A 56,321-nucleotide genomic window follows, 5' to 3' on the forward strand; every position below is an offset into this window, starting at 1 on the left:
GGGCTCCCGGACACCAAACCCGCACTCGTGGACTGGGCAGGGGCCGCTGCCCCATGGCGCAGTTACGCCACCACCCATCTGTGGGGCCCGCTGACCCCTCCCGCATCCTTCTCGGAAAGTGTGCCGTCATGACATATGTCGTTGAGAGCATTGACACCCCTGATGGTTCCTTCACGGCAGTGGCCCGGGAGGACGGAACCGTCGTGGCCTCCGGATGGACACGCTCGACCGAGCAGCTGCTCGCGCGGATCCGCCCGGCCTTCCGTCCGAAGGAAGCGCAATCCGGCAACGTGCCCGCACTGGAGGCGGTCCGCGCGTTCTACGACGGCAACCTCGACTCCGTCCTGACCGTGCCCGTGGACCTGCACGGCACCGAGGGCCAGCAGGCCGGGTGGGCCGCGCTGCGCCGCATCCGCCCCGGGTCCCCCCTGACCTACACCGAGTTCGCGCGGGAACTCGGCAATCCCCGGGCCGTTCGGGCGGCGGCGTCGGTGTGCGCCCGCAATCCCGTGGCGCTGTTCGTCCCGTGCCACCGGGTGTTGCGTTCGGACGGTTCCATGGGTGGGTTCGCGTGGGGCGAGGCGATCAAGCGTGATCTGCTGCGGCGAGAGGCACGCTCCGCGGCATGACAGACTGGACGGGTGGAACGGGAGAACACCGAGCAACGCATGACCTGCAGCGTGGTCATCCCCGTTCGTAACGACTCTTCCTACCTGGAGCGCTGCCTCCGGGCCCTGCGTGAGCAGACTCGCGACCCGGACGAGATCGTCGTGGTGGACAACGGTTCCACCGATGATCTTTCGACAGTCCTGGACCGCCACCCCGAAGTACACCGGGTGTGGGAACCCGTCCCCGGAGTGGCCGTCTCCGCGGCCGCGGGCTACGACGCCGCCCGCGGGGACCTCATCCTGCGCTGCGACGCGGACAGCCTCCCCTCCCCCGGCTGGGTCGAGCGACACACCGCGGTGCTGTCACGGGCCCTGCGGGATCCGCAGGGGAAGGCCACCGTGGCGGTGTCCGGGATCGCGCGGTTCGGGCCGCGGTACGAGTTGGCCGGACGCATCCTGGGGGCGGCATACATCACAGCCTACCGCCTGGTGGCCGGCACGGCGCTGGGCCACTGGGCCTTATGGGGGTCCAACATGGCCTTCACCCGGGCGTGGTGGCAGCATGTCCGGGAAGAGGTGCACCGGGATCCACGGGTGCACGACGATTTCGACCTCAGCTTCCGCGTCCGTCGCGATCAGCGCGTGATCATGGACCCGGGCAATGTCGCGATCGTGTCCTGGCGGGCCTTGGTCTCCCCCGCTCGGATCCGCCGGCAGCTGCACATGGCCATGGCCACCGTGTTCCTCAACTGGCGCGGTGAACGACCGTGGGTGCGTATCCGGCGACGCGTTCTCTCCGGCCCCCTGGGTCGTGGGGGCAACCGATGACGTCCGAGCAGACGCACAGCGTGGGCGGCGTGGTCGCATCGGCCATGTGCTTCACGGCGATCATCGCGGCGGGTTACTACGCATTGGACGGGCGCCGGGTGGACATGGCCGTCCTACTGCTCGCGGGACTCGGACAGGTGATCGCGTTTCTGTGGTTCCGCACCCAGTACGCGCGGGCCGTGTGCTCGCTCATCATGCTCACCGCCGCCATGAGCGCGGCCGAACAGCTCTACAGCAGGATCTGGTGGTGGGACATCCTCATCCACTTCGTGACGCTGTACGCCCTGGTGTGGATGGCATGGAATCGCGTTCTGACCCACCACCCCCGGGTGCGGGGCCGGGTGCGCGATCGTCCCGCGATGCGGTTCACGTGGTGCGCGGTGGCCGGCTTCGTGATCGCCGTGGTGTGGGAGGTCATGGAACTGTTGGGGTTCCTATTCGCGACACCGGACATCCACATCCCACCCCTGGACACGCTGGGGGACATCGTCATGGGGGTGCTGGGGGCTGCCTGCGTGGGCTTCCACAGGGAACCGCGCTGAGCGTCGTCGTCCCCGGCGGGCCGCGAACGGTCGCGTGCGGTGAGTCCCGACCCCCCAAGTGCCGGGACTCACCGCACGCTTGGGGCGTCGGCGAACAGTATGGAGCCCCGCTGGGGAGCGGGGCGTTCGATCCGGACGCGCGGTCACCGGCCGTGTGCTGGACCAAGGCGGGGGCCGGGGTGCAGTGCTCGGGCGACCAGGCTTAATCATAGTTGTTCACATTTTAGTTGTCCACAATTAGATAGAGACACCAGGTGCCCTTCGCGGTCGCGGCGCGGTACCGGGCCGGTCACGCCCAGCGCGGACGACGTGGCGCGGTACCGGACCGCGGTGGAATTCTGGGACGCATGACCCACGAACACGCTCCCCACCGCACGCCCGAGACCGCTGCCGGCTGGGACGAGCGCTACGGCGCCACGCACATCTGGAGCGGCGAGCCCAACGGCGCCCTGATGGCGCTCACGTCGGACCTCGCTCCCGGCACGGCGCTGGACGTGGGTTGCGGTGAGGGCGCCGACGCCGTGTGGCTGGCCCGACGTGGCTGGACGGTGACGGGGCTGGACGTCTCACGCGTCGCCGTCGACCGCGCTCGGGCCGCGGCAGAAGCCGCGGGGGTCGAGATCACATGGCTCATTGAAGGGTTCGGCGAGCGCCCCCTCGGCCCGTTCGACCTGGTGTCCGCCCAATACCCCGCGGTGCCCAAGCGGGGCGACGACGCAGCGGTGCGCGCGTTCGCGGACGCCGTGACACCGGGCGGGCGGCTGGTGTTCGTGCATCACGAGCTGGATGAGACACCTCACGGTTTCGACCCCGCCGACTACGTGATGCCGGAGGACGTGGTGACGTATCTGACCGGGCAGGGATGGCAGATCGAGACGAACGAGATCCGCGAGCGACACCTGGAACGCGGTGCCGGGTCCGGCCACTCGCGGGACCGGATGGTCGTGGCGCGGCGGGGCGCGTGAACACCTCCGGCGTGGATCGCGCCTCGGTGGGGCTGCGCTCGCAGCGCGGTCCCGTCCTGCTGGCCGTAATGCTCTCCACGGCTCTGGTGGCCCTGGACGCCACGATCCTGGCGACCGCGGTGCCGAGCATCGTGGGTTCGCTGGGTAACTTCGCCCAGTTCCCGTGGCTGTTCTCGAGCTACATGTTGGCGCAGGCGGTGAGTGTGCCGATCTTCTCCAAGCTCTCGGACATGTACGGGCGCAAACCCGTGATCCTCACCGGCGTGGGGCTGTTCCTGGTCTCCTCCGTGCTCGCGGGATGCGCGTGGAGCATGCCGTCGCTCATCGTCTTCCGGGTGATCCAGGGATTGGGTGCGGGAGCCGTGGCGCCCATGGGCATGACGATCGTGGGGGACATCTACACCGTGGCCGAGCGCGCCGCCGTGCAGGGGTACGTGGCCGGGGTGTGGGCGGTCTCTTCGGTCGTGGGGCCCACATTGGGTGGGCTGCTGTCCCAGTTCTTGAGTTGGCGGTGGGTCTTCTTCGTCAACATCCCGGTGGCCCTCGTGGCGGGGTGGCTGTTGCTGCGCAGCTATCACGAGAAGATCGAGCGCGAGGAGCACCGGGTGGACTTCACCGGTGCCGCGGTGCTCGCGATCGCCCTGTCCGCCCTCATCCTCGGCGCGCTGGAGGGCGGCAACGCGTGGGAGTGGCTTTCGGTGCCCACCCTGGTGTGCGGCGTCGTCGGCGTCGTGGGGCTGGCGATCTTCGTGGCCGTCGAGCGTCGCGCGAGCGAACCGATCATCGACCTCGCGCTGGTACGACGCCGCGTGGTCGCAAGCACCACCCTGGTCTCCCTGGGGATCGGCGCGCTGCTGGTGGGGATGACGAGCTACGTCCCCACCTATTTGGAGCGCACGGCCGGGGCCACACCGATCGCGGCGGGAGCGGCCGTGGCCGCCGTGAGCATCGGCTGGCCCGTGGCTGCGTCCACGGCGGGGCGGATCTACATGCGGTGGGGCTTCCGGCGCACCGTGTTTCTGGGCGGTGCGATCGCGACCGTGGGAGCGGCCCTGACCGCCGCGCTGTCGCCGTGGCCGAGCGTGATCGGTATGGCTGTGTGCGCGTTTATCATCGGGCTGGGGCTCGGTTACACCGCGGCGCCGTCGCTGATCATGGCCCAGTCCTCGGTGGAGTGGAACCAGCGCGGGTCGGTGACGGGTCTCAACATGTTCGCGCGCTCCGCCGGCTCAGCCGTGGGGGTGGCGATCTACGGCGCCATCGCCACCAACCTCATCCGTGCCGGTGGCGGTGAGGGCGATCCCGCCACCGTGATCCACGCCTCCGGATGGGTCTTTGTAGCGGCGGCGGGTACCGCCGTACTCATGGCCGCCGCGACACTCGCCGTCCCGCGGGACGAGCCGGGGTCGGTGAAGTGAGCCGCGGGTACCGGCGGGTCGGTGGGGCGTCCACACGGGTCCTGGTACGCCGTCGCCGCCGGGGTCCGCACGACGTCGGCACCCGGGACCCACGGTGGCCTCGGCGCTCGGGGGTGCGACGTCGCCCCCGGGTTTGCCACGCAGCAGGGACGTACCCGGTCCGTATGCCACCTTCTCCCCCACCACCCCTCCCTCCCCTACCCTGGCCCCATGACCTCCTCCATCCGTCACCGCTTCACCGGCCACATCGCCGGGGTCGGCACGTCCTCCGGCACGCGGCTGGTTCTGGGGTGCTGGTCCCACACGCCGCAGGGCCCGTTCGCGGACGTCATGGTCGCCCACCCGGACGGACGCCGCGAACTGCTGGCACCCAACGACTGGGTCGCGCATTTCGTGTCCGACACCTACACCTTCGACACCGTCACCCGCCTCCCCGTGAACGTGCAGCGCACGGGCTTCTCCCGCGCCTCCCGGTGGACGGTCACCGCGGGGCCGCTTACATGGCACTTCAGCGTGGGGCCGCGAGCGCCCCTGGGGTACCTGCTGCAGACGGTCCCCCGACCGATCAGCACCTCGCTGACCTTCGCCCGGCTCACCGATCAGGTGGCCCACCGCGTGATGCCCGGCGTGCGCACCCTGGGTACGGCCGGCAACGACCGCACCGAGTGGTACGCCGCCTACGACCTCCACACCATCACCCACTCCCGCGCCACCTGGGACGACCAGGACCTGGGCCGCCTCACGGATATGACCCCGGCCCCGGACTTCGGTTTCAGCTCCACCCCGCGCCGGCCCAGCCTCACCGCCCTGACCAGCACCGTCCGGGTGCCCGACGCCGCTGCGGTCACCTCCCCTGCGCGGACCCCGGAACTCGGGTGAGCGCCGTCGACGAACCGGCAGAACTGCGTCGACTGAGACCGGAGGACGCGCCGGCGCTACAAGCGCTGCTCGAGGCGACCCCCGATTACACCCGCCGGATCAGTGGACACGCGCCCCTCCCCGGCGACGCCGCCGAGATCCTTTCCGCGCGCCCGCCCGGCCTCGCACGCGAACAGAAGTACGACGTCGGGCTGTTCCGCGGGCCTGCTCTGGCAGCCATGGCCGACGTCATCCGCAATTTCCCCGAGGAGCATCACGCTCACATCGGTCTGCTTCTCGTGCGGCAGGACCACCAGGGAGAGGGCCTGGGGCGGGCGATGCATGATGCCGTCACGAACCTCGTGAGCGGCTGGCCCGAGGTGACCACCCTGCGCCTGGGGATCGTGGAGACCAACGCGGCGAGCGCCGTCGGCTTCTGGAAGGCTCTGGGGTACGAGCCCACGGGCGAGACAGCGCCGTACGAGAACGACGAGGTGCGCAGCCGTGTGACCTTGTGGGAACGACCGGTACACCCGACCCCGCCATCCCATGAGAGGACCGCCACATGACCCGGAACTGGTTCGAGCAGGGCGGAGGGAACTACGCCGCGCACCGCCCCGATTACCCCGCGGAGCTGGGCGCGGAACTGGCACGGATCGCCCCGCGGCGGGGCACCGCGGTGGACGTGGGCTGTGGGACAGGCCAGCTCACGGGCTTGCTGGCCGAACACTTCACGCACGTGATCGGCGTGGACCCCGGTGAGGATCAACTCGCTCATGCCGCCCCCGTACGCGGCGTCGACTACGCGCGCGGGACGGCGGAGGACCTGCCCGTGGCCGACGGCCGCGCCGATCTCGTGACCGCGGCCCAGGCCGCACACTGGTTCGACCTGCCGGCTTTCTACACGCAGGCACGCCGCATCGCGGCCCCCGGCGCCGTCCTCGCACTCATCAGCTACGGCGTGGTGGAGGTGGAGCCGGGCCTGCGGGAACGTTTCGAGCGGTTCTACTGGCGCGAGATCGGCCCGTTCTGGCCGCCCGAGCGCCGCCTCGTGGAGACCGGGTACCGGGACATCGACTTCCCCTTCCCGCAGGTCCCGGTGGCCGCGCTGTTTATCCGGCGATCCTGGCCGCTCGATGCCTTCCTGGACTACCTGGGCACGTGGTCCGCGGTGCGCAACGCCGCGGAGTCCGGGCACGACGACGTTCTGCGCCATTACGCCGCCGACCTCACCGAGGCGTGGGGCGAACCGTCTCGGCCGCGCGACGTCGTCTGGCCCATCACTGTGCGGGCGGGCAGGCTGGACGGGGAGTCCCGATAGGTGCCGCCCGTGCGCTTGGACCGGGTCTCCCGCCGCACCACGTTGTGCCGGCGCACCTGCTCCTCACCCGTCGCGGGATCCGTGACGCGGTAGAAGTACGCCTCGTCCTCGCGGATGTGGAACTTCTCCGGCCAGGTGTCGTCCGAAAGCAGCTGACCGCGCAGGTACTCGTCGTCCACGTACACGCGGAGCTGGTAGCTCTGCCCGGTGTCGTTGCGCAGCCGGTAGTCCAGGAAGTTGTAGATGATGGACGTCCCGGTCCCGAACGGGATCTGGCGTTTGAAGTCGGGGAACAGGTCCAATCCGCTGTGGTGGTGGTGTTCCACCACGGTCAGTGGCGAGTGCAGCGCCATCCAGTGCAGCAGGTTGGTGAACTGGCACATGCCCCCGCCGATCCCCACGTCCGCGTGGTCACCGTTGATCACCACACCCGGCAGGTAGCCGCGGGAACGCGTGGGATTGCCCACGAGCCGCCAGAAGGAGAACGTCTGCCCCGGGCGGATTACGATCCCGTCCACGAGCGGCGCGGACAGTTCCAGCGAGCGTGCCTTGCCCTCCTGCAGGTCCAGCTCGGTGTTGCCGAGCGTGCGCCGGATGAGTGAGTTGTGACGGTAGACCTTCACGGGCAGGTCCTCGGCCGAACGCTCGGCGGCGAACGCCCCGCGTCTGCCGAGGTCCCTCGCGCGCCGCTGCCATCTCTGACGCTCCACCGCAATGCGTTAGGCCAGTGGGGAGATCTCCGAGAAGAGTTTGCGTCTCATGGACCCAGCGTAAGAACGACCATAGTGATTCGCAATAGCAAACAAACGTTTTTAGTGAGCCTCTCCCTCAGCGTCGCGCGACCCGCGCCTCGAGTCCCGCCTTCACCGAGGGCCACTCGTGCTCGAGCACCGAGTACACCACGGTGTCCCGCAGCGCGCCGTTGCGCTCCAACCGGTCCGCGCGCAGCACACCGTCCAGCCGAGCACCGAGGCGCTCGATCGCTGCCCGGGACTGCTGATTGGCCCAGCTCGTCTCATAACGCACGCACCGGCACCCGAGCTCCTCGAACGCGTGGGTCATGAGCAGCAGCTTGGACTCCGCATTCGTCCCCGTCCGGTGGGTGGATGCCCGGTTCCACGTGTGGCCCACGCTCACGCGCGGCACACCCCACTGCGGGTCGTAGAACGTGGTCATCCCGAGCACGGCGTCGTCGGCCTGCCGCACGGTCACGAAGGGCAGCATGAATCCCTCGTCCTGCCACGTGAGCCACTTTTCCACGGCCGCGGCCATGCCGCCCGGGTCCGCCACGCTCGTGTACCAGCGCTCCCACATGCGCCCGTCCTCGGTGGCCTCGATCAGCCCGTCCAGGTGCTCGCGGCTGAGGGGTTCCAGGCGGACCAGCCGCCCGCGCAGTGTCACCGGTGTCCACGTCATGGGATCACTGTCTCACGACGACGCCGCGCGGCCCGCGGGCGCGGCCCGCGGGCGCAGCCCCTGACGGGTTCACAACCCCGCAGGACAGCGACTGCCTCCCTACAGGTGTATGCCCACCCCCAAGGGTGCTGACAGTATGGGAGAACCACGTCGCACTCCATGACCGCGGCGTGCGTCAGCTTCGTAGGAGGATCGTCATGTCCGCACGCGATAACAGCGCCCCCCAGGTCCCGGGAGTTCCCGGGACCGGTGAGCCGACCATCGAGGAGCCCACCGCTCCCCGTCAGCCGCTTCCGCCCAAGCCCGATCAGGGTGCCCCCGAGCGGGTCACACCCACGGGTGCGCCCACCGATGCCCCGATGTCCGCGATGGCCCAGCAGGGTGAGTACCTCACCACCGCGCACGGCGCGCGCCTAACGAACTCCGACCAGTCCCTCAAGGCCGGGGCCCGCGGTCCCGTGCTGCTGCAGGACCACCACTTCCGGGAGAAGATCTCCCACTTCGACCACGAGCGCATCCCGGAGCGCGTGGTGCACGCCCGCGGCGCGGGTGCCCACGGCACGTTCCGCGGCTACGGCTCGGCCACCAAGCTCAGCCGCGCGGGCTTGTTTGCCAAGGACAAGGAAACCTCGGTGTTCGTGCGGTTCTCCACCGTGCTGGGCTCCCGCGGTTCGGGCGATCTGGCCCGTGACACCCGCGGTTTCGCCGTTAAGTTCTACACGGACGAGGGCACCTGGGACCTCGTGGGCAACAACATGCCGGTGTTCTTCATCCAGGACGCCATCAAGTTCCCGGACGTCATCCACGCCGGTAAGCCCCACCCGGATCGCGAGATCCCCCAGGCCCAGTCCGCCCACGACACGTTCTGGGACTTCGTGTCCCTGCACACCGAGGCCCAGCACCACACCATCTGGAACATGTCCGACCGCGGCATCCCGCGCTCGTTCCGCATGATGGAGGGCTTCGGCGTCCACACGTTCCGTCTGGTGGCCGAGGACGGCTCCACCGTGCTGGTCAAGTTCCACTGGAAGCCGCGCCTGGGCGTGCACTCCGTGGCGTGGGAAGAGGCCCAGCTGATCAACGGTGCGGACCCGGATTTCCACCGCCGGGACCTCGCGGACGCCATCGAGGCCGGCGCGTACCCGCAATGGGAACTGGGCGTCCAGGTGTTCGAGGACACCGAGGACCAAATGTTCCAGGGCATCGACTTGCTGGACCCCACCAAGATCGTCCCGGAGGAACTCGTCCCCGTGGAGCCCGTGGGTCTGATGACCCTGGACCGCAACCCCTCCAACTACTTCGCGGAGACGGAGCAGGTGGCGTTCAACCCCAACAACCTGGTCCCGGGCATCGACGTGACCAACGACCCCTTGCTGCAGGGGCGTCTGTTCTCCTACCTGGACACCCAGATCACCCGCCTGGGCGGGCCCAACTGGAACCAGCTGCCCATCAACCGCCCGCACGCGGCGGTCAACGACATGCTGCGTGACGGTTTCCACCAGAGTGCGGTGCACTCGGGTGTGGCCCCCTACCGGCCCAACTCGCTGGACGGCGGCAACCCGGCGGAGACTCCCGAGGACGAGCACGCGTTCATCGACTACCCGGCCCCGGTCCCCGCGTCCGTCAAGGAGCGCGTGCGGCCCCAGTCCTTCGAGGACCACTTCAGCCAGCCACGCCTGTTCTGGCTCTCGCTGAGCGAGGTGGAGCGCGAGCACACCGCGCAGGCCTACGCGTTCGAGCTCGGCAAGTGCTGGGACGAGAACATCCGCACCCGTCAGCTGCGCCACCTGTTCGCGATCGACCCCGCGCTGGGCAAGACCGTGGCCCAGGCGCTGGGGCTGCCCGAGCAGGAGCCCACCGAGGCTCCCGCCCAGGACGTCCAGGCCTCCCCGGCCCTCACCCAGGTGGGCGAGACGTGGCCCGTCGAAGGCCGCCAGGTGGGCATTCTCGTGGGTCCGGACACGGACGCCGACCAGCTCGCCACGCTCGTCTCCGAGATCGACGGCGCGGATATGGTCCCGCTCGTCATCGCACCCCAGGGAGGTGAGGTGGCCCCGGGCATCGTGGCGCACCGCACCCTGCTCACGGCACGGTCCATCGAGTTCGACGCCGTGGTGGTCGCCACCGCCGGCGCTCCTGTGAACCCCGTGGCCGGTGGCCTGGACGCGAAGGCCGGTGCACCCAGCCCGGGTGACATCGACCCCCGCGTGAGCCTGCTGCTCAACGAGATGTGGCGCCACGCCAAGGCGATCGCCGCGTTCGGCCCCGGCACGGACGTGCTGGACGCCCTGCAGATCGCCCAGACGCCCGGCGTCGTGAGCGCGGACTCCGCCAAGGACGTGCTGAGCACCGTGGTGGAACTGCTCGGCAGCCACCGGGTCTGGGAACGTTTCCCGACCACGGGTATGTTGGCCTAATGAATAGGAAGTAGTCGTACTATTTCCGCCGATTGCCCGCGGACCGCTCCACCGCGGTCCGCGGGCAATCCCCGCCTTCAGAGACACCCCACCCGCGCCGAGCACCCACTTTCCCGAGCGGAGAACACCATCATGACGACCGTCCCCACCCGAACCGTGGCCCCGACCGCTCGCGGACCCGTGAGCACGGCCCTCCTGGAGATCCTGACCGGCCCGGAGGAGACCCCGGCAAGCGGGTACGCGGCGCTGTCCGAAGCGACGGCCACCGCGGTTAACGCGTCGCAGGACGTCCTCGCGGACGAGGACCTGCAGCTGTCCCTGTTCCTGCTCTACCTGTTGCACTACGGGCCCGCGGAATTCGTGACCGCGGACCGCGAGTGGGATCCCGAGCTGCTGCGCGTGCGCACAGTGCTCGAGGCCGGTTTCGAGGCCGAGCTGCGCCGTCGCGTGCCCCTCCCCGATCCCCTGCCCGGCGACTCCGCGCAGCTCGTGGACACGATGTTCGCGATGACCGGCGGGGACGCCAAGCCCACCCTGGCCACGTGGCTCGCCCGGCACCCGAGCGAGGAGATCCTGAGCGAGTTCCTGGTCCACCGCTCCATCTACACGCTGCGCGAGGCGGACCCCCACTCGTGGGGCATCGCCCGGTTGCGGGGCCGCGCGAAGGCGGCGCTCGTGGAGATCCAGTCGGACGAGTACGGCGGGGGCCGTCCCGAGCGCGTGCACGCCACGATCTTCGCGCAGACCATGCGAGGTTTCGGCCTGGACGACACCCTGGACCACTACCTGGACCTCGTGCCCGCCCCCACGCTCGCGTCCATGAACCTCATGAGCCTGTTCGGACTGCACCGCCGGTTGCGCGGGGCCATCGCGGGTCACCTCGCGGCGTTCGAGATGACGTCCTCGATCCCCAACAAGTACTACGGCCGAGCGTTCCGCAAGCTCGGTTACGACGCGGACGTCACCTGGTACTACGACGAGCACGTGGAGGCCGACGCCGTTCACGAACAGATCGCCGCGCGTGACCTCGCCGGGGCGCTCGCCCAGGACGAGCCCGAGCTGCTCGAGGACGTCCTGTTCGGCGCGGCCGCGTGCCTGTACGTGGACGGGCTCATGGGTGATCACATGCTCGAGTGCTGGTCAGACGGGCGGACCTCCCTGCGCGGGAGCATGCCGGGACTGCAGACCGTGGGTTCCGAGGCCCCGGTCGCCGAGCGGGTGGCCCTGTGAGCGAGCAGGATCCACGCACCACGGACGACGGGAGCCCCGTCCTCTCGGTGGCGCACGACGCCGAGGATCCCGTGGTGATCACCCCGTGCCCGGACGGGCCGCTCTTGGTGCGCGGTGACGTGCTGATCGCCCCGGAACCGGGGGCCGAGCCGCAGAAGCCGCCGCGGCGCGTCGTCGCCCTGTGCCGGTGCAACATGTCGTCGATCGCGCCGTTCTGCGACGGTTCGCATAAGCTCGCGAACTTCCGCACCCGCCCGCTGCGGTACAACATCGGCAACCCCCGCGAGGATCCCGGCGAGGAGGACTGAGCCGGACATCGGAGACCTGAATACGCGATCGGCCCGTGGCATGTGCCACGGGCCGATCGCGTAGTGGTTCAGGTCAGTTCTCGGTGGCGGGCTCGTCGCCCTTGTTGTCCGTCATGGCGCCCACGCCCTCGTCGGCGGGTTCGGCGTCCGTCTGGGTCTCCTGACCTAGGGCCGCACTCTCTTCCTGGGGGCTCATCTTGATGGATTCCTCGCCCGCGTTGGCGGGATTTTTCTCTGCCACGTGCTGTCCTTTCGTTGGACGTCTCGGTCGGCGGAATCGCTGACCCTCCCATCCTCGTCAGCGTACTGACGATTGACAAGGGAAGACGTCCCCCGGCCGATGTCAAGCGGATGTCATCGCACTACACGTTGTGACGCACGGCGCAACATTCCTTGGGTGAGCGCCCGCCCGGTTCCTAGGCTGAGTGACCTCACCCCTTCCACTGCACAGGAGTCGCACCGTGCGTACATTGATCTTGCTCGCCCTGGTGGGTTTCGGGGCGCAACTCGTGGACGGTTCGCTCGGTATGGCCTACGGCGTGACCTCATCCACCCTGCTGTTGGCCGTGGGCCTGACCCCCGCCTCGGTGTCCGCGACAGTGCACCTCGCGGAGGTGGGCACCACCCTGGCCTCCGGGCTCTCGCACTGGCGCTTCGGCAACATCGATTGGCGCGTCGTAGGCTTCATGGCGGTTCCCGGCGGGATCGCCGCGTTCGCGGGCGCCCATCTGCTGACCCTCTCCGGGGAGGCCGCCGCACCGGTGATGTCCGTGATCCTGTTGCTGCTGGGCTGCTACGTGGTGTGGCGGTTCTTGCGGCTCGGCGGGCGGCGCCCGAACTTCACGGGCAAGGTGCGCGGATTCTTCCTGATCCCCCTGGCCACGGTCGCGGGCTTCATGGACGCGATCGGCGGCGGTGGGTGGGGCCCCGTGGGCACCCCCACCCTGCTGGCCTCCGGCAAAATCGCCCCGCGCAAGGTCATCGGATCCATCGACACGTCCGAGTTCGTGGTCAGTCTGGGTGCCTCCATCGGGTTCCTGATGGCACTCGGCAGCCAGGGCGTCGACTTCGGCATGGTCCTGGCTCTACTGATCGGCGGTGTGGTGGCCGCGCCGATCGCCGCGTGGCTCGTGCGTTGGCTCGCCCCGCGCATCCTCGCCGTCGGCGCCGGCGGACTCATCATCTTCACGAACACGCGTACCCTGTTGCGCCTGGACGCCGTGCAGGCGCGCCTCCCCGGCGACGCCGCGTACTACGCGATCCTCGGCGCGCTCGCCCTGCTGTGGATCGTCGCGGTCGTCTGGGTCGTGCGCCGCGAACTCGCCGACCGCCGCTCCGCGACCCTGCGCACCGAGGTGCGCGTCCCCGAGAGCGTCTGAGGGCGACGTCGCGCCGAGGGGACGTGACATCCCCCTCGGCGCCGTGGGGCTCGTGGCCCCCGCCCGTGCGTCACGGCACGGCCCCGTCAGGGCCTCAGTGGGCCGCAGAACGCCGGGGACGTGCCGTGCGCTCTCATCGGGCGCGGTGCGACGCGCTCGTCAATCCTCCACGACGGTCACGGTGACCTCGATGTTGCCGCGCGTGGCGTTGGAATAGGGGCAGACCTGGTGCGCGGCGTCCGCGAGTTCCTGGGCCGCGTCGTGCTCGAGTTCGGGGATGATCACTTCCAACTGCACGGCCAGGGTGAACCCGCCTGCGCCGTTGTCGCCGATCTGCACGCGGGCCCCCACGGCGGAATCACCGAGCGAGACCTTCTGCTGGCGGGCGACCATCTGCAAGGCGGAGTGGAAGCAGGCCGCGTACCCGGCGGCGAAAAGCTGCTCGGGATTGGCGCCGTTCCCGGATCCCCCCATCTCCTTCGGCACGGCCAGGTCGAACTGCAGCGACCCGTCCTTGGTGGCGACGCTGCCGTTGCGGCCCGCGCCCTGGGCAAGCGCTTCCGCGGTGTACATAGCCTTCATGATGATTCCTCGTCCTTTCCGTGGCCGGTGAGCCCCGGCCCTGAACGCCGGGTGGTACGACCGCAATCGATGGTAGGTCGCGGTATTTAGATTGTCCACAATCTAGACGTTCACTTTTCATGCGGGACGGGCCGGTGAGGGCCACCCGGAATCCCCCTCCCCTGCACCCCACCGCGTGATCCGCACACGGTTCTCCCTCGCTCCAAAATTACCCCCGGGAGTATGTGCTACAGCGAGTGCGGCTTGCTTCGGCGCGCACCCCAGGACCGTCATCATCCCGCAGGAGTGATCGCGCTCATCGTCGTCATCGCAGGGCTGCTGGTGGGGCTCGTCATGGGCGCGCTGGGCGGCGGCGGGGCCATCATGACCGTGCCGCTGCTCACCTTCGCCCTGGGACTCCCCCCGACCCACGCAACGGTGGGTTCCCTGGTGGTCGTGATCTCGGGTGCGATTTCGGGCCTGGTCTCGCATCTCCGGCGCCGCCACGTCCGCCCTGGGATCGGCGTGGTCTTCGGCGCCCTGGGCACAGGGGGTGCGGTGCTCGCTGCCAACGTGTCCGGCCTGATGGACGACGCCGTGCTGCTCACGCTGTTCTCCGCGCTGGTCGTGGTCGTGGCCGCGGCCATGATCGTGAAGAACACGCGGCGACGCTCGTCCCGCCCGTCCTCGAACCACGACGGCCCCGAGAACCGTCTCGTATGATCCGACCCGCGCTCATGGCTACCGCTCATCCTCACCGCCCTCGTCAACAGTCTCGTGACCCTGTCGCTGCACACGAGCGTCCTACCCCACCTGGAGTGGGAGGCCGTGGGGCCGTTCGCGGGCGCCGCCGTGGTGGGCCCAGCACTCGGCGCCCGCGTGGGCCACCGGATCAACACGCGCCTGCTGTCGTTGGACTTCGCCGGCCTGCTGGTGCTCACGGAGTGTTACACCGCCCTGCAAAGCGTGCCCCGGCTCCTGGGCTGACCCTGTGACACCCCGCACCCGAGCCGGGCACCGTCCCGTCCGAGAACCACTCGAGAAGGAGAACACCATGTCCTCACCCGCCACCGTTTCCGCCTCCGAACTCCAGGACCCCCATGAGGGTGCACCGCTGTTCCTGGACGTCAGGGCCCCCGTGGAGTTCGGCATCAGTCACATTCCGGGCTCCGTCAACGCCCCCCTGGCTCTCACCGAGAAGCACACCCGGCAGATCGGGCAGCTACTACCCCGCGACACCGTGGTGATCTGCCGCTCCGGAGCCCGCTCAACGCGCGCCGCGGAGCTGTTGGCCTCGGCGGGTATGACGAGCGCAACCGTCCTGACCGGCGGGATCGACGCATGGCGCGACGCCGGACGCACGGTGCGCACCGGTGCTGGGATCTGGAACGCCAGGTCCGACTGACCGCCGGGTCCCTGGTACTCGCAGGGCTTCTGACGAGCACCGTGGCGCCGCGTGCCACATGGTTCTCCGGCGCCGTCGGCGCGGGGCTGGTCTTCGCCGCCGTGAGCAACACCTGCGCCATGGGCCAGCTGCTCTCGGCCCTGCCGCACAACCAGCGCGACCACGTCCACCTGGCGGACGTCACGCGTCGGCTCGCCTGAGACGCGACACCGCAGCGCCGCCGAGAACGTTCTCTCGGCGGCACTGCACGGAGAAGGACCGCATCGTGGTGGTGCCGCCGCTGTATCACTGCTTCGGGATGGTGATCGGCAACCTCGCGGCCACGTCCCACGGCAGCGCGATCATCCTGTCGGGGCCGGGGCTCGACCCGCGGGCCGCGCTTCGCGCCGTCTCTCAGGAGAAGGCCACAAGCCTGTACGGGGTGCCCACCATGTTCATCGCCGAGCTCGAGCTGCCGGACTTCGGGGACTACGACCTGTCCTCGCCGTGCAGCGGCGTGATGGCCGGTTCCCCGTGCCCCATGGAGGTCATGCGCAAGGTGATCGACAAGATGCACATGAGCGAGGTCGCGATCTGCTACGGCATGACGGAGACCTCGCCGGTGAGCTTCCAAACGCGCGCGGACGACTCGTTGGACCGCTGCGTGGAGACCGTGGGCCGGGTGCACCCGCCCGTGAAGGTCAGGACCGTGGATCCCTCCACAGGTGAGACCGTGCCGCGCGGCACGGCCGGGGAGTTCCACCCCCGCGGCTACTCGGTCGTGAAGGGCTACTGGGGTCAGGAGGAGAAGACCCGCGAGACCGTCGACTCCGACGGCTGGTTGCACACCGGGGACATCGCCGTCATGGATCAGGACGGGTACGCGCAGATCACCGGCCGCATCAAGGAGATGGTGATCCGGGGCGGGGAGAACATCTACCCGCGCGAGGTCGAGGAGTTCCTCTACACCCACCCGGACATCGTGGACGCCCAGGTGATCGGTGTACCGAGCAAGAAGTACGGGGAGGAGCTCATGGTGTGGATCCGGGCGCGTCAGGGCGCGGCCCCCATCACGACGGAATCCATCGCGCAGTTCTCGCAGGGGAAGATCTCCCACCACAAGATCCCGCGCTATGTGCACGTGGTGGAGGAGTTGCCCATGACCGTCACGGGCAAGGTCCGCAAGGTGGAGATGCGTGAGGAGGCGCTCAAGCTGCTGGATCTGGAGCGCTGAACCCGCAGGTTATTTCACTTATATGTGAATGAGTGTTACGGTATAACTAAATACTTACGAGCACGGCGCGAAAGGAGACGCCAATGACCACCATGACTGAGCGGATCACGATCTCGGCCCAGACCGTGCGCGCGGCGCAGGCCCCCGCGCGTCAGGGTTCAACCTTGGTTCTGCGCGATGCAAACGGCGGGGAGGTGGAACTCCCGGACGAGGTCCAGAGGACACTCCTCCATGCACTCACGGCCATTGCCGAGCACGGTTCGGTCAGCATTGCTCAAATGCCCGACGAGCTGACAAGTACGGTGGCCGCGGACATCCTGGGGGTCTCTCGCCCCACCCTTCTCCGTTGGACCCGCGAGGGGCTGATCGAATCCTTCAAGGTCGGATCACATACGCGCTTCCGTCGTTCCGATGTCCTCCGATTGCGGGAACAGCGGGAAACGGAACGTCGCGACGCCTTCGAGAAACTGCGGGCACTCGACGCGGCAGACAATTTCGAGTTTTTCGAGGACTGAGATCATGCGTTCGTGAGCGACACGGGGGGGCACCCCTGTTTTCAACCGGGGTGCCCCCCGTGATGTCATTAGATTGGGACCATGACGCAAAGAGTTTTCGTCGATGCCAACGTCCTCTTCAGCAAGACCCTGATGGATTGGCTCTTCTTGTTGCGCCTTGAAAACCCCGCGATGTTCCAGGTCCACAGCACGGAGGACGTCTTCGCGGAGGTCATCGCGAACATGCGTAAGAAATGCCCTACAGCTCCGGGACATAGAACCGCCCAGCGGGCGCAGCTGATACGCAAGAACATGGATGAGGTCCTGCAGGGCTTCCTGTCCGATCTCGATTTCACCGGTACGGATCGCCACGATTACCACGTCCACGCGGGGGCCGTTTTCGGAGGCGCAGACATCATCCTCACATGCAACGATCCCAATGACATCACGACAACACCCGAGACAGAACCGTATGAGGTCATCCATCCAGACGATTTCTTTTTGCTGGTTACTGATTCGAATCCGGCCTGCGTAGCTCCCATTGCGCGCAATCAAATAAAGTATTGGAGTGGCAAGTCCAACCACCTGCAGTTGGACCAGGCGCTCCTCAAAGCTGGGTGTCCCCGATTTGCTTTCCGAATCCGAGAGGCCTTAGCCCACATTGCTCAGCTACCCTGAGGACGCTTCCTGACATGCTCACGTTGGAGGAGATCTTCCCGCCCTACGGGCTGCGCATCACCTGCAGGAACGTGGAACTGCGTGTGCTCCGGGACGAGGACTTCCCGGAGCTCGTAGAACTCGTCCAGAACGGCATCTCGGTCTCCGGCCTCCCCATGCCTTTCCCGCGCGCGTGGCACGAGGAACCGTACGCCCCCGGGACACCAGACGGTTTCCCGGCGACGTCACTGTCCTGGTGGTGGACGCAACGGTCAACGTTCGCGCCGGATCGCTGGAACCTGGCGCTGACCGTCCGCTGTGACGGCGAGCTCGTCGGCGTGCAGGACGTGATGGCCCAGGACTTCCCCCTCACCCGCTGGGTCACCACGGGATCGTGGTTCGGCCGAGCACACCAAGGCAGGGGTCTCGGGACGCTCATGCGCCAAATGGCAGTCGGCTTCGCATTCGATGAGCTGGACGCGCTCACGTGCGAGTCCGCGTACGTCGTAAGCAATCACGCCTCGGCGGCGGTCAGCCGGAAGACCGGTTACGTGGACAACGGCCGGGTCCGCGGGGTGCAGCACACCCGGGAGGGGACGGTCGGGATGGAGGAGCAGCGCGTCGTCGTCACGCCCGACACCTACGTGCGGCCCGGGGAGCCGGTGACCTACGAGGGCACGCAGGCGCTGCGCCGCTTCTTCGGGATCGAAGGCGACTGACCTCCAGCACACTAGAGGCCCCCGCACCATGCTCTGACGACGGCGAGATAGCGGTCCTCGCGACATCGATCCGTCACACGACGGGCCGCTGCGGTGCCGCCTCTCAGTGCTCCGTCCGCAACCACTCGTCGAAGCGCTGCGAGGTGACGAACGCGTCCTGTGGGATCAGGCCACCGTGGGCGATCGCCCGGCCGAGCAGCGGCGCTTCCTTCAGCACACTGGGCGTGCGGCCCGCGAGGTCACCGCCGGCCGCGAGGATGCGGCGCGCGAAGTTCGCCATGGTGTCCACCTCCGGGCCGCGCACCGCGAGGATCTCGTGACGTGCCTCGCGATGGGTGGTGGCGACCTCGGTGACGAACCGTGCGACCTCCTCGCGCCGCGCGGGCGCCATGAGAAGGGTGGGCACCAGGGCCACCGGGCCGCGGGCGACCAGGCCGGTGGTTGCGGGAATGAAATCGAACCACTGGGTCGAGCGCACCGTGGTGGAGGGGATCCCCGCCTGCTGGTACACGCTTTCCTGCGCGGCCTTGCCCTTGTAGTAGCCGAAACCGCCGTTGACCCGCGGATCCACGGCACCCGCGATGGACAGGCACACGATCCGGCCCACGCCCTGCTCACGCGCCGCCTTAACGGTCTGGGACGCGGCCCGCGTGAAGAACGGGACGGACTTGCGGGCACCGAACGTATTGATGTGCAAAGCGTCAACGACCACGTCCACACCCGCCAAGGCCTGCAACAACCCCCGACCGGCCACGACGTCCACCCCCGTGCGGCGGCTCGCCCGCACCACGATGTGGCCGTCGGCCTCGAGGAGGTCGGCGACGTCGGACCCGAAACTCCCGCTGGCACCCAGCACGGCGATCTTCATGGGGCCAGCGTAGGCGCGGAGCGTGCGAGGTTCACAGGGTCTTGAACAGCTCCAGGGCGTGGGCGCGGGAAGCCTTGAGGTCCACGATGGATTCCACGCCCTCCTGCCGCCCGTTCCAGCGGTCCACGTACACGAAGTCCGGGTCGAACTTCTTCTGCTGGGTCTCTGGGTTGAAGATCCGGAAGTAGGGCGCGGCGTCGGTCCCGGAACCGGCCACCCACTGCCAGTTGTGAGGGTTCGAGGCGGGGTCCGCATCCACGAGAGTGTTCCAGAACCACTGCTCCCCCAGCCGCCAGTCGATCAGCAGGTTCTTGGCCAATAGAGACGCGGTCACCATGCGCACCCGGTTCTGCATGGTCCCGGTCTCCCATAGTTCGTGCATGCCCGCGTCCACCAGGGGGATCCCCGTGCGCCCGCGCTGCCACGCGGCGAGCGCGTCGTCGTCCAGGGGAGGCCATGGGAAGCGCTCGAATTTGGGGTTGATGGGGCGGGTGGCCATGTCCGGGTGGATGTAGAGGTTGTACCAGGCGTACTCCCGCCATCCCAGTTCGGTGAGGAACTTCCCCGGGTTCTCCGCGCCGGACAGCGCCCTGTACCACACGGTGTGCGGGCTGATCTCCCCCCAGCGCAGGTGCGGAGACAGGCCCGACGTCGCCGGTTTTGCCGGGACGTCCCGGTGCTGCGTATAGGTGGGCAGGCGCTCGTCGAGGAAGTCGTCGAGGCGATCGTGGGCCGCGCACTCGCCCACGGTCCACGTGCGGGCCAGCCCTGCCGACCAGTCCGGCGCGGTAGGTAGGAGCCCCCAGTCCTCGAGGGCGTCGGAGGCAGGGGTGAGCTCGGCGGGCACCACGGACGACGGCGCCGGATACGGTTCACGCGGCGGCGGCCCGCTCGTGCACGCGCGCCAGAACGGGGTGAACACCCGGTAGGGGTCACCGGCCTGCGTGGTGATGGCCCACGGTTCGAACATCAGGTTCCCGGCGTAGGAGTGCGCCTCCACCCCGTTCTCCCCGGCCCAGTCCTTGAGCCCGGCGTCCACCGCGCGCTCGGGCCCGCCGTAGCGCCGGTTCCACAGCACACGGTCCGCACCGGTTTCGCGGACGACGTCGCGCACGACCTCCCCCGCCGCCCCTCGCCGCAGTGTCAGGGGCGTCCCCAGGACGGCGAGATCCGCCGCCAGCGACGTGAGGGAGTGATGCAGCCACCACTTCGCTGCACCCCCGAGGGGCCGGATGCCCGGGGATTCCTCGTCCAGCACGTAGAGGCACACCACAGGCTCACCGTGGGACACCGCCTCGTGCAGGGCGGGGTGGTCGGTGACCCGCAGGTCGTCGCGGAACAGCACCACGGTGGTCATGCGAACTCCTCGATGGGACGTGCGTGGGACGTGCCGGATTTCAGGCCGGTCAAGGGACACCTGTCAGCCTGGCACATCCACCGGTGAGAAGGGACCGGGCACCGGCCTGTGTGGCATCGGCGCCGTGCGCAACACGTCTGACTCCCTCGCACCCCGCGGCGCCGTGTGGCTGATCGTGGCACTGGCCGCGCCGGCCCTGGGGCTGCTGCGCACCACGATCGCCCTGAGCGTCGGGCCTACGGCAACAGCCCGCCGTAGCGCCGGTCCCACGGCACGCGGTCCGCACCGGTTTTGCGGACGACGTCACGCACGGCCTCCCCGGCCGTCCGGCACTGCGCGGGGCCCGGAGCCTGCTCCCCGTCAATCCACAGCCCCGGCACAAGCACACCCCACGCGCAGCACAGGCCGGTCGGACCGTGGATCCAGCCCGGCTCCGTAGCGTCGGGGTTTCGACGCGCCACTGAGCGCCTTCCGAAGGAGCATGTAATGAACCCGATCCGTCGACGCCGCGGCATCCGCACCTACCCGGCCACCTCCGAGACCTGCGCCATGCAGTCGCAGAGCACCGACCGCGACCACGCGGGCCGCCACCACCCCGGGCACCGCGACACCGGCGGCCCTGACACCGGCCACCCCCGCGATGAGGGTCACGACGCCTCCGGTGCCCTCTCCGCACCCGCAGCCGGCACGTTCGAGGGACGGGTCCTGGACCGTCCCCACGAGGACGTGGAGGACCAGGGCCTCGCTTTCGACCTCGGAACGCTGATCGACCGCCGCCGCGCGCTCGGCATCTTCGGGGCCGGCGCGAGCGTCTTCGCACTGGCGGCGTGCACGGGTACCACGACGTCGAGCTCGTCCAGTTCCGCCTCCGCGACGGCATCGGCGTCCGAGACCGCGAGCGCCACGCCATCGCCCTCCAAGACCTACGACGAGGAGATGCCGCAGGAGACCGCTGGGCCCTACCCCGGTGACGGCTCCAACGGTGCGGACGCGCTGGACGTCTCCGGGGTGGAGCGCAGCAACATCACCGCGAGCATCGACGGCGGCGCCGCGGTGGACGGCGTAGCCATGACCCTGACGATGAACATCGTGGACATGGTCAAGGACAACGGTCCCATGACGGGCGCGGCCGTGTACGTGTGGCACTGCGACCCGGACGGCAACTACTCCATGTACTCGGAGGGCGTGGAGGACGAGACGTACCTGCGCGGCGTCCAGGTGGTGGGCAAGGACGGCACCGTGACGTTCACGTCCGTGGTGCCCGGCTGCTACGCGGGACGCTGGCCGCATATCCACTTCGAGGTCTTCCCGGACATCGGCTCGATCACGGACGCCACCAACGCGGTGCTGACCTCGCAGATCGCGCTGTCGGAGGAGATGGCCAACACGGTCTACAAGGACTCCCGCTACCCGGACTCCGCCACGAACATGTCCCAGGTCACCCTGGAGACGGACAACGTCTTCTCGGACGGGGTGGACATGCAGATGCCGAAGGTCTCGGGCAGCGTGGCCAAGGGGTACACGGTGACGATCGACGTCCCCATCGACACGAGCACCGAGCCCACGGCCGCCGCAGCACCGGGCGGCGCGGGCGGTCCCGGCGGCGTCCCGGGCCAGTAATTCCGTCGAACGAGTGATCCCGCAGGTCCCGCCGCGGACGACCCCGCCGCACCGCCGGTTCCCCGGCACCCGTGCGCCGGGGCGCGGGGCCGTGTGGAGCGGCGTCGTCCACGGGTCAGGCGTCGCCGCCCGGGCGTGGGAGCCTGCCGGGGCGGGGACTCAGGGCAGCAGCCCGTAGACGATCCCGCTCACGGCCACGATGCCGGCCACGGTGACGAACACGTTGGAGATCTTCCCGCGGTAGGGCTCCAGCCCGGGGAGCCTGCGGATGGCGTACATGGGCATGAGGTAGAGGATCACGGCGATCATGGGCCCGGCCAGGGACTCGATGAGCGAGAGGATGCTCGGGGTGGCCACGGCCGCGATCCAACCCGTGAGGAAGATGAACGCCGCCGCGGAGGCCCGCTCGCACGGGAGCCGTACTCGTGTTTCATGGCCACGGAGAACTGGGAGATGGCCGGGGAGTGGTTGAGCGCGAAGACGAGCACCGGGATGACCAGCCACTGGGTGATGATCAGCATGATCCGCTGACCGGTGAGCATGACCGCCATCATCGGTGCCACCAGAAGACCGGAGCAGCCAGCGCGGCGGTGGCTGCGGTCACCGAGGATCCTCCGGCCGGTGTGGACGTACGGTCGTGGTCACGCTCCGGCACCGGGGTCTCCGTGCTGTTGGGGGAAGGGCAGAGCGGAAGGATGCGAACACCCTGTGAACGGGGCCATAGCCATACCCGACGTGTCCTCGTTGTTCCACAACCCCGCCGTGGGGGGCGCCTCCCGTACCATGGTGGGCATGGATCCCGAGTTCCGCCTGGACACGCAGCTGTGCTTCGCGCTGTACACCGCCTCGCGCAAGGTGACCAGCGCGTACCGTGAACCTCTCAAGGCCATCGGGCTGACTTACCCGCAGTACCTGGTGATGCTCGTGCTATGGGAGCAGGACCACCGCTCGGTCCGCCAGCTGGGCGAGACCCTCGCCCTGGACAGCGGCACCCTCTCCCCGCTGCTGCGCCGCGTGGAGGCGGCGGGCTTCGTGACCCGCCGCCGCAGCGAGCAGGACGAACGCTCGGTGGTCATCTCTCTCACGGACGCCGGGCGTGCCCTGCAGGAACCGGCCGCGGGGATGCAGCGCGAGCTGCTGGACGAGCTGGACATGTCCCCCAGGGACACGAAGACCCTGCACATGCTGGCCCAGAATCTGTGCCACGTACTGTGACGGCTTTCGGGTGCACCCGTGCAGGGTCGCTCAGCCCGCGCTGAGGATCACAGCACGCCGTACTCCTCGAGAAGCTCTCCCACCTCGCCGTTCTCCAGACGACGACGCAGCCGCTTGCGCAGCGGTTCCGGCCCGGGGACCCGGACCTTCTCGCCGTCCCGCAGCCGGGTGAGGCCCTCGAGCAGCACCCGCACGTCGTAGGTGCTGCCCCACGTCTCGGGAACTCCGCGCTCCACGCCCATGAGCTGGTACACGGCCTCCATGCCGGTGCGCACCGAGTACTCGGTGGTGAAGATGCAGTCGCGGCCGGTCTCGGCGAACTGGCCGATGAACGCGAAGTTGCGGGCACCCTCGGGCACCACCCGGGGGCGGTCCCCCGCCTGGCGGGGCATGAAGAAGCTGGTCACGTACGGCATCATCACGGGAACCGTCTTGGCACCGGTGGCCGCGAGCTCCGGGATCTCCTCCACGGGAACGCCCATGTGGTAGAGCCACTCCTGGGTGATCTCCTCGCCCGTGCACTCGGCCATGGTCTTCTTCACGAAGTCACCGGGAGTGTCCACGAACAGCGAGTAGACCCACACCACCACCTGGTCCTTCGGCTGCTTCTTGAAGTGCGGCTGGCGGTTCACGGTCCAGCTGAGCAGCCATGAGGAGTCCTCCGCCGTGACGATCCCGCCCGTGACCACCCGGCCACTGAACGGGTCCCGCTGCGCGATCTTGCGGATGTACTCGGGGATCCGCTCGTCCAAGGTGGTGACGGTGGCGGACTCCCACTTGGTCTCGTCGATCGATGAGCAGAACACCTCGGGGCGCCCGAACGACGGGTCCTTGGCGGCGATCCGCTTCCACAGGTCCCAGGCCGAGGCGGGGCCGCGGTCTAGCGTGGCGGCCGTGGCGTGGTCGCCGTCGTTCGAGTTGTCCACGAGGGATCCGATGGTGGTGAACACGAGGTCGTGCTCACCCAGTTCCTGGGTCTCAGTGGAGCCCTCGCGCACCCAGTGGATCGCGGTGGCACGGATCTCGCCGTTGCGGTGGGCGAAGTCGATGTCGCGGACATCGGTGTCGTACTGGAAGGTGACACCGCGCTCGGTGAGGTAGGAGATCAGGGGCAGCACGAAGGACTCGTACTGGTTGTACTTGGTGAACTTCAGCGCGGAGAAGTCCGGCAGCCCGCCGATGTGGTGCACGAAGCGGTGAAGGTAGAGCTTGAACTCCAGCGCGGAGTGCCACTCCTCGAACGCGAACATGGTGCGCCAGTACATCCAGAACGGGGAAGCCAGGAACTCCTTGCTCATGACTTCCTGGATCTGCTTGCCCTCCATCTCCTCACGCGTGGCCAGGAAGATGTGCAGGAGGTCCTTCTGGGCGCGCTGCGGGAGGTCGAACTTGCCCTCGTGGCCCGCGTCCTGGCCCTGCTTCACGGTGGCGCGGCGCAGGGAGTAGTTGGGGTCGTCCCGGTTGAGCCACGCGAACTCGTCCAGCACGGACGCGTCCTCGATCTCCAGGGACGGCACGGAGCGCATCATGTCCCACAGGCACTCCATGTGGTTCTCGAGCTCACGGCCGCCACGGATCACGAACCCCTTCTCGGGGACGTCCAACCCATCCAGGGCACCGCCGGGCAGCCGGCCCTTCTCCACCACAGTCACGTTCTCGCCGGGCACGCCGGCGTCCCGGACCAAGAACACTGCCGCCGCGAGTCCGGCGAGACCGGATCCCACGATCCACGCGCGGGTGTCCTGTGCGTGCTCCGCCGGGCGGGGCCGCATGAAGGCCTCGTAGTTGCCTGCTGTGAACTGCATGTCGTTCCTCCTTCCGTAGGGGGCGTCACCTTGGCGCTCCCTACGTTCATAATTGAGCATACTCAATTTTGAGTACAATACAATTATCTGGTGGACAAGATTCAGAACCCGACGCCCCGCCGCAGAGCACGCCCCCTGGAACACGTGGCCGCCCGCGTGAGCCCGCGCGGCCCCGGGCGCCGCGAGATCGCCAAGGCGCAGAAACGCGCCCGCATCCTGGCCGCCGCCCGCTCGCTCATGAGCGAGAAGGGCTACGCGCAGATGTCCATGAGCGAGGTCGCCTCTCGCGCGGACGTGGCCGTGGGCACCGTGTTCCAGTACGCCGCCACCAAGGCGGAGCTGCTGATGATGGTCACCGAGAACATCTGGGCGGACCACATCAACGACACCCTGGACGCCACCCCCGACCCCGGCCACCGCTCCCCCGCTGCGGTGGTGGACGCCATCATGGACTCACTCGCCCCGGTCTTCGACATGGCCGTGCACTGGCCAGAGACCACCGTGTGGATCGCGCGGGAGATTCTCTTCGGCGAGGACCTCCCCCACCGCCGCGAGGTGCTGGTGCTGGTGGAGAGGCTCGAGATCCACATCGCGCGGATGCTCGCGGGCTGCCGCTCCGCCGCGCACGCCGGCACTACGCCTCTGGATGTGGGCGCACGGATGATCGTGACCAGTGGGCTCGCAGAGCTCAACCGCGCCCGCCAGGGCCGCGCCGAGCTGCGCCTGGTGCTCGAGCGAATGCGGGAGATCGTCGCCCTCGTGGCCGCGGGCGTGGGCACCGCGCACGCACCCGCGCACGATGCCGCTGCCCCCGCCTCCCCGGAGTCCGCCCGGTAGCCCGCCGGGGCGCGACGCCGCCGTGCCCCGGGTGGCCTGCTCAGGGAGCACGGAGCGGCGCCAGCGCGCCACGGGCAGGCGCTGGAGCGGACGGCGGCCGCGCCCCGTTCAGCAGGCTGCACGGCCCCGCGAGGACGAACCCGTGACCCGGCGCGGCGCGTGACGGGGCGCGCGGACCCGGCCGTGCGGCGTCGTCGTCCGGGCACGGGAGAGCCCCGGCTCGCGGACGGGCCGGGGCTCTCAGCAGGCGGGGATCAGCTGCGGGGCAGGGTGATCAGCGCGGTGTGGTCGTCCAGGTCGGGGCGGTTGCGGCCGCCGCCCTTGACGAACAGCAGGTAGCCCACACCCAGGAGCACGAGCCACACGACGCCCACGATCAGTGCCACTCGGGTGTCCGGGAACCAGCCGAGCAGCACGATCACGAACAGGATGCCGACGGTCGCGGCCCACGAGGCCACGGGCCAGAACGGGACCTCGAACGCGGACTCGGGGCGGTTCTTGCGCTCGATCTCGCGGCACATGGCGATGTGCGAGAGCAGGATCATGAGCCACACCTACACGGTGGCGAACGTGGCGATCGAGGCGATCACCAGGAACACGTCCTCGGGGATCACCACGTTGAGGATGGATGCCGCCGCGGGAATACCCAGGGCGGAGAAGATCTGCACGAACGGGCTGGCCTCGCCGGTGATCTCGGTCCACGGGACCAGGGACATCAGCACCACCATGGTGCCCACGTAGAACAGCAGGATGCGGGCGGGCACGGCGTTGACGGCCTTGGGGATGGAGCGGGCCGGATCGCCGGCCTCACCCGCGGTGATGCCGATGGTCTCGATGCCGCCGAACGCGAAGACCACCACGGACAGCGCGGCCAGCAGACCACCCAGGCCGTTGGGCATGAAGCCTCCGTGGTCCACCAGGTTCTACAGCCCCACGGGCTCGCCCGGGGCGTAGGAGACGCCGAGGACCATGAGCACGATGCCGCCGCCGATCATCGCCAGGATGGCACCCACCTTGATGATGGTCAGCCAGAACTCCATCGCGCCGAAGATCTTCACGTTGCGGGTGTTGATCGCGGCAATGAACAGGATGACGGCCGTGACCCAGATCCAGCGGGGCGTGTCCGGGAACCAGAAGCCCATGTACACGCCGAACGCGGTGACGTCCGCGATGGCCACCACGATCATCTCGAACACGAACGTCCAGCCCGTGACGAAGCCCGCGAACGGGCCCAGGTAGCGCGCCGCGTACTGGCCGAAAGAACCAGGGACGGGGTGGCGCACGGCCATCTCACCCAGGGCCCGCATGACCATGTAGACCACCGCTCCGGCGATCAGGTACGCCAGGATCACGGAGGGTCCGGCCGCCTGGATGGCGGTGGCCGAGCCGTAGAACAGCCCGGTGCCGATCGCCGAGCCCAGCGCGATGAACTGGATGTGGCGCATGTTCAGCCCGCGGGACAGCGTGGGGTGGCCCGCCCCGCCCTGCTGCGGTGCGGGCGGCGGGGATGCGGGACTACTCATGGCGCCCTCCTGTGGTGTTCCCGGCGGGGCCGGTCAGCGGGGTGCTCAGTGCGTCGTGGGCCAGGGTGGTGATGAGGCGCGCGGCGGCGCGGGCGGTGCGGCCGTCCACGTCCATCCGCGGCAGCAGCTCCACCACGTCCACGAGCACCATTTTGCCGCTGCGGGCCACGCGGTGACACACGGCCTGGATGGTCTCCAGGGGAACGCCGTATCCGGCCGGGGCGCTCACGCCGGGCGCCACGGCGGCGGGGAGGACGTCCAGGTCGATACTCAGGTGGATGGCGTCCACGCGCTCGACGAGACGGTCCACGACCTCCAGGACGGCCTCGAGGTGGCGGGGTTGGCACTGCTCGTCCGTGAGGTACTCCACGCCCAGCTCGTCCGCGGTGCGGAACAGGACGCCGGTGTTGTTGGGTTCGCTGATGCCCAGCACGGTGTAGTCGAACGTGCGGCCCGCCTGCTGGTCCGCGCGGGCCATCTGCAAGAACGGGGTGCCGGAGGACGGCTCGTCCGCCTGGCGCAGGTCGAAGTGGGCGTCCAGGTTCAGCACGCCCACGCGCTGACCCCGTAGCCGGTTGCAGCGGGTGCGGCCCAGGTAGCTGCCCCACGCAGTGTCGTGCCCGCCACCCAGGACCACCACGGGGTTGCCGGTGTCCAGGAGCTTTGCGACGCAGCTGCGGGCGGAACTCTCCCGCACCCGGGAGCGCGGCTGGGCCGTGGAGGAGGGGGATGTGACGCCGAACTTCGCGTCCGTGGCGGTGGCGGCGCACGACCACCGGGGGTTGCCGGTGGCGGGGGTGGCGCTCACGTTTCTCGCGCACAAGATCGACGACGAGCGGCGGGCGGAGCTGGTGGGGCACGTGCGACGGACGGCGGAGGCGCTGACGCGGCGGTTGCACGGGGCGGCGCCGACCAGCACCTAGTTGCCCGCTCGATCTTCGACGATCGGCCCGGTCGACGGGCCGCACCGGCGGGTCATTCCGCAGAGCGCGGGTGAGGAAAGCCAGCAGGCACGGATCGCGCAATACCGCGCCTACAGCGGCCAAAGATGCTGAACTGGGGGTTCCGCACCCCGGCGCCGGATCTTCCGTCGTTGACGGTTTCATTGCGCCCGTGGGAGCCGCGGCGAAACCGCTCGTTGCCCGGGAAGAGTGGGAAAAGAACTCCGTTGGCGCGGGGCCTGACGCCTTTCGCGGAGGTGTCGACCGACGCGGTCACTGCGGCGTCCTGGTGTGCAGGTTCGGTTGGCTGACCGAGGTATCGACGACCCGTTCACAATCCGAGCCATCCGGCCGCATGATGTCCGGCTCCACCTGCGGCAACACGACCACGACTGGTGAATGCCGACAATGCTTTCCGGTGCAGAAAAGTGCCCGCGGCGTGCCCGTGGGGCAGGCACTCGATCAGAGACCGGGTGCCTGCCCCACACCACACCGCCCCGCCGTTATTCGCGGTTGAGCTTGTCCTGGACGGAACCGGCCATCTTCTCGACCGTGTTCGGCAACTCTGTGGTGCCGTAGAAGCGGGCGTCGGGGTGCGTGACCGGGGGCATCGGCACACCGGGGTTCGGCTGCGGGCTGTAGCTGAACTCGGACTTGCCGTCCGGCGTCGGGCCGGAGGCCCACGGGCCGTCCGCCAGGTTCTCGCCGTCGGAGAACTGGAAGGTGGTGTAAGCGAACTCGGAGGCTTCCTTGTTCTGCGGGAAATTGCTCGGCGTCGGCATCTCCTCGAGTCCCGACTCCTTCAGCTCCTGCACGGCCGCCGCCCACTGGTTCTGGTGCATCGTGTCCCGGGCGAGCAGGAACGAGAGCAGGTCCCGGATTCCCGGGTCGTCGGTCATGTGGTACAGCCGGGCCACCTGGATCCGGCCCTGCATCTCCGCGTTGAGGTTGGAGGTCATGTCCGCAAGCAGGTTGCCACTGGCGGTCACGTACGAGGCGGACCACGGGTTGCCCATGCTGTCCACCGGCCGGGCACCGGCTCCGGCGACGATGCCCTGCTGGATGTCGGTGCCGCCGATCACCGCAGCGACGGCCGGGTCGTCCTGGATGGCGTCGGTCGTGATGCCCAAGGGAGCTTTTTCCAGCAGCTGGGCGACCATGGTGGCGAGCATTTCAACGTGCCCGAACTCCTCGGCCGCCGTGCTGAAGAGCAGATCGCGATATTTGCCCGGGATGTGGGCGTTCCAGGCCTGGAAGCTGTACTGCATGGCCACGGTGATCTCGCCGTATTGGCCGCCGATCACCTCCTGAAGCTTACGGGCGTAGACGGCGTCGGGTTCATTCGGCTTGGCTTGATACTGCAGAGCTTGCTGGTGGAAGAACATGGGGAGACCCCTTTGCCAATATGTGGTGCGCGTTCGGGCGACAAGAGAGGTCGTGACATCAGTCCTGGAGCAACGCGCGAAAATGACCGCTGCACGCCTCGACGCCCGTCAACAGGCTACTTACTATCCCAGCCAAAAAGATAGGGGCCCCAGCGAGTAGACCGGCAGCGCCGCGACGGCATCACGGCACGTCAGGCCTGGCCCGCGCAGACGGCACCCCGCAAGCCAGGACCATCGACCTCGTTGGCCGTGTACGCCGCAGACGGAATCATGATCGGCACTGCCCGGCTGCCGGACGGCAAGTACGCCGGCGTCACCTCCGGTCTCTGGCTGCAGGAGGGCAACAGCACGAATCGGTTTCGTGTCACCGGCCGTCGGGGTTGCTTGCCCGGCACAGTGCCTCGTCCAGCAGGGACATTTCGTCGAGAGGCGGCTTCAGGACCTCCTCGATGAGCGGCCTGAACGGCTCCCCGGTCCCTCGCTGGACGCACGGATGGAGGCCCGCTCGTTCTCGATGCGCCCGATGTTCCGCCACGACAGGGTGCGTCCTGACAGTGCGGCGATCTGGTCCAGGTAGGCCCGCTGCGTTCGGTCGTTGCCCTCACGGAACGGGTGCACATAGTTGACCTGCGCCAGCAGGGTGGAGGACTGCTCAATGAAGTCCTCGTCCGAGATGCTCGGGTCGTTGAGCAGCCCAGACTCCCGGAGCGTCTCGTGGATGCCGTTAAACGCGGTCCCGATGCGGGAAGGATGCAGGAACGTCGAGGACCACGGTCCTGATCTGCCCCGCCCACTCCCAGACGTCCTGGTAGAGCCTCCGGTGAGTCTCGTGCAGGTGCGCCAGGTCGAACATGCCCTGCACCGGGTCGCGCTCCAGTTCACGACGGCGCGTCAACGTTTCGCGGCGCTCGCGCTTCGAGGCGGCCCGCGGGTCACGAATACCAGGCAGGATGTCCGTCATGGACTCCCGACGCTCGTGAAGATCATCATCCGAGTACGTGGTCATGGCATCCTCCTGGTTCGGTGCATCAGTGTGACGGCATCTCGGTGGCTCCGCGCTACCTCCGTGCCCATCGTCTCGCGAACCACCGCTTCGATGCCCGTGTGGGAACCCATGGCCTGCGCAGCGGCGCACGCATGGGGCTCACGTGGCCGTGACTCCGGTATGGGATCTTGCCGAGAGCCGGGCCTCTCACCTGACGTGTTCACGCCCGTCGCCCCTGTCTGGCATCCCAGACACAACCCCCTCCAGAACCCGTGGCTCCCGTCACCGACCGTGGTCCCATGGACTCATTGTCCGCCCGCGGCCTCACACGCCCAGGACCGAATCGCACCTGGAGGACCCCTCATGGCACTGCCCAACGCCCGCCCCGTCCGCGCACCCCGCGGCACCGAGATCAGCGCCAAGAGCTGGCAGACCGAAGCCCCCATGCGCATGCTCATGAACAACCTGGACCCGGAGGTCGCCGAGCGCCCCGACGACCTGGTGGTCTACGGCGGAACCGGCCGCGCGGCCCGCAGCTGGGAGGCGTTCGACGCCATCGCCCGCAAGATGCACGAGGAGGGTCGCATCCCCGAGCCCACCCTGGCCGGCACCCTGACCATCACCGGCGGCTGCGGCGGCATGGGCGGCGCCCAGCCGCTGGCCGTGACACTCAACGGCGGCGCGTGCCTCGTCGTGGACGTGGACGAGACGCGCCTCAAGCGCCGCCAGTCCAAGCGCTACCTGGACGAGGTGGAGACGGACCTGGACACCGCCCTCGCCAAGGTCATGGCGGCCAAGAACGAGCGCCGGGCGCTGTCCGTGGGGTACGTGGGCAACGCCGCGGACGTGTTCCCGGAACTGCTGCGCCGCCACCGCGCGGGCGAGATCTCCGTGGACGTCGTGACCGACCAGACCTCCGCGCACGATCCCCTGTCCTACCTGCCCACCGAGTTCACCGTGGAGCAGTGGGATGCCGAGGCCAAGGCCGATCCCGTGGGCTTCACCAAGAAGGCCCAGGAGGCCATGGCCGCCCAGGTCCAGGCCATGGTGGAGTTCCAGGACGAGGGCGCCGAGGTCTTCGACTACGGCAACTCGATCCGCGACGAGGCCCGCCACGCCGGCTACACCCGCGCGTTCAAGTTCCCGGGCTTCGTCCCGGCGTACATCCGCCCGCTGTTCTGCGAGGGCCTCGGTCCCTTCCGCTGGGTGGCGCTCTCCGGCGATCCCAAGGACATCGAGGTCACGGACAACGCGATCAAGGAGCTCTTCCCGGACAACAAGCATCTGCACGAGTGGATCGACGCCGCGCAGGAGCACGTGGAGTTCGAGGGCCTGCCCGCGCGCATCTGCTGGCTGGGCTACGGCGAGCGCCACAGGGCCGGACTGCTCTTCAACCAGCTCGTGGCCGAGGGCAAGGTCTCCGCGCCCATCGCGATCGGCCGCGACCACCTGGACTCCGGTTCGGTGGCCTCGCCCTACCGCGAGACCGAGTCCATGAAGGACGGCTCGGACGCGATCGCGGACTGGCCGCTGCTCAACGCGCTGACCGCCGCGTCCTCCGGTGCCACCTGGGTGTCCATCCACCACGGCGGCGGCGTGGGCATCGGCCGGTCCATCCACGCGGGCCAGGTCTCCGTGGCGGACGGCACCGAGCTCGCCGCGCAGAAGCTCGAGCGCCTGCCCACCAACGATCCCGGCATGGGCGTGATCCGCCACGCGGACGCCGGCTACGAGCGCGCCATCCAGGTGGCGGACGAGCGCGGCGTCAGCATCCCCATGCACGACGATCTCGCGGCCACCCGGCAGGCGGACCAGTGACCGGGCACGCCCCCGCAGGCCGGGACGACGACGCGGCACGCGAGCACCGCGCCGACGGCCACCCGGACGCGCAGGCGCCTCGGGCGGCGTCGTCCGCCGGCGGCTCCGAGCTCATCACCGGCATCGGCGAGCTGCACACCGTGGACCCCGCGCGGGGCGAGGACTCCGTGCTCACGGACGCGGCCGTCGTCGGCGAGAACGGGCTGATCGCCTGGGTGGGCCGCGCCTCCGAGGCGCCCGCGGCGGACCGTGCCGTGGACGTCGAGGGACGCGCGGTGCTGCCCGGCTGGGTGGACTCCCACACGCACCTGGTGTTCGCCGGGGACCGCGGTGAGGAGTTCGCCGCGTATGGCCGGTGAGGCATACGCGGCGGGCGGCATCGGCGTGACCACGAACGCCACCCGGGAAGCCAGTGACGAGACCCTGCGCGGGCTCGTGGCGGGGCGCGTGCGGGATGCCGTGGCCGGCGGCACCACCTACCTGGAGACGAAGACGGGCTACGGCCTGGACGTGGAGCAGGAGCTGCGCGCCGCGAAGATTGCCGCCGACGCCGCGGACGAGGTCACGTTCCTCGGCGCCCACCTGGTGCCCGAGGGCGCGGACCCGGACGAGTACGTGGACACCGTGTGCGGGCCCATGCTCGCGGCCGTGGCCCCGTACGTGCAGTGGGCGGACGTGTTCTGCGAGCGCGGGGCGTTCAACCCCGAGCAGTCCCGCCGCGTGCTGGAGGCTTCCCGCGACGCGGGGCTCGGGCTGCGGGTGCACGGCAACCAGATCGGCCCCGGCGAGGGGGTGTCCCTGGCCGTGGAGCTGGGGGCGGCGTCCGTGGACCACTGCAACTTCCTCTCGGACGAGGACGTGGCGGCGCTGGCCGACTCGGACACCGTGGCCACCGTGCTGCCGGCGTGCGACCTCTTCACCAGGGCGCCGCTGGCGCCGGCCCGTGAGCTGCTGGACGCGGGCGCCACCGTGGCAATCGCGTCCAACTGCAACCCCGGGACCAGCTACACCACGTCCATGAACTTCTGCGTGGCCACCGCGGTGCTGCAGATGAAGCTCACGGTGCCCGAGGCCATCCGTGCGGCGACGCTCGGTGGCGCGAAGGCGCTGCGTCGTGACGTCTCCACCCCGGACCGGCCCGCCGTGGGCCACATCGCGGTGGGAACGCGCGCGGACCTGCACGTGCTGGACGCCCCGCAGGCCGTGCACCTGGCCTACCGCCCCGGCATGCCCCTCACGTGGGGCGTGTGGCGGGCGGGCCGCCGGGAGGTCTAACCGTACCGAGTGGCCCGGGGTCATCCACCCCGGGTCACTCGCAGGCCACCCCTCTACTTTCTCCGCGAGTCGCCGAGACGGTTCGGACCACCGACCGGAAGGACCCTTCCCCATGACCCTCTTCGACACCGACCTCCCCACCACCGTGCAGCTGGGCACCTCCGGCGCCACCGTGGCGGACGTGATCGCCGTGGCCCGCCACGACGCCCGCGTGGAGCTGACCGACGAGGCCCGCGAGCACGTGGCCACGGTACGCCGGAACATCGACGAGCTGGCGGCGTCGGACGTGCCCGCGTACGGGATCTCCACCGGCTTCGGGGCGCTGGCCAACAAGCACATCCCCATGGAGAAGCGCACCCGGCTGCAGAAGTCCCTGGTCCGCTCCCACGCCGCGGGCACCGGGCCCACCGTGGAGCGCGAGGTGGTGCGGGCGCTCATGTTCCTGCGCGCCAAGACGCTGGCCTCCGGGCACACCGGCATCCGCGTGGAGACCCTGGAGACCATGCTGGCCGTGCTGAACGCGGGCATCACCCCGGTGGTCCACGAGTTCGGCTCGCTGGGCTGCTCGGATGACCTGGCCCCGCTCGCGCACTGCGCGCTCGTGCTCATGGGCGAGGGCCGCGCCGTCGGACCCGACGGCACCGAACGTCCCGTGCCCGAGCTGCTCTCCGAGGCCGGCATCGAGCCCGTGACCCTGGCCGAGAAGGAGGGCCTGGCGCTCATCAACGGCACGGACGGCATGCTCGGCCAGCTGATCATGGCGCTGGCGGACCTGCAGAACCTGCTCACCGCCGTGGACATCACCGCCGCGTTCTCCGTGGAGGGCCTGCTGGGCACGGACCGGGTGTTCGTCCCCGAGCTGCACGAGCCGCTGCGCCCCCACCCGGGCCAGGCGGCCGCCGCGAACATGCTCAAGGTGCTGGAGGGCTCGGGCATCGTGGCCTCCCACCGCATGGGCGACGACCGTGTGCAGGACGCCTACTCCCTGCGCTGCGCCCCCCAGGTGGCCGGCGGCAGCCGGGACACCGCCCGCTACGTGCTCTCCGTGACGCAGAACGAGCTGGCCGCGGCCGTGGACAACCCCGTGGTCCTGGACGACGGCACGGTCAGCTCCAACGGCAACTTCCACGGCGCCCCCGTGGCCTACGTGCTGGACTTCATGGCCATCCCCATCGCGGACCTCGCGTCCATGTCCGAGCGCCGCACCGACCGCATGCTGGATCCGGCCCGCTCCAACGGCCTGCCCCCGTTCCTCGCGGAGGACCCCGGAACGGACTCCGGGCTGATGATCGCGCAGTACACCCAGGCCGGGCTGGTCTCGGACATGAAGCGCCTGGCGGTGCCGGCCTCGGTGGACTCCGTCCCCAGCTCGGCCATGCAGGAGGACCACGTGTCCATGGGCTGGCACGCCGCGCGCAAGCTGCGCCAGTCCGTGCTGAACCTGCGCCGGGTCATCGCCATCGAGCTGCTCAGCTCCCTGCGCGCGATCGCCCTGCGCGCGCCCCTGGAACCGGGCGCGGCGGCGTCGGCGGTCATCGCGGACCTGGACGGCCGCGTGGGCGCGCCCGGCGCGGACCGTTTCATGGCCCCGGAGATCGAGGCGGCCGAGGAGTACGTGGCCTCGGGGCGCCTGGTACGCACGGTCGAGTCCGCGGTGGGTCCGCTGAACTGACCGGAGCGCGCGGGGGCGGGGCACGACGTCGCCCGCGCGCCTCCCCGCGCGCGGCAGGCACGCGCGGTGCGGGACGCCGCGTTTGCGGGGAGGTTCTGCCCCTGAATATCGCGTTGTCGGGGGCAGAACCTCTCCCTGTGCGTCGGGCCTCCCGCAGGGCAGCGCCCGGGCCTGTCCCCTCCTCAGACCGGGTTGTATTGTGGATCACACGCGTGAAGGGAGCGTCCATGCCCGTCTACGAGTTCCGGTGCGAGGCCTGCGGGCCGTTCGACGCCCGCCACGCCATGTCCCAAGTGCCGCGCTCTCAGGTCTGCCCCGCGTGCGGCGCGGACGCACGGCGCGTGTTCTCCGCCGTGGGCCTGTCCCGCGCGAACTCTGCCCGGGCACGCGTGATTGACGACGCTGCCCGCACGGCTGACGCGCCAGACGTCGTCCGATCCCTGCCCCGCCAGCCCGGCGCCCCCGGCGCGGCCCCGGCCGTGACCCGGGACCCCCGGCACGCGAAACTGCCGCGGCCGTAGCTTCCCCGCACTGCCGCGCGGGAACCGCCCGCGGGGCTCTCCAGAAAGGTCACGGACCATGCCAGAAGTGATTTTCCCGCTGGATTCCACCAAGCCCTTCACCGAGCAGAAGCTGACCGGCCACAACCGCTGGCACCCGGACATCCCGCCCGTGGCCACGCTCAAGCGCGGGGAGAGCTACCGCATTGACTGCCGCGAGTGGTTCGACGGCGCCATCAAGAACGACGACTCCGCGGACGACATCCGGGACGCACCCCTGAACCGGGTGCATGCACTGTCCGGGCCGTTCCGGATCGAGGGTGCAGAGCCCGGTGACCTGCTGATCGTGGACATCCTGGACGTGGGGCCCATTCCGCAGGAGGAGGGGCCGATGGCCGGGCAGGGCTGGGGCTACACCGGGATCTTCGCGCAGAAGAACGGTGGCAGCTTCCTGGTGGACCAGTTCCCGGACGCCTACAAGGCCGTGTGGGACTTCCGCGGCGGCGAGTGCACGTCCCGGCACATCCCCGGCGTGAAGTTCACGGGCATGGTCCACCCCGGTCTCATGGGCACCGCGCCGTCCTCCGAGCTGCTGAAAACGTGGAACAAGCGCGAGGGCGATCTGATCGCCACCGATCCGCAGCGCGTGCCCCCGCTGGCTCTGCCACCCGAACCCGACGCCGCGATCCTGGGTTCGCTGACCGGCACCGACTTCGACCGCGTGGCCGGCGAGGGCGCCCGCACGGCTCCCCCGCGCGAGAACGGCGGCAACCAGGACATCAAGAACTTCACCAAGGGCTCGCGCGTGTTCTACCCGGTGTACGTGTCCGGGGCGAACCTCTCCATGGGGGACCTGCACTTCTCCCAGGGGGACGGCGAGATCACGTTCTGCGGCGGCATCGAGATGGGCGGGTTCATCGACATCCACGTGGACGTGATCAAGGGCGGCATGGACACCTACGGCGTGAGCGAGAACGCCATCTTCATGCCCGGGCGCAACGGTCCGGTGTACTCGGAGTGGCTCGCGTTCTCCGGCACGTCTGTCACGCTCGACGGCGAGCAGCACTACCTGGACTCCCACCTGTCCTACCAGCGCGCGATCCTGCACGCGATCGACTACCTCGCCAAGTTCGGCTGGTCCAAGGAACAGGCGTACCTGCTGCTGGGCGCCGCCCCCATCGAAGGTCGCTTCTCCGGGGTGGTGGACATCCCCAACTCGTGCGCCACGGTGTATCTGCCCACGGAGATCTTCGACGTGGACATCCGCCCCTCTGCCAGCGGCCCCACGCAGGTGGATCCGGGCATGGGCGCGCCGCGGGCGATGAACCCGGGCTGATCCCCACACGGGCCCTCGCGGACGACGCCGCTGGGACGACTCTCACAGGTGAGTGCGCTTCCGCCACGGGAACCGCGGTTTCCCGCCGGTGGAGGTGCACTCGCATGTTTCATGGGTGGTCCCCTCAATCCCGTGCGGCGGCCGCCAGGTGCTCCTGGATCTCCGCCAGCACCTCGTCCGGGCGCTCCTCCACCATGAAGTGCCCGGTGGGAACCGCCCGACCGGTGATCCGCGGCAGCCACGGCCGCCACGCCTCCAGCGGATCCGTCTGGGCGCCCACCACGCCGTCGCCGCCCCAGAGCAGCAGGGCGGGGAGGTTGCGGGAAGTGCCGCGGTCGGCGTCATCGTGCTCCCGGTCCACCCCGGCGGCCGCGGCGTAGTCCGCGCACCACGCGGCCACCACGGACGGGTTCTGGGCGGCGGCCTCGTAGGCGGCGAGCGCCTCGGGGTGGAACGTGTCCAGGGAACCGGGAGTGCCACCCATTCCTTCCAGAGCCGCGTAGAGAAAGGTGAGGGGCTCGGCGCTGATGAGCCGCTGCGGCATGGGTGCCGGCTGGGCCAGAAACAGCCAGTGGTAGTACCGGGTGGCCAGCCAGTCGTCCATGAGCTCCCACACGGTGGGGGTGGGGAGGATGTCCAGCAGCGCCACGGAGCGCACGGCGTCCGGGGCGTCCAGGGTCATGCGGTGGGCGGTGCGGGCGCCGCGGTCGTGGGCTACCACGTGGAAGGACTCGTGGCCCAGGTGGCGCATCACGGCCACCATGTCCGCGGCCATGGCCCGGAAGCTGAAGTCCTCACTGCACGCCGTGGAGTCACCGTAGCCGCGCAGGTCCGCAACGACCACGCGATGGCCCCGCGCGAGGGCCGGACCCAGGCGGTGCCACATGGCGTGGGTCTGCGGGAAGCCGTGCAACAGCAGGAGCGGCTCGCCCCGCCCGCCGGTCCTCACGTGGATGGTGGCCCCGGGGACCGGGATGCGGTGGGTCTCGAAGTTCTCGAACATGGGGCCATTGTGCGCGCCCCGGTGACCGCCGGGCGCTTCAGCCCCCTGGGAGGCGCCCCCCCAGCGCCTGCTCCCGCGACTCGTAAACTTGCCCCATGCGCGGACAAGTGACTGAAGTTCTCAAGGTGTACGGGATGCAGGAGCGGCAGCTGGTGATCCCCGTGTACCAGCGCAACTACGACTGGGGGCTGAAACAGTGCCAGCAGCTGCTGGAAGACCTCGTCAACGTCATCCAGCAAGGCCGGCCCAAGCATTTCTTCGGGGCCGTGGTGGGCCAGCCGGAGGGTTCATGGCGGTGGGTGGTGATCGACGGTCAGCAACGACTCACCACGGTCAGTCTGCTCATGCTGGCCCTTGCGGACCTCCTGGACGAGGGCACCCTCGAGTCGCGCGATCCAGGACTCGCCCACAGGATTCGCACCAGCTTCCTGCTGCTCAACGAGCAGCAGGACACACCCCGGTTCAAGCTCAAGCCCGTCAAGCATGATGCGGACGCCTACGCCTTGCTGTTCAGGTCTGACTCGGATCACATCGACACGTCCTCGGTGACCGCCAACTACCGTTTCTTCAAGGATCAGATCCCCCGACTGCCCATCGATGGGGACGACCTGTGGGCCGCGGTAGAGCGCCTCGAGGTCATGCATCTGGACCTGGAGCAGCACGACGATGCACAGCGCATCTTCGAATCGCTCAACTCCACGGGGCTGGCTCTGAGCGAAGCGGACAAAGTGCGGAACCTGGTTCTGATGGGCCTTGACGTTCATGAGCAGGAACGGGTCTACAGCGACTACTGGAACCGCATCGAGGTCAACGTCGACTATGACACCGGGGCATTCCTGCGCTGGTACCTCGTGACCCGCACCTCGCGCATCCCCCGCCAGGACCAGGTCTACGAGTCCTTCAAGAAGTACATCACCGAGACGGGGCTTCGAGGCGCTGAGCTTCTGGACGGGGTCCGGAAGTACTCCACCTACTACCGCCAGATCCGCACCGCCACCACCGGAAGCTCAAAAATCGACCTGCGTCTCCGCCGGCTCAACCTCTTGAAGACCGATGTCGTGCTCCCCCTGCTCATGCCCCTCTTCGAGTCGCGGGAGACCGGCGAGATCACGGACCTCGATCTTGCCGAGTGCATCCGCACCGTGGAGTCGTACATTTTCCGTCGCTATATTGCAGAAGTTCCCACGAATGCGCTGAACAAGGTATTTGCGACGGTCTACAGGGACGTGAAGCGCGTCCGTCCCGAAAATCGTTCCTTCGCCGAAGTCCTGGGGTACTCCCTGCGGAAGCGCTCCGGCTCCGGAGCCTTCCCCGATGACGCTGAGTTCCTCAGCAGTCTTGAGGTGAAGAACCTGTACCACTTCAAGGGCGAGCGTCGGAAGTACCTGTTCGAGTGCTTGGAGAATCTGAACTCCAACGACACCAGGGACATCGCCAACGGCATTGAGGACGGGTCTCTCACCATTGAGCACATCATGCCGCAGACGCTCACGCAGGCATGGCACGACGAACTGGGTGATGAGGCCCAGCGCATCCACGAGCAGTGGTTGAACCGGCTCGGCAACCTGACCGTGACCGGGTACAACTCCTCCTATTCGAACTCTTCGTACACCACGAAACGCACCATGAAGCACGGATTCCTGGAGTCCCCGTTCCGGTTGAACCTGGAGATGCGCAGCGCGGAACGCTGGGGCGAGGACCAGCTGGCGGCACGGACCCGGCGTCTCTGCACAGATGCGCTCTCCTACTGGATCTACCCCGAGAGCGACTTTGAACCGGCCCGCCCGCAGCTGCCCAGGGAAGCGCTGGGAACGGATGCCGATTTCACGGGCAGGGCCGCTGTGTCCTTCACGTGGAATGAGCACCACGCCACGGTGAGCAACTGGCGAGACCTGGCGACCCGGGTCTTCACGATCCTCCTGGTGGAGCACCGGGACGAGTTCCTCCAGTGGGCCCGGACCTCAGACTGGTTCCGTCTGGGCGCGGCCTACGACCCTGACGAGAACGGCGTGTACCGCCTGGACGACAGCGTTGGCTGGAACGCATCGTCGAGCACCTGGACAAAGGTCTCCCTGATGCGCAAGGCCCTCTCCCACCTGGAGCTGGATCCTGAGGAGCTGTTCATCACCCTGCGTGCGGACGAGACCACGGCGCGGGGGCAGGAGGCGGCGGATCCGGCCGAGAGCGAGACGTCCCCCTATCTTGAACTTGTGAAGTTCCTGCCGCGCCTCAGCGAGATCGAGGGCATGGACACAGACGACCCGCTGGTGCAGGAAACGGTGGAGGAGTTCGCTCAGTCGTTCCGTCCATTCCGGGACGAACACCCGCTCAAGACCCTGGGCACCAGCGTGCGAAAGTTCTGTGCCGATCCTGAACGTCTTGCCACGGCCTCCCCGGAGGAATCCATCGCCCTCATTTCCTCCAAGGTGGACGAGACGGAGCATCTGGATCCGGAGGCTCTTGCCGACGCATCCGTCGACGGAACCCTGTCCGCGTGGATTGTGCGCCTTCGAGAGACGAGCCTCCGCGTCTGAGATTTCTGGCCCTTTCCTTCCGGGGCGCACCTCGAACGGTCCCACTGACTGAGGCAGGATGGGGAAATGGCGATGTCGCAGATGAGTCCCGCGCAGCAGCGCATTCTGGACTACTGGTGGATGCTGGAGCTGTTCAGCCCCCAGCCGATCCCCAAGGTGACACCCCGCTCAACCCGGCCCGAGGATCGACAAGTCATTACCTGGGCTCCCGGCGAACCGTTGCCGTGGAATGCGTTGCCGGCACCCCGGCCCGTGGGTACCTCTCCGCGAGAATGGCGGCACACGGTCTATCTGGGCGTGTACAGGGTGGAGGACACCTACGAGATCATGCACCGGGTGTTCGCAGACGACCCGGCGGCCTACGACGAGCGGCCCGGCGGGACCAGCGCGTGCGCCGGGGTTCTGGTGGACCACAGCGGGAAGCTGATTGGGGACACTGCCACCCTCTCGTCATGCCTCTGGGCGGTGAGTCGGATCATCCATCCGGGACCGCAGGATACGTCATGGGCCACAGGATTCGACCGTGCGCAGGATTCCTTCCTGGATGCGCTCGATGCGTTGGGTGGCCGCCCTCGCGAGCAGAAAGGGTCACCTGAAGCACCCCTGTTAGACCACGAGCATGTAGAAGAGATTCTGCACACCGCCCACGACACCGCTGGCGTTCGCGAGCACCCCGATCTCGCCACCAGCCAGATCATCATTGAGAGCCGCGCCGTCGCCGCGCGCCCCAACGACAATGTCAGCGACATCGACTTCCTCAACAGCTTCTACCTGCAGGACCTGGACACAGTTCGGCAAGCGGCAGCAGCAGGGTGCGGTGGAGCCGCTCTGCAGGAGTACCTGACCGAGGACGAGGATCTCGGAGAAATCCGGCGCACAGATGTCATCAAGTACCCGGAGGCGATTGACGCTCGAACACGTGTTGACGACCTCCCGCTCGGGCGGTGGCCATCCCCACCAGAGCACTCCCTCGCTCTGAGCCAACAGTTCGCCGTGAACCGAGCCCTCGGTGACCTGGGCAGATCCCACGGTCTCATGGGCGTCAACGGGCCCCCAGGCACCGGCAAGACCACGATGCTCCGAGATGTGCTGGCGGGGAACGTGGTGGAGCGTGCCCGCCACTTGGCGACCCTCGACGACCCCTCCCAGGCCTTCACCGACTCGACGCACCGCTGGACGTCGGCCTCCGGGCACAGACGCTCCGTGCCACAGCTCATTCCTGAGCTGACCGGATTCGAGATGGTCGTGGCGTCCGCGAACAACGCTGCCGTGGAAAACATCGCAATCGAGGTTCCTTCCGCCGATGCGATTTCCCGGCCCTGGTCCGGTTCCGTCGACTACTTCAAGGACATTGCCACGGCCACGTTGAGGGCCGCCGCCGGTGGCGCATCATCCGAAGGCGCAAGAGCTGAGGGGTGGGGGCTGGTTGCAGCGCGCCTGGGAAAGAAAGCCAATCGTGCGACGTTCCACAGCGAGCTCTGGTTCGACGAGAGAACATCTGGGGCGCAGTCCACGGGAGTTGGCGGGCCGGAAGCCCTCCCGGCCGCCCGGAGAGAGGGCCTGGACACCATCCTCAAGCACTGGGCCGACGGCACCAGGCCCAAACGGACGTGGCGAGAGGCGCAAGCCGCGTTTGACCGGTCGCTGGGTCGTGTGGAGCATCTGATGGAGCAGCGGCGGGCAGCCGAGAGCCGCCGGACCGAGGTGCAGGCCCTGGCGGCTGAGATGGCACAGCTGCAAGACACCCTGGCGAACCTGCGTGGATCAATGACCCGTGCGCGTGATGCCCACCGTGTGCAGCGTCTCGAGAGTGATGAGCTGTTCAGCGAGCTCGAAACCAGGGAAGCTGCCTATCAGAGGCACTTGGGGGAAAAACCGGGAGCTCTCGAAACCATTTTCAGCTTGGGTGCCGCATCTCGGGAGTGGCGCGCGCGTCTGGCCCCGTTGAGCACGGCCCACGAGGATGCCCAGCACCGGCTGGGTGCCAGCACAGCCGCCACCGATCAGGCTGAACACCGCCTGGCCGTCGCCCGGGAAGAGCTTGCGGCAGCGGAGCGAGTCCTGGCGATGAAGACTTCGCGGCACCAGTCCCTCAGCGCCCAGTGCGCCCGCGACCGAGAGACCTACGGGGTGCATCATCCGGACACCCACGCGTCTGCCAGGGAGCGGGAGCTGCATGCACCGTGGCTCGACAAGGATCTCAACAAGGCCAGATCAGACCTTTTCGTCGCAGCGCTGGAACTGCACCAGGATTTCCTCGCATCGACTGCCACCACCATGAGACACGGGCTCAGGGCCGCCTGCGAGGTAGTAGCAGGGGACTATCCACGAAAGTTGGAACGGGAGAAACTGCGCGCGGCATGGCAGCTGTTCTTCCTCGTCGTGCCGCTCGTGTCCTCCACTTTTGCATCACTGGGGCGGATGTTCGGCAATGTAGGCCCTGAAGCATTCGGGTGGCTCCTCATCGACGAGGCCGGGCAGGCGTGCCCCCAGTTCGCGATCGGAGCCATCTGGCGCGCCCAGCGCGTCCTCGCCGTGGGCGATCCGCTGCAGCTACAGCCTGTGGTGACCATTCCTCCCAAGTCCCGGCGTGACATCGCCGCGGCATACGGCGTTTCTCCCACCTGGATCCCGCCGGACGCTTCGGTTCAAACACTCGCCGATCGCATCTCTCCCTTCGGCACCACACTTCCACAGGGAGAGCTGGACATGTGGGTCAGTGCGCCGCTGAAGGTGCACAGACGCTGCGACGACCCCATGTTCACGCTCTGCAACCGCATCGCCTACAACGGGATCATGGTGGATGGGGTGCCGAAGCCTCGTGCTGCGGACTCGGACAGTGACCCTTTCGAGGACACCGGAGGGGGCCCGGCGGTCGCGTGGAGCTACTGGGCCGATGAGCCGGCGGTGACACCCGGAACACACCTGCAGATGGGGCAGATCAGGCGACTCGAGAAGGCCCTTGAGTACCTCGACGGGAAAGGTGTGGACCCGTCGCGCGTGATCGCCATATCGCCGTTCCGCGACGTGTCCAATCACCTGCGGCAACTCGTGGAGCGCATGAAGTACCCAGGGTTGCAAGCGGGGACCATCCACACCGCCCAGGGTCGTGAAGCGGATGTGGTCGTCCTCGTCCTCGGGGGGGACCCCGCGAGCCCGGGGGCGAAGGCGTGGGCGGCCTCAACGGTTAATCTGGTCAACGTTGCGGCCAGCCGTGCCAAACGTCGGCTGTACGTGATCGGCGACCGTTCTGAGTGGTCCGGGTACCGGTACTTCTCAGACCTGTCCGAAGCACTGAAGTGAGGAATCGAGCCACTTCTGACACCTGGGCGTACCGCGCCCTACTCCCCCTCGAACGGCCACCCGTGGGCCGCGAGCATCGCCCGGATGCGCTCGATCTCCTCCGGCTTGGGCTCGTCCTCCGTGGCGCGCTGGATGGCGGCGCGGGCGTCCGCCTCGGAGGGCGCCACCCCCTGCTCGCGGGCGTCGTGGGCGAGCTGGTCTGCGATCGCGGCCATGTCCTCATCATTGAGCTGCGGGCGCAGCACGGCGAGCACGGGCAGGTAGTCCTGCGCGGGTACCCCGTTGGGGTAGTCGGCGCGCAGCCAGTTCATCACCCGGGCCACGTAGCCCGGCTGCCGGGGTGGTTCGTCCTGGCTCGCGCCCACCAGGGGCCACCCGGCGCGCGCGAGGTCCGCGGCGACGTCGCCCAGCTGTTCCGCGGAGGCCGCGGCGGGCCCCAGGAGGTCTCCCGCCGGGATGCCCAGGGTCTCGAGCAGCCGCTCGGTGCGGTGGGGGCCCACCGTGCGGGCCAGCAGCTCCGCGAGCGCCACGTGCTGCTCCGGGGGAACACCGTGGGGGTAGGCGGCGCGAATGTGGTCCAGCGCCGCGTCGAAGGTCATCATCCGAACACCGAGATCCCTAGGTAGTGGTCCAAGCTCTTCCGGGTGATCCACAGGACCCCGATCACCACGGCGGCGAGCACGATGGCAAAGCACAGCACGGCGCCCGCGAGCGCCACGGCGTTCCTGCGCGCCGTGCCGTCCGGGCCCGGCGGCAGGGTGGCGCGGCTCCACAGGGCGATGCCCACCGTGAACAGCGCGGGCAGTCCGGCGCCGAAGCAGAGCCCGGCCAGCAACACGGCGAGGGCAGATTTCGCCATCTGGGCGATCATGAGCGAGCCACCTCCTGGGTGTCGGCCCGGTCCGGGTCACCGGGGGCCACGGAGTGGGTGTTCTCGTCCCACTCGGCATTGACGTTGTGCCGGTCCACCTTCTGGTGCCGGGAGCGCAGGAAGATCACCGCGGACGCCGCCGCCAAGAGCAGGAAGATCACCACGGCTCCCGGCAACCCGCCCACGGCCCGGGCGATGATGAAGCACACCGCACCCACCACGGCCGCGGCGGGGAGGGTGAGCAGCCAGCCCACCACCATGCGCCCGGCCACGCCCCAGCGCACCCGTGCCCCGGGCTTGCCGACGCCCGAACCGAGGATGGATCCGGTGGCCACGTGCGTCGTCGACAGCGCCATGCCGAAGTGGCTGGAGGTGAGGATGATCGCGGCCGAGGAAGCCTCCGCGGCCATGCCCTGCGGCGGTTCGATCTCCACGAGTCCCTTGCCCAGGGTGCGGATCACGCGCCAGCCGCCCAGGTAGGTGCCGAGCGCGATGGCCACGGCGCACGTGACGATGATCCACGGCGGCAGCCCGTTGTCCTCGATTCCCTGGACGCTCAGGTTCCCGTGGGCGATCAGCGCGAGGGCAATCACGCCCATGGTCTTCTGCGCGTCACCCGTGCCGTGCGCGAGAGACACCATCGACGCTGTTCCCACCTGTCCCCAGCGGAAGCCGCGGTCCTTGTGGCGGTTCGAGGCGGCGCGGCTGATGAGGTAGACGAGCGCCGTTCCCACCGCGGCCACGCACCCAGCGATGAACGGGGCGAGGGCGGCGGGGACGAGGATTTTCTGGACCACACCGGACCAGTTGACCCCGGCGACGCCGAGCGAGGCCAGGCCGGCGCCGATCAGCCCGCCGAACAGCGCGTGCGACGAGCTGGAGGGCAGACCGAACAGCCAGGTGGCCAGGTTCCAGAGGATGCCGCCGATGAGTCCGGAGAAGATCAGCACCAGCGCGAGAGTGGGGTCCAGGCCGTGAACCAGTCCGCCGTCCGAGGTCTGGATGAGCAGGACGTCCTTGGTCACCGTGGTGGCCACCTCCACGGAGAGGAACGCCCCCACCAGGTTCAGCACCGCGGACAGTGCAACCGCCGTCCTGGGTGAGAGCGCACCGGTGGCGATGGATGTTGCCATGGCGTTGCCGGTGTCGTGGAATCCGTTGGTGAAGTCGAAAGCCAGTGCGGTCACGACCACCAGGCCCAGGATCACCAGTTCAACTGTCATGCCTCCAGGATGACGCCCCCCTGTCCCGCGCACCAAAACCGCCCCCGGGACGGCACTGGGACAGCACCGGGGTGCATGCGTCCGGCACGATCCGCCGCAGGGAAACATCGCCCAGCGCGTCTGAGACCGGGCCCATAATGCGTTCATGACCTCTGACCCCCACCGTGATCCGGACCCCGGCGAGACCTGGCACGAACGCTCCCCGGCCACGGGAACCGGCGAGCTGCCCATCCTCAGCCCGCGCCCGGATCCGCAGACCCACCGGGGCTACGCCCACGGCACGGATCCGCGGCGGTGGCGGATCCTGGCCGTGCTGCTCGTGGCCATCTTCATGTCCCTGGTGGCCGTGAGCATCATCAACGTGGGGCTGCCCTCCATCCAGGAGGGACTGGGCGCCTCCGAGTCCCAGCTGCAGTGGATCCTCTCCGGCTACGCGCTGACCTTCGGTGTGGTCCTGGTGGCGGGCGGCCGCGCCGGGGACGTGTTCGGGCGTGGGTTCCTGTGGATGCTCGGGGTGGCCATCTTCACGCTGTCCTCGATCGCCGCGGGCCTGGCACCGGATCCCACCATGCTGATCGTGGCCCGCTTCGTGCAGGGTGTGGGCTCTGGGCTGCTCAACCCGCAGGGCGTGGCCATGATCCAGCAGTACTTCAGGGGCGCAGAGCGCGGGAAGGCGTTCGGAATGCTGGGCAGCGCAGTGGGTGTCTCCGTGGCCATCGGCCCCGTCCTGGGAGGTCTGCTGATCCAGACGGGCGGCGCGGCCGAGGGCTGGCGGTGGCTGTTCATGGTGAACGTCCCCGTGGGCGTCGTCGCGCTCGTGCTCGCGTTCCTCTGGTTCCCCCGCCCGCTGCTGCGCAGGCCCGAGGGCACCACCATCCGCCACGCCCTGCGGGAGATGGACCCCACGGGTGCGGTGCTCCTGGGCATCGCGCTGCTCGCCACCCTGCTCCCGTTCATCGAGGCCGGCTCCCCCGGCACGAGCCCGTGGGTGTGGGCCCTGCTCGCGGTCGCCGCCATGTTCCTGGCCCTGTGGATCGCGTGGGAGAAGCACTTCAAGGCCTCTGGGCACCAGCCCATGGTGGACCTGGACATCTTCAGGGTCAGCAGTTTCCTCAACGGCACCCTGCTGATCTCGCTGTATTTCCTGGGCATCACGAGCGTGTGGGTGCTTGTCACCCTCTACATGCAGAAGGGGCTCGGCCACACCGCGCTGGCCGCCGGTTGCGTGGGCCTGCTCAATGCCTTGGCGAGCGCGGTGGCCTCCAACCTGGCCGGCAGCCGCGTGAACCGGATGGGCCGCAAGATCGTGGTGCTCGGCATGCTCAGCGTGGTCGTGGGCCTGCTGCTGAGCATGGCGGTGATCCTGCTGCACGACTCTTGGCACATCAGCGAGTGGTGGCTCGTGCTCACCCTGGGCTTCGTGGGTTTCGGCCAGGGCGCCGTGGTGAGCCCCAACCAGACACTCACGCTCGCGGAGGTGCCACTCGAGTACGCGGGCAGCGCCGGTGGCGTGATGCAGACCGGCCAGCGCGTGGGCACCGCCGTGGGCATCGCCATGATCACCGCGGTGGCGTACGGAGTGATCGCCGGCCAGGGCTGGTCCGTGGGCATCGCGGCGGGACTGGGCGTTGTGGTGCTCGTGGTGCTCCTCGCCCTGGCCGTGGCCCTGCGGGACATGCGCCACCGCGCCCGGCAGGACTCTCGCGCCTGAGTCACGGCGCGCACACCACGACACCTCCGGAGCGCTCGCCCCCCCCGGTGGGCCCACGCTCCGCACTGTTCCGGTGGTACGACGACGCCGCCGCGCCCTCCCTGCCTCGGCCCCCGGCGGGCGGGGTCCATGGAACGCAGAGGTGGTACGACGACGCCGCCGCGCCCTCCCTGCCTCGGCCCCCGGCGGGCGGGGTCCATGGAACGCAGAGGTGGCGCGGCGGTGTCGTGAGCGGGGGCTCTGAGTGGATCAGCCCTTCTTGAGGGTGATCTGCCAGCTGGCGTCGCCCTTCTCCACGAAGTCGGTGACCTCGTGGCCGTCCGTGGCCGCCCACTGCGGAATGGCCTCGGTGGCCTGGGTGCAGTCGAAGTCGATCACCAGGTGCTCACCGGTCTGAAGGGTCTGCATGACATCCTTGGCCTCGATCAACGGGAACGGGCACACGGCACCGAGCGAGTCCAGGGCATAGTAGCCGTCCCCCAGGCCTGTGAGCTTCTTCGATGGTGCACCTGCCGGGTCCTTGACCATGAGCGCGGCGGGTGCCGCAGCGAAGCCCGAGAACACGTTCGCACCCGAGGTGCGGGGAGCCCCCGCGGTGGGAGCGGCGTCGATCGAGTTGTCGTCCGGTGCGGTGGCGCCCACCGTGTGGTCCAGGCTCTGAGCAGTGGAGTAGGTGCCGTCTTCGCCGGTGGTGGGCTGCGTAACGGTGGGCTTGAGCCAGATCCTGGTGGCCACGGCCACGCCCAGGGCGATGAACAGCAGCGCGATCCAACCCTGGAACGTGAACAGGCTGGTCTGGACCATGCCGTTGCCCACTGTGCAGCCACCGGCCAGGGCCGCGCCCACACCCATGAGCAGGCCGCCCGCGATGGAGCGCACCGTGGTGGTGGCGTCCGGCACGCGCACGCGGAACTCACCCGTGGACTTGGCGGCGATGAACGAGCCCACCAGGATGCCGAGCACGAGCATCACACCCCAGTCCATCTTCCCGTCCGCTCCGGTGACAAGGAAGTTCAGCAGGTTGGCGGTGGGGGTGGTGATGCCCAGACCGTCGTTGCGGCCGGTCGCGGCGGATAGCGGCCACGCGATGACGCCGAGCAGACCCACGAGCGCGCCGGCAGTGTAGACGTGCAGGGGCTTCTTCCATGCGGGACGGCCGTTCAGCCGTGCGGGCTTCACGGTGTTCTTCTCGCGGTTGAGGAAGTGGCGCACCATCACACCGGTGACCGCTGCCAGGACGATCACGAACAGCCACGGGGAGACGCCCAGGGCACTGGGGATGGTGGTGAGCCCGGTGTCCCACTGCTTCATGCCGGAGTTGAAGCCCTTGAGCACGCCGGTCTTCATGGCGGACGCGGACAGCGCGTACATGGCCAGTGCGATCCACGAGCCCACGAGGCCCTCGCCGGAGCGGTACCACGTGCCGGAGGCGCACCCGCCGGCCAGGATGATGCCGATGCCGAACATGAATCCGCCCACGATCACCGCGAGGGGCGCGAAGGAGGGGTAGTTGGGGGAGATGACGCCGGCGGAGGTCAGGGCGGTGAGACCGATGGCGTGCACGGAGATCACCACGAGCAGCGCGGCGAAGGTCCGCCACGACTTCTGCAGGAAGATGTCCCGCAGCATGCCGGTGACGCAGAAGCGGCCGCGCTGCATGACGATGCCCAGCAGCGCGCCGATGACAAGTCCGGTAAGGATCATAGGTGAGTACCAGTTTCCCGCGCACCGGGAAGAGGGCGCGTTCGGAGGAAGGGACGATGAGATGAGGGATCGAAAAAGACTCCGTATACTCAACTCCTCACCGGGGGCAACGTCCAGGTTGTCGTCACAAAGTGTCACACTTCCCGGAAATGCCCCGAAGTACTTACTCGTGAGGTATTAGCGACATTGCGTCAGGTTGCCCGGCGCGATACCGCCCGCAGCGCCCCGACGGCACCCTCCCCCGCCCGGCTCACGGACATGGGCACCTGCCCGAAAACCTCCCGCGGGATCGGGGTCCGGCACAGCTGCGCGGTCCGCTCCACGTCCCAGTCCACGAGCACGAACCACTCATCGCCCTCCCGCACGACTTCCCGCACGGCGCCCGTGGCGCACAGCTCCTGCCGCTGGGACAGGTAGGCCCAGATGGTGTCCCCCGCCCTCATGGTTCGGTAGCCCGTGCGCAGGCACCACCGATCCGCGGGCTGCGAGCGCCCGATCGCCTCCCACACCGCCGTGGCGTCCTCGCGGGTGCGCCAGTCGGCGGGCATGTGCTGCCCGTGAGCGGCCGGGTTGATGGGAAGCAACCAGTGGGTCTCCGCGGCCATTCACGCGCCTCGCGATTCGGTCGTGGCGTTCGACGACGCGCCCCGCCCGGTCCCGGCGTCACACTCGGCGGCATCGCCGGAGGCTCGCCCGGCGTCGGCGTCGCGCTCCTCCGGCGACGACACTCCCAGCAGCGCGTCGTACCCCTCCCGGAACGTGGGGTAGCGCCACCGGGATCGAGGAACCAGGGAGTGCACGAGCGCCCCGTCGATGATCTTGCCGAGCGGCCCCTCCCCCGCGGGCGAGTTGTCCGGGGGCACCGCGACACCCAGCCGCGCCGCGAGGTGCGTGACGACGTCACCCAGCTGAGCGGCGTCATGATCCACGGCGTGCAGCAACCGCGGCGGCTCGGGAGCGTCGAGCACGGTGGAGAGGACCGTGACGAGATCGTCCCGGTGGATCCTGTTGGTCACGCGCCGGTGGGTGACAGGCGTGGCCGTGCGGACCCGCTCGATCAGGGACGTGCGGCCGGGCCCGTAGATCCCCGCGGGGCGCACGATGACCAGGTCCCGGAAGAGATCGGCGGCGAGCTCCTCCGCGGCGAGCAGCACGTGGGCGGTGGCGCGCTGAGGGTCGGGCGGGGTGGCCTCGGTGACGACCTCACCGTCGGTGCCGCCCAGGACGCCCGTGGAGGACACGAGCACCACGCGCGGCGCGGCGTCGGACGGCAGGGCCAGGTGCAACCCGCGCAGCGCACCCAGGTAGGTGCGTTCGTAGGCGGTCGCGTCGCGGCCGTCGGCGGTGAGGGTGACCACGACGGCGTCGGCCGCGGGAAGGACGGCCTCCCCCGGGTCGGTGAGGTCCAGAGAGACCGGCTCGATGGGCTCGGGCAGCGCGTCCGCGCGGCGACGCACGCCCACCGCGCGCACTCCGCGTTCGGCGAGGCGCAATCCCAGGGCGGTCCCCACGTCCCCGCAGCCGGCCAGGAGCACTGTTGCAGCGGAATCATTCATGGCACCAGCCTGTCATGTCCGCGCGACGGCGCGTGGTCCGGCTCGGTAAGGGAAAGGAACGGTGCCATGACCGGGCAGAACCCGATCCATCACCCCCCTTATTATTTGGCCCTCCGGCATCTACGGTGGAGGTACCCAGCCCTGCTTCACCACCACTTGCTCAGCAGAGCAGAACGGAGATCACACCATGATCATGAAGACCCTGCACGACGCCGGTATCCGCTCCGAGTACGCCTACACCGCAGGCATGGGCTCGATCGCCCTGTCCTTCGTGTCGTGGGGAATCTCGCGTCTCAAGAGCGACGACTCCAAGGCCCAGTCGGACCGCTGGGGCATCTTCGTGGGCCACTGGGCGCCCACCTTCATGAGCGTGGGCCTGGCTCTCGCCCAGTACGAGCAGACCCTCGAGAACAAGAAGAAGTAGCCACCGACCCCGCAGCCACTCGGCGCAGAAGAACCGCCCCGCACCTTCCTGGTGCGGGGCGGTTCGCCTGTCAGCGGCTGCCCGGTGCGGTGCTCAGTGCCCGTAGCCCTGGGACTGCTCCTCCGTGCCGGCCTGCTCCTCGAAGAACTCCTGCTGCTCCTGGGTGTTCGCCTGCTCGGCGGCCTTCTGGCGCTGCTCGTCGGTGTCCACCTGGCTGACCGACTCGGTGTTCTCGTCCTGCGGGTTCTTGCCCATGGCTGCGCTCCTTCGCGGTTGCGTGGTGCGCCGCCCCGAGCTCCGCGGCCCGGACGACGGCGCCGTGCCCCGAGCATCCTCACCTCACCGGGTCGTGTCAATGGGGGCGATGCCGCCCGTTCGCCACGGGGCGTCCGCGAGCGCGCGCTGCACCCACACCGTCACAGGCCCAGGGGCCCACGCACCCACACCGCGGATCTCCCCCACGGGCCGGGCACCCCGCAGGGCGTTGGTCACGAACACCTCCGACGCCCCAGCGATGCCTGCGAGAGTGATGTCCTGTTCACGGACCTCGTACCCGGCGGCCCGCAGGCTCGAGAGCACCCGGGCGCGCATCACCCCGGGCAGGATCCGGCCGTCAACGGGCGGGGTGGTGACCACGCCACCGCGCACCACGAACACATTTGCACGCCCGGTCTCCAGCACCGTGCCGTCCTGGTCCACCAGCAGCGGATCGCACACCGGGGACCACGGACCAGGTGTCGTGTTCAGGGCGCGGCGGTCCGCCCACTTGTGGCGCCCCCACCCGCCGGGTACCACCACCGGGCGCAGCACCCACGGAGCCACGGGAGGGGCCGCGCCGGGAGGGTTCAGCGGGGCGTGGGTCATCTCGAGACACAGACTCCCAGCGTTCGGAACTGCCGTGACCCGCAGCCGGTGCGGGCCATCCAATCCGGCAGCACGTTGGCGGACCTGCTCTGCGAGCGCGCCCGGCAGCTCATGGGAGAAACACGCCCGCACGCTGCTCCCGAGCCTTGCCAGGTGCTCCACCAGCTGCTCGGGACGCCCCTCGCGGACGAGCATCGTGGTGAAGACCCCCAGGGAGGGGTCGGGGGTCGAGCGGATCATGGGCGCGTCCCGCAGCGAGGCTGCCGCGCGCGACGGTGCCCCACCGCCTCCCACGCACGCCGGGGTCGCCACCTCCGAGGACTCCGCGTGCTCACGCCACTCCCGGGACAGCTCGGACCCGAAGCGGGCGCCGACCGCATCCAGCAGCGGGGCGGCCTTCACGAGGGTCTCGAACGCCTCCCCGTCCGGGTCCGAGTCAGCAACGATCCCGCCGCCCACACCCAGGCGCACCATGGCGCCCGAGAACTCGAACGTACGGATGGCCACGTTCATGGCCAGCCCCGCCACGGGACTCGCGTACCCGATCCCACCGGTGTAGACGCCCCGCGCGGTGGTCTCCAGGGCGTTGATGATCTCGGTGGCCCTGACCTTCGGCGCCCCCGTGCACGAACCGGGCGGAAACGTGGAGCGCAGGAGGGCGGCGTCGTCGAGCCCGGGGCGCAGCGTGCCGTGGACATCCGCGACCAGGTGATGGACGCCCGTGTGCGGCTCCACACGCGGCACGGCGGGGCTCAGCACGGAGCCGGGGACGCACACGCGGGAGAGGTCGTTGCGCATGAGGTCCACGATCATCACGTTCTCGGCGCGGTTCTTGGCGGAGGCGTGCAGCTCGCGGGGGTCCGAGTCCGCGGGCGCGGTGCCCTTGATCGGGGAGGTGAGCACGGCGGTGCCCGTCCGACGCAGGTAGAGCTCGGGCGAGAAGCTGGCCACCGCGCCGCCCGGCACGCGCAAGAACCCGGCGAAACGCGGCCGCAGCCGCTCGTACCCGGCGCAGAACAGGTCCAGTGGGTCACCGTCGAATGCCGCTGTGAGCTCTCGGCAGATGTTCGCCTGGAAGATGTCCCCGTCCCGGATGTGCGCCAGCGCGCGCCGCACCGCCTTGGCGTGGGCCGCGCCGGTCACGACGGCCTCGAACGGCCCGCACCGGTACGAGCGCGGCGCGGACGCCCCGGACGAGGACGCCAGGCCGGCCCCGAGCGCCCGCTCCACCGCCGCGATCGTCTCGGCCACCCGTGCAGGGTCCGCACCGGGCAGGGACTCACAGAACCAGCGGTCCGCCGCGCTGTCGTGCACCAGGACGTGGTCGTAGCGCGCCAGGTGGTGCTCCGGCAGACCGCCCGAGTGCGGAGGTGCGGGCGGGAGCGACTCCAGGCGACGCGAGAGCTGGTACCCCAGGTAGCCGAGCCACCCGCCGCCGAAGCGGGCGGGATCGTCGGCGGGTGGCTCGGCGCAGGGGCGAGCCAAAGCGCAGAGATCGTGCCGGTTCCCGCCCGTGCTGGGCGGGGCGGCGCGCGTTACGTTGGGCGGATCGTCGTCGTCCGCGGAGCCCAGAGCGGCGAACGGGTCCTCGTCCGCACCGAGCACGCGCGCGGGCCGGATGCCGATCACCGCATCCCCGTGCATCCAGTCCCCGAGCAGCGCCGCGAGACCGGGTTCAGCATGCAGCGCGCGCAGCATCTGCACGGGTCTCACGCGATGCGGCAGAGGGTGTCGGGGCACGGTTTCCTCTCGTGGGGCGCCGGGGAGCAGCTCGGACGCGGCCATGATATGGAGAGGAACCGCCACGCAGAGCAGCGGAGCGGTTCCTCGACGACGGTCACAGCGCCGCGCAGCCACGCGGCGAGGACGTCACTCAGATCTTGACGACCATCTTGCCCTTGTTCGCGCCCTTCATCATGTCCAGGAACGCGTCCACGGCGTGGTCGATGCCCTCCACCACGGTCTCATCGTGGGTGACCTTGCCGGAGGTGAACCACTCACCCATCCGCTGGCGGTACTCCTGGGCGACGTCAGTGTGGTCACCCATGGTGAAGCCCTCCAGCATGAGGGAGTTCTTGATGATGTTGCCCATGTTGTCCGGGCCGCAGGGGCGCTCGGTGGAGTTGTACTGGCTGATCGCACCGCACACGGCCACACGGCCGTGACGGTTGAGCACGTCCAGAGCCGCCTCCAGGTGGTCGCCGCCCACGTTGTCGTAGTACACGTCCACGCCATCCTCACCCACAGCATCGGCCAGCTGCTCACGGATGGGGGCATCCTTGTAGTTGAGCACCTTGTCGAAGCCGTACTTCTCGGTGAGCATCCGGGCCTTCTCGTCCGAGCCGGCGGAACCGATCACGTAGGAGGCGCCCAGCAGCTTGGCGATCTGACCCGCGGTGGAGCCCACGGCGCCGGCGGCACCGGAAACGAACACGCGGTCCCCTTCCTTCAGCCCGGCGATGCGGGTGAGCCCGGTATACGCAGTCATCCCTGTCATGCCCAGCACGCCCAGGTACACGGACAGCTCGGCGTTGGGCAGCTCCTCGACCTTGGTGAACTCCTTGGCAGATCCCTGGGCGAGGTCGCGCCAGCCGTACTGGTGCAGCACGGGGGTGCCCTCGGGGAGATCCTCGGAGCGGGACTCGACCACGCGGCCGATGGCGCCGCCGGTCATGGTCTCGTTCAGGGCGAACGGCGGGACGTAGCTCTTCTCATCCCGCATGCGCCCGCGCATGTACGGGTCCACGGACATGAACTCGTTGCGCACGCGCACCTCTCCGTCCTGCAGCTCCGGCAGGTCCACGGTGACGGTGCGGAAGTTCTCGTGCTCGGGCCACCCCTCCGGGCGGGAGACGAGCTGGATCTGTGTGCTGGTGGAATCGGTAGTAGCCATGTCGCCATAGTGGCATGCACAAACGTTTGCCACAGCAAGGATTCGCGCCCAGCGGACGCTACCCCCGGTTACTCGTCACATGGGGCAGCCCAGGAGTAATTTACGCACCCCACGGTGATCGCCGACGCCGCACGGACCGGCTCCCGGGGGCGCCCCGCGCGCGGCTCAGCCCTAACGAGCCTTCATGCGCCGATTCTTCATGTTGATCACATCGGTCGTGCCCCGGTGGCGGACCACCTGCGAGCCGGGATCTGCTTGAGGGAGCGGAGCGAGGTGCGAACCTTCACGGAGCCTCATGGTTGCGAACAATTCTCATTCAGGAGAGCATCACGGAGCATCGGTAGCCACAACCCGCTGCACCGGTTCGCTCCGCTGGGTCGCCAGGGGGAGATTCAGCGTGACGGTGGTGCCTTCCCCCTCCACCGACTCCAGGGCCACGGACCCCCCGTGCTGCTCCACGATGGTGCGCATGATCACGAGCCCCAGTCCCGTTCCGGGCACCTGCTGGGCCGTGGCGTTGGAGGCCCGGGTGAAGCTCGTGAAGAGGGACCCCACCTCTTTCTCGGGAATACCCATCCCGGTATCCGTGCACGTCAGGCGGACTCCCGTGCCATCGGGCGTGCCTTCCAGCGTCAGCGAGACGGCACCGTGGGGCGGGGTGAACTTGATGGCGTTACCCACCACGTTGGTGACGGCCCGCTCCAGACGGTCCCGGTCCCCGAACACGGGCCACGAACCGTCCGTGTCCACGTGGACAGT

Annotated in this window: 54 protein-coding genes and 5 pseudogenes (2 of these 59 running past the window's edge); 34 read left to right on the plus strand and 25 right to left on the minus strand. The window is 68.9% G+C overall.

Annotated elements, in window-relative coordinates; translation table 11 throughout:
• From HBK84_RS12050 to HBK84_RS12090, 9 genes are all read left to right on the plus strand, one after another.
• Positions 1–132: the end of a DNA-3-methyladenine glycosylase 2 family protein gene (locus HBK84_RS12050; RefSeq protein WP_167319017.1), read on the plus strand. It extends 1,371 nt beyond the left edge of the window; the window shows 132 of its 1,503 coding nt (coding positions 1,372–1,503); its start codon lies off the left edge, out of view; the stop codon is at positions 130–132.
• A complete protein-coding gene (locus HBK84_RS12055; RefSeq protein ID WP_167319018.1) occupies positions 129–629 on the plus strand; it encodes a methylated-DNA--[protein]-cysteine S-methyltransferase in 501 nt (166 codons plus the stop codon). Before HBK84_RS12050 ends, HBK84_RS12055 begins: the two co-directional genes overlap by 4 nt.
• A 12-nt stretch (positions 630–641) precedes the next feature.
• A complete protein-coding gene (locus HBK84_RS12060) occupies positions 642–1,436 on the plus strand; it encodes a glycosyltransferase family A protein (RefSeq protein WP_240919006.1) in 795 nt (264 codons plus the stop codon).
• Positions 1,433–1,978 (plus strand): hypothetical protein, encoded by a 546-nt coding sequence (locus HBK84_RS12065; protein ID WP_240505653.1) that lies wholly within the window; start codon positions 1,433–1,435, stop codon positions 1,976–1,978. Before HBK84_RS12060 ends, HBK84_RS12065 begins: the two co-directional genes overlap by 4 nt.
• A 347-nt stretch (positions 1,979–2,325) precedes the next feature.
• On the plus strand, positions 2,326–2,943 hold the full coding sequence (locus tag HBK84_RS12070) for a class I SAM-dependent methyltransferase (RefSeq protein WP_167319019.1): 618 nt from the start codon (positions 2,326–2,328) through the stop codon (positions 2,941–2,943).
• Positions 2,940–4,361: an MFS transporter gene (locus tag HBK84_RS12075; RefSeq protein ID WP_240919007.1), complete on the plus strand. Its 1,422-nt coding sequence runs from the start codon at positions 2,940–2,942 to the stop codon at positions 4,359–4,361. The genes HBK84_RS12070 and HBK84_RS12075 overlap by 4 nt, the downstream gene beginning before the upstream one ends.
• Before the next feature lie 210 nt (positions 4,362–4,571).
• The gene (locus tag HBK84_RS12080) at positions 4,572–5,240 is read left to right on the plus strand and encodes a hypothetical protein (protein WP_167319021.1); all 669 of its coding nucleotides are present in this window, start codon (positions 4,572–4,574) and stop codon (positions 5,238–5,240) included.
• Positions 5,237–5,788, plus strand: coding sequence for a GNAT family N-acetyltransferase (locus HBK84_RS12085; protein ID WP_167319022.1), 552 nt, complete (start codon positions 5,237–5,239; stop codon positions 5,786–5,788). Before HBK84_RS12080 ends, HBK84_RS12085 begins: the two co-directional genes overlap by 4 nt.
• The gene (locus HBK84_RS12090) at positions 5,785–6,540 is read left to right on the plus strand and encodes a class I SAM-dependent methyltransferase (protein ID WP_035965665.1); all 756 of its coding nucleotides are present in this window, start codon (positions 5,785–5,787) and stop codon (positions 6,538–6,540) included. Before HBK84_RS12085 ends, HBK84_RS12090 begins: the two co-directional genes overlap by 4 nt.
• Here HBK84_RS12090 and HBK84_RS12095 read toward each other — a convergent pair.
• Together HBK84_RS12095 and HBK84_RS12100 are read right to left on the minus strand one after the other, a co-directional pair.
• Complete coding sequence (locus HBK84_RS12095; RefSeq protein ID WP_240919008.1) at positions 6,435–7,250, minus strand: VanW family protein; 816 nt, start codon at positions 7,248–7,250, stop codon at positions 6,435–6,437. The genes HBK84_RS12090 and HBK84_RS12095 overlap by 106 nt on opposite strands.
• A gap of 118 nt (positions 7,251–7,368) precedes the next feature.
• Positions 7,369–7,956 (minus strand): GNAT family N-acetyltransferase, encoded by a 588-nt coding sequence (locus HBK84_RS12100; RefSeq protein WP_167319023.1) that lies wholly within the window; start codon positions 7,954–7,956, stop codon positions 7,369–7,371.
• Positions 7,957–8,153: 197 nt separating this feature from the next.
• Here HBK84_RS12100 and HBK84_RS12105 point away from each other — a divergent pair, with 197 nt between their 5' ends.
• From HBK84_RS12105 to HBK84_RS12115, 3 genes are all read left to right on the plus strand, one after another.
• Positions 8,154–10,373 (plus strand): catalase, encoded by a 2,220-nt coding sequence (locus HBK84_RS12105; RefSeq protein ID WP_144932855.1) that lies wholly within the window; start codon positions 8,154–8,156, stop codon positions 10,371–10,373.
• Positions 10,374–10,505: 132 nt separating this feature from the next.
• Entirely contained in the window at positions 10,506–11,603 is a 1,098-nt protein-coding gene (locus tag HBK84_RS12110) for an iron-containing redox enzyme family protein (RefSeq protein ID WP_082943158.1), read from the plus strand.
• Positions 11,600–11,911, plus strand: coding sequence for a CDGSH iron-sulfur domain-containing protein (locus HBK84_RS12115; RefSeq protein WP_370520548.1), 312 nt, complete (start codon positions 11,600–11,602; stop codon positions 11,909–11,911). Before HBK84_RS12110 ends, HBK84_RS12115 begins: the two co-directional genes overlap by 4 nt.
• Positions 11,912–11,984: 73 nt before the next feature.
• Here HBK84_RS12115 and HBK84_RS12120 read toward each other — a convergent pair whose 3' ends face one another.
• Complete coding sequence (locus tag HBK84_RS12120; protein ID WP_167319024.1) at positions 11,985–12,152, minus strand: hypothetical protein; 168 nt, start codon at positions 12,150–12,152, stop codon at positions 11,985–11,987.
• A gap of 220 nt (positions 12,153–12,372) precedes the next feature.
• Between HBK84_RS12120 and HBK84_RS12125 the strand changes: the two genes are divergently transcribed.
• Positions 12,373–13,290 carry a sulfite exporter TauE/SafE family protein gene (locus HBK84_RS12125; protein WP_035965671.1) on the plus strand — a complete coding sequence of 306 codons (918 nt, stop codon included), beginning with the start codon at positions 12,373–12,375 and terminating at the stop codon, positions 13,288–13,290.
• 159 nt (positions 13,291–13,449) lie between these two features.
• Here HBK84_RS12125 and HBK84_RS12130 read toward each other — a convergent pair whose 3' ends face one another.
• Positions 13,450–13,872 carry an organic hydroperoxide resistance protein gene (locus tag HBK84_RS12130; RefSeq protein ID WP_035965673.1) on the minus strand — a complete coding sequence of 141 codons (423 nt, stop codon included), beginning with the start codon at positions 13,870–13,872 and terminating at the stop codon, positions 13,450–13,452.
• Between the two features lie 285 nt (positions 13,873–14,157).
• Between HBK84_RS12130 and HBK84_RS12135 the strand changes: the two genes are divergently transcribed.
• The 8 genes and pseudogenes from HBK84_RS12135 (at position 14,158) to HBK84_RS12165 (ending at position 18,339) form a co-directional block, all read left to right on the plus strand.
• The gene (locus HBK84_RS12135; RefSeq protein WP_167319025.1) at positions 14,158–14,574 is read left to right on the plus strand and encodes a sulfite exporter TauE/SafE family protein; all 417 of its coding nucleotides are present in this window, start codon (positions 14,158–14,160) and stop codon (positions 14,572–14,574) included.
• Between the two features lie 54 nt (positions 14,575–14,628).
• The gene (locus HBK84_RS12140; RefSeq protein WP_035965675.1) at positions 14,629–14,838 is read left to right on the plus strand and encodes a hypothetical protein; all 210 of its coding nucleotides are present in this window, start codon (positions 14,629–14,631) and stop codon (positions 14,836–14,838) included.
• A gap of 67 nt (positions 14,839–14,905) precedes the next feature.
• Positions 14,906–15,256, plus strand: a complete 351-nt coding sequence (locus tag HBK84_RS12965; protein WP_239321951.1) for a rhodanese-like domain-containing protein — start codon at positions 14,906–14,908, stop codon at positions 15,254–15,256.
• A pseudogene (locus tag HBK84_RS12970) lies at positions 15,193–15,333 on the plus strand (sulfurtransferase); the annotation flags it as partial. The gene HBK84_RS12965 and the pseudogene HBK84_RS12970, both read left to right, overlap by 64 nt.
• Before the next feature lie 170 nt (positions 15,334–15,503).
• Positions 15,504–16,469 (plus strand): annotated as a pseudogene (locus HBK84_RS12150) (AMP-binding protein); the annotation flags it as partial.
• 83 nt (positions 16,470–16,552) lie between these two features.
• Positions 16,553–16,984, plus strand: coding sequence for a helix-turn-helix domain-containing protein (locus HBK84_RS12155; protein ID WP_167319026.1), 432 nt, complete (start codon positions 16,553–16,555; stop codon positions 16,982–16,984).
• Positions 16,985–17,065: 81 nt separating this feature from the next.
• Entirely contained in the window at positions 17,066–17,641 is a 576-nt protein-coding gene (locus tag HBK84_RS12160; RefSeq protein ID WP_167319027.1) for a PIN domain-containing protein, read from the plus strand.
• A gap of 14 nt (positions 17,642–17,655) precedes the next feature.
• Complete coding sequence (locus HBK84_RS12165) at positions 17,656–18,339, plus strand: GNAT family N-acetyltransferase (protein WP_144997669.1); 684 nt, start codon at positions 17,656–17,658, stop codon at positions 18,337–18,339.
• A gap of 103 nt (positions 18,340–18,442) precedes the next feature.
• Here the strand turns inward: HBK84_RS12165 and HBK84_RS12170 are convergent, their stop codons facing one another.
• Together HBK84_RS12170 and HBK84_RS12175 are read right to left on the minus strand one after the other, a co-directional pair.
• A complete protein-coding gene (locus HBK84_RS12170; RefSeq protein ID WP_167319028.1) occupies positions 18,443–19,207 on the minus strand; it encodes an SDR family oxidoreductase in 765 nt (254 codons plus the stop codon).
• Positions 19,208–19,238: 31 nt separating this feature from the next.
• Positions 19,239–20,564: a deoxyribodipyrimidine photo-lyase gene (locus HBK84_RS12175; RefSeq protein ID WP_167319029.1), complete on the minus strand. Its 1,326-nt coding sequence runs from the start codon at positions 20,562–20,564 to the stop codon at positions 19,239–19,241.
• A 486-nt stretch (positions 20,565–21,050) separates the two neighbouring features.
• Here HBK84_RS12175 and HBK84_RS12180 point away from each other — a divergent pair, with 486 nt between their 5' ends.
• Positions 21,051–22,184 carry a 3,4-dioxygenase subunit beta gene (locus tag HBK84_RS12180; RefSeq protein WP_240919009.1) on the plus strand — a complete coding sequence of 378 codons (1,134 nt, stop codon included), beginning with the start codon at positions 21,051–21,053 and terminating at the stop codon, positions 22,182–22,184.
• Between the two features lie 159 nt (positions 22,185–22,343).
• Here the strand turns inward: HBK84_RS12180 and HBK84_RS12975 are convergent, their stop codons facing one another.
• Entirely contained in the window at positions 22,344–22,541 is a 198-nt protein-coding gene (locus tag HBK84_RS12975) for a hypothetical protein (protein ID WP_240919010.1), read from the minus strand.
• Positions 22,542–22,967: 426 nt separating this feature from the next.
• Here HBK84_RS12975 and HBK84_RS12190 point away from each other — a divergent pair, with 426 nt between their 5' ends.
• A complete protein-coding gene (locus tag HBK84_RS12190) occupies positions 22,968–23,399 on the plus strand; it encodes a MarR family winged helix-turn-helix transcriptional regulator (protein ID WP_167319222.1) in 432 nt (143 codons plus the stop codon).
• Between the two features lie 47 nt (positions 23,400–23,446).
• Here HBK84_RS12190 and HBK84_RS12195 read toward each other — a convergent pair whose 3' ends face one another.
• A complete protein-coding gene (locus HBK84_RS12195) occupies positions 23,447–25,204 on the minus strand; it encodes an oleate hydratase (RefSeq protein ID WP_167319030.1) in 1,758 nt (585 codons plus the stop codon).
• A 90-nt stretch (positions 25,205–25,294) separates the two neighbouring features.
• Here HBK84_RS12195 and HBK84_RS12200 point away from each other — a divergent pair, with 90 nt between their 5' ends.
• Entirely contained in the window at positions 25,295–26,041 is a 747-nt protein-coding gene (locus tag HBK84_RS12200; protein WP_240919011.1) for a TetR/AcrR family transcriptional regulator, read from the plus strand.
• 254 nt (positions 26,042–26,295) lie between these two features.
• On the opposite strand, the pseudogene HBK84_RS12205 reads toward HBK84_RS12200, so the two are convergent.
• Both HBK84_RS12205 and HBK84_RS12210 read right to left on the minus strand, forming a co-directional pair.
• A pseudogene (locus HBK84_RS12205) lies at positions 26,296–27,564 on the minus strand (amino acid permease).
• Positions 27,557–28,372, minus strand: coding sequence for an arginase family protein (locus HBK84_RS12210; protein WP_240919012.1), 816 nt, complete (start codon positions 28,370–28,372; stop codon positions 27,557–27,559). Before HBK84_RS12210 ends, HBK84_RS12205 begins: the two are co-directional and overlap by 8 nt.
• On the opposite strand from HBK84_RS12210, the gene HBK84_RS12215 reads away from it, so the two are divergent.
• Positions 28,281–28,487 carry an IclR family transcriptional regulator C-terminal domain-containing protein gene (locus HBK84_RS12215; protein ID WP_240919013.1) on the plus strand — a complete coding sequence of 69 codons (207 nt, stop codon included), beginning with the start codon at positions 28,281–28,283 and terminating at the stop codon, positions 28,485–28,487. The two genes, HBK84_RS12210 and HBK84_RS12215, sit on opposite strands and share 92 nt — an antisense overlap.
• A 521-nt stretch (positions 28,488–29,008) precedes the next feature.
• Here HBK84_RS12215 and HBK84_RS12220 read toward each other — a convergent pair.
• From HBK84_RS12220 to HBK84_RS12980, 3 genes are all read right to left on the minus strand, one after another.
• The gene (locus HBK84_RS12220; RefSeq protein ID WP_085106889.1) at positions 29,009–29,890 is read right to left on the minus strand and encodes a manganese catalase family protein; all 882 of its coding nucleotides are present in this window, start codon (positions 29,888–29,890) and stop codon (positions 29,009–29,011) included.
• Between the two features lie 435 nt (positions 29,891–30,325).
• Positions 30,326–30,646: a Fic family protein gene (locus tag HBK84_RS13175; protein WP_368844624.1), complete on the minus strand. Its 321-nt coding sequence runs from the start codon at positions 30,644–30,646 to the stop codon at positions 30,326–30,328.
• Positions 30,615–30,896 carry a hypothetical protein gene (locus HBK84_RS12980; RefSeq protein ID WP_240919014.1) on the minus strand — a complete coding sequence of 94 codons (282 nt, stop codon included), beginning with the start codon at positions 30,894–30,896 and terminating at the stop codon, positions 30,615–30,617. Before HBK84_RS12980 ends, HBK84_RS13175 begins: the two co-directional genes overlap by 32 nt.
• A 342-nt stretch (positions 30,897–31,238) precedes the next feature.
• Between HBK84_RS12980 and HBK84_RS12230 the strand changes: the two genes are divergently transcribed.
• The 5 genes and pseudogenes from HBK84_RS12230 to fmdA all read left to right on the plus strand — a co-directional run bounded on the left by HBK84_RS12230 (position 31,239) and on the right by fmdA (position 37,476).
• Entirely contained in the window at positions 31,239–32,693 is a 1,455-nt protein-coding gene (locus HBK84_RS12230) for a urocanate hydratase (RefSeq protein ID WP_167319032.1), read from the plus strand.
• Positions 32,694–32,806: 113 nt separating this feature from the next.
• Positions 32,807–33,968, plus strand: a pseudogene (gene hutI, locus HBK84_RS12235) (imidazolonepropionase).
• Between the two features lie 112 nt (positions 33,969–34,080).
• Complete coding sequence (hutH, locus tag HBK84_RS12240; protein WP_167319033.1) at positions 34,081–35,640, plus strand: histidine ammonia-lyase; 1,560 nt, start codon at positions 34,081–34,083, stop codon at positions 35,638–35,640.
• A gap of 227 nt (positions 35,641–35,867) precedes the next feature.
• Positions 35,868–36,161, plus strand: a complete 294-nt coding sequence (locus tag HBK84_RS12245; RefSeq protein ID WP_167319034.1) for an FmdB family zinc ribbon protein — start codon at positions 35,868–35,870, stop codon at positions 36,159–36,161.
• 58 nt (positions 36,162–36,219) lie between these two features.
• On the plus strand, positions 36,220–37,476 hold the full coding sequence (fmdA, locus tag HBK84_RS12250; protein WP_167319035.1) for a formamidase: 1,257 nt from the start codon (positions 36,220–36,222) through the stop codon (positions 37,474–37,476).
• Positions 37,477–37,600: 124 nt separating this feature from the next.
• On the opposite strand, the gene HBK84_RS12255 is transcribed toward fmdA, so the two are convergent.
• Positions 37,601–38,479: an alpha/beta fold hydrolase gene (locus tag HBK84_RS12255; protein WP_167319036.1), complete on the minus strand. Its 879-nt coding sequence runs from the start codon at positions 38,477–38,479 to the stop codon at positions 37,601–37,603.
• A 95-nt stretch (positions 38,480–38,574) separates the two neighbouring features.
• On the opposite strand from HBK84_RS12255, the gene HBK84_RS12260 reads away from it, so the two are divergent.
• Together HBK84_RS12260 and HBK84_RS12265 are read left to right on the plus strand one after the other, a co-directional pair.
• Complete coding sequence (locus HBK84_RS12260) at positions 38,575–41,013, plus strand: DUF262 domain-containing protein (protein ID WP_167319037.1); 2,439 nt, start codon at positions 38,575–38,577, stop codon at positions 41,011–41,013.
• A 66-nt stretch (positions 41,014–41,079) separates the two neighbouring features.
• Positions 41,080–44,316 (plus strand): DEAD/DEAH box helicase, encoded by a 3,237-nt coding sequence (locus HBK84_RS12265; RefSeq protein WP_167319038.1) that lies wholly within the window; start codon positions 41,080–41,082, stop codon positions 44,314–44,316.
• 38 nt (positions 44,317–44,354) lie between these two features.
• Here HBK84_RS12265 and HBK84_RS12270 read toward each other — a convergent pair whose 3' ends face one another.
• From HBK84_RS12270 to HBK84_RS12280, 3 genes are read right to left on the minus strand one after another with little or no spacing between them, the layout of a single operon-like run.
• Complete coding sequence (locus tag HBK84_RS12270; protein ID WP_085106895.1) at positions 44,355–44,918, minus strand: DUF3349 domain-containing protein; 564 nt, start codon at positions 44,916–44,918, stop codon at positions 44,355–44,357.
• Positions 44,915–45,187, minus strand: coding sequence for a hypothetical protein (locus HBK84_RS12275; protein WP_064845450.1), 273 nt, complete (start codon positions 45,185–45,187; stop codon positions 44,915–44,917). The genes HBK84_RS12270 and HBK84_RS12275 overlap by 4 nt, the downstream gene beginning before the upstream one ends.
• A complete protein-coding gene (locus HBK84_RS12280; RefSeq protein ID WP_085106897.1) occupies positions 45,184–46,410 on the minus strand; it encodes an inorganic phosphate transporter in 1,227 nt (408 codons plus the stop codon). The genes HBK84_RS12275 and HBK84_RS12280 overlap by 4 nt, the downstream gene beginning before the upstream one ends.
• Positions 46,411–46,555: 145 nt before the next feature.
• Here HBK84_RS12280 and HBK84_RS12285 point away from each other — a divergent pair, with 145 nt between their 5' ends.
• On the plus strand, positions 46,556–48,121 hold the full coding sequence (locus HBK84_RS12285) for an MFS transporter (protein WP_144997647.1): 1,566 nt from the start codon (positions 46,556–46,558) through the stop codon (positions 48,119–48,121).
• A gap of 249 nt (positions 48,122–48,370) precedes the next feature.
• Here the strand turns inward: HBK84_RS12285 and HBK84_RS13180 are convergent, their stop codons facing one another.
• The 3 genes from HBK84_RS13180 to HBK84_RS12300 all read right to left on the minus strand — a co-directional run bounded on the left by HBK84_RS13180 (position 48,371) and on the right by HBK84_RS12300 (position 51,381).
• Complete coding sequence (locus HBK84_RS13180) at positions 48,371–49,825, minus strand: YeeE/YedE thiosulfate transporter family protein (RefSeq protein WP_167319039.1); 1,455 nt, start codon at positions 49,823–49,825, stop codon at positions 48,371–48,373.
• A gap of 191 nt (positions 49,826–50,016) precedes the next feature.
• The gene (locus HBK84_RS12295; RefSeq protein ID WP_167319040.1) at positions 50,017–50,430 is read right to left on the minus strand and encodes a hypothetical protein; all 414 of its coding nucleotides are present in this window, start codon (positions 50,428–50,430) and stop codon (positions 50,017–50,019) included.
• Positions 50,431–51,381, minus strand: coding sequence for an NAD(P)H-binding protein (locus tag HBK84_RS12300; protein WP_167319041.1), 951 nt, complete (start codon positions 51,379–51,381; stop codon positions 50,431–50,433).
• 187 nt (positions 51,382–51,568) lie between these two features.
• Here HBK84_RS12300 and HBK84_RS12305 point away from each other — a divergent pair, with 187 nt between their 5' ends.
• Positions 51,569–51,805 (plus strand): hypothetical protein, encoded by a 237-nt coding sequence (locus tag HBK84_RS12305; protein WP_055085169.1) that lies wholly within the window; start codon positions 51,569–51,571, stop codon positions 51,803–51,805.
• 93 nt (positions 51,806–51,898) lie between these two features.
• On the opposite strand, the gene HBK84_RS12310 is transcribed toward HBK84_RS12305, so the two are convergent.
• From HBK84_RS12310 to HBK84_RS12330, 5 genes and pseudogenes are all read right to left on the minus strand, one after another.
• A complete protein-coding gene (locus HBK84_RS12310; RefSeq protein WP_164497787.1) occupies positions 51,899–52,060 on the minus strand; it encodes a hypothetical protein in 162 nt (53 codons plus the stop codon).
• An 84-nt stretch (positions 52,061–52,144) separates the two neighbouring features.
• Positions 52,145–54,367, minus strand: coding sequence for a bifunctional anthranilate synthase component I family protein/class IV aminotransferase (locus HBK84_RS12315; protein WP_240919146.1), 2,223 nt, complete (start codon positions 54,365–54,367; stop codon positions 52,145–52,147).
• Between the two features lie 175 nt (positions 54,368–54,542).
• Complete coding sequence (locus HBK84_RS12320) at positions 54,543–55,562, minus strand: NADP-dependent oxidoreductase (protein WP_085106902.1); 1,020 nt, start codon at positions 55,560–55,562, stop codon at positions 54,543–54,545.
• A 171-nt stretch (positions 55,563–55,733) separates the two neighbouring features.
• Positions 55,734–55,849, minus strand: a pseudogene (locus HBK84_RS12325) (ribosomal protein bL36).
• A gap of 40 nt (positions 55,850–55,889) precedes the next feature.
• Positions 55,890–56,321, minus strand: partial view of an ATP-binding protein gene (locus tag HBK84_RS12330; RefSeq protein WP_167319042.1) — the 3' portion only. 1,143 nt of this gene lie beyond the right edge of the window; only the last 432 of its 1,575 coding nucleotides appear in the window; the start codon falls outside the window, past its right edge; its stop codon occupies positions 55,890–55,892.

The organism is Kocuria sp. KD4 (assembly GCF_011769905.1).
Lineage (GTDB): Bacteria > Actinomycetota > Actinomycetes > Actinomycetales > Micrococcaceae > Kocuria > Kocuria marina.

Bases quoted from the DNA above. Each gene is read 5' to 3' on its own strand.
- HBK84_RS12055 (WP_167319018.1), top strand. From the start codon at position 129: ATGACATATGTCGTTGAGAGCATTGACACCCCTGATGGTTCCTTCACG.
- HBK84_RS12065 (WP_240505653.1), top strand. From the start codon at position 1,433: ATGACGTCCGAGCAGACGCACAGCGTGGGCGGCGTGGTCGCATCGGCC.
- HBK84_RS12070 (WP_167319019.1), top strand. From the start codon at position 2,326: ATGACCCACGAACACGCTCCCCACCGCACGCCCGAGACCGCTGCCGGC.
- HBK84_RS12080 (WP_167319021.1), top strand. From the start codon at position 4,572: ATGACCTCCTCCATCCGTCACCGCTTCACCGGCCACATCGCCGGGGTC.
- HBK84_RS12090 (WP_035965665.1), top strand. From the start codon at position 5,785: ATGACCCGGAACTGGTTCGAGCAGGGCGGAGGGAACTACGCCGCGCAC.
- HBK84_RS12100 (WP_167319023.1), bottom strand. From the start codon at position 7,956: ATGACGTGGACACCGGTGACACTGCGCGGGCGGCTGGTCCGCCTGGAA.
- HBK84_RS12105 (WP_144932855.1), top strand. From the start codon at position 8,154: ATGTCCGCACGCGATAACAGCGCCCCCCAGGTCCCGGGAGTTCCCGGG.
- HBK84_RS12110 (WP_082943158.1), top strand. From the start codon at position 10,506: ATGACGACCGTCCCCACCCGAACCGTGGCCCCGACCGCTCGCGGACCC.
- HBK84_RS12130 (WP_035965673.1), bottom strand. From the start codon at position 13,872: ATGAAGGCTATGTACACCGCGGAAGCGCTTGCCCAGGGCGCGGGCCGC.
- HBK84_RS12965 (WP_239321951.1), top strand. From the start codon at position 14,906: ATGTCCTCACCCGCCACCGTTTCCGCCTCCGAACTCCAGGACCCCCAT.
- HBK84_RS12155 (WP_167319026.1), top strand. From the start codon at position 16,553: ATGACCACCATGACTGAGCGGATCACGATCTCGGCCCAGACCGTGCGC.
- HBK84_RS12160 (WP_167319027.1), top strand. From the start codon at position 17,066: ATGACGCAAAGAGTTTTCGTCGATGCCAACGTCCTCTTCAGCAAGACC.
- HBK84_RS12165 (WP_144997669.1), top strand. From the start codon at position 17,656: ATGCTCACGTTGGAGGAGATCTTCCCGCCCTACGGGCTGCGCATCACC.
- HBK84_RS12170 (WP_167319028.1), bottom strand. From the start codon at position 19,207: ATGAAGATCGCCGTGCTGGGTGCCAGCGGGAGTTTCGGGTCCGACGTC.
- HBK84_RS12175 (WP_167319029.1), bottom strand. From the start codon at position 20,564: ATGACCACCGTGGTGCTGTTCCGCGACGACCTGCGGGTCACCGACCAC.
- HBK84_RS12180 (WP_240919009.1), top strand. From the start codon at position 21,051: ATGAACCCGATCCGTCGACGCCGCGGCATCCGCACCTACCCGGCCACC.
- HBK84_RS12190 (WP_167319222.1), top strand. From the start codon at position 22,968: ATGGTGGGCATGGATCCCGAGTTCCGCCTGGACACGCAGCTGTGCTTC.
- HBK84_RS12195 (WP_167319030.1), bottom strand. From the start codon at position 25,204: ATGCAGTTCACAGCAGGCAACTACGAGGCCTTCATGCGGCCCCGCCCG.
- HBK84_RS12220 (WP_085106889.1), bottom strand. From the start codon at position 29,890: ATGTTCTTCCACCAGCAAGCTCTGCAGTATCAAGCCAAGCCGAATGAA.
- HBK84_RS12980 (WP_240919014.1), bottom strand. From the start codon at position 30,896: ATGACCACGTACTCGGATGATGATCTTCACGAGCGTCGGGAGTCCATG.
- HBK84_RS12230 (WP_167319032.1), top strand. From the start codon at position 31,239: ATGGCACTGCCCAACGCCCGCCCCGTCCGCGCACCCCGCGGCACCGAG.
- hutH (WP_167319033.1), top strand. From the start codon at position 34,081: ATGACCCTCTTCGACACCGACCTCCCCACCACCGTGCAGCTGGGCACC.
- HBK84_RS12245 (WP_167319034.1), top strand. From the start codon at position 35,868: ATGCCCGTCTACGAGTTCCGGTGCGAGGCCTGCGGGCCGTTCGACGCC.
- fmdA (WP_167319035.1), top strand. From the start codon at position 36,220: ATGCCAGAAGTGATTTTCCCGCTGGATTCCACCAAGCCCTTCACCGAG.
- HBK84_RS12255 (WP_167319036.1), bottom strand. From the start codon at position 38,479: ATGTTCGAGAACTTCGAGACCCACCGCATCCCGGTCCCCGGGGCCACC.
- HBK84_RS12260 (WP_167319037.1), top strand. From the start codon at position 38,575: ATGCGCGGACAAGTGACTGAAGTTCTCAAGGTGTACGGGATGCAGGAG.
- HBK84_RS12265 (WP_167319038.1), top strand. From the start codon at position 41,080: ATGGCGATGTCGCAGATGAGTCCCGCGCAGCAGCGCATTCTGGACTAC.
- HBK84_RS12270 (WP_085106895.1), bottom strand. From the start codon at position 44,918: ATGATGACCTTCGACGCGGCGCTGGACCACATTCGCGCCGCCTACCCC.
- HBK84_RS12275 (WP_064845450.1), bottom strand. From the start codon at position 45,187: ATGATCGCCCAGATGGCGAAATCTGCCCTCGCCGTGTTGCTGGCCGGG.
- HBK84_RS12280 (WP_085106897.1), bottom strand. From the start codon at position 46,410: ATGACAGTTGAACTGGTGATCCTGGGCCTGGTGGTCGTGACCGCACTG.
- HBK84_RS12285 (WP_144997647.1), top strand. From the start codon at position 46,556: ATGACCTCTGACCCCCACCGTGATCCGGACCCCGGCGAGACCTGGCAC.
- HBK84_RS13180 (WP_167319039.1), bottom strand. From the start codon at position 49,825: ATGATCCTTACCGGACTTGTCATCGGCGCGCTGCTGGGCATCGTCATG.
- HBK84_RS12295 (WP_167319040.1), bottom strand. From the start codon at position 50,430: ATGGCCGCGGAGACCCACTGGTTGCTTCCCATCAACCCGGCCGCTCAC.
- HBK84_RS12300 (WP_167319041.1), bottom strand. From the start codon at position 51,381: ATGAATGATTCCGCTGCAACAGTGCTCCTGGCCGGCTGCGGGGACGTG.
- HBK84_RS12305 (WP_055085169.1), top strand. From the start codon at position 51,569: ATGATCATGAAGACCCTGCACGACGCCGGTATCCGCTCCGAGTACGCC.
- HBK84_RS12310 (WP_164497787.1), bottom strand. From the start codon at position 52,060: ATGGGCAAGAACCCGCAGGACGAGAACACCGAGTCGGTCAGCCAGGTG.
- HBK84_RS12315 (WP_240919146.1), bottom strand. From the start codon at position 54,367: ATGCTGCGCGCGCTGCATGCTGAACCCGGTCTCGCGGCGCTGCTCGGG.
- HBK84_RS12320 (WP_085106902.1), bottom strand. From the start codon at position 55,562: ATGGCTACTACCGATTCCACCAGCACACAGATCCAGCTCGTCTCCCGC.